This is a genomic window from Pseudomonas koreensis, from assembly GCF_024169245.1.
Taxonomy (GTDB): domain Bacteria; phylum Pseudomonadota; class Gammaproteobacteria; order Pseudomonadales; family Pseudomonadaceae; genus Aquipseudomonas; species Aquipseudomonas koreensis_F.
Genome location: NZ_JALJWP010000001.1, coordinates 1,886,372 through 1,944,042, shown reverse-complemented (window position 1 = coordinate 1,944,042; position 57,671 = coordinate 1,886,372). Strand labels below are relative to the sequence as shown.

The following is a 57,671-nucleotide window of genomic DNA, read 5'->3' as shown; positions in this document are numbered from 1 at the left end:
CTCCAGATGCCAGAAGCCGAACTGGAAACGCTGATTGCTTTGCTTGGCGATCAACCGGGCGGTGATCAGCATCAGGATTTTGATAAACGTTGCGATCAGCGAGAAAAAACCATCGAACAGGATGGATTGCGAACCTGAAACAAAACCGGTGACGATCCCGGCAATCGACACCGCCAGCATCAGCAGCGTCGATTGTTTGAGCAGTGCCTGCTCACCTCGGTTACTCACTTGAACTCCTCGAAACACCTTGAAAACCGCGGGGTGCGGTTGGGTTGTTGCGAGGGGAGTTTACCTTATCGGGATTCATTGCCTGTTATGGCCCCTTCGCGAGCAAGCTCGCTCCCACACTTGATCGCAGCCTTATGTGGGAGCGAGCTTGCTCGCGAAGGGTTCAGTGGCGTATCAAGCCTTGTCACGCTCGATGGCAAACCCGGCCCAGGTCTGGCTCACCGGCATCAGCTCCAGGCTGTTGATGTTGATGTGCGCCGGGGTGTTCATCACCCAGAAAATCGTTTCGGCGATGTCCTGCGGCTGGATCGGCTCGGCGCCTGCGTAAGTGGCGTTGTAGCGTTCCTGATCCCCGGCAAACCGCACCAGCGAGAACTCGCTTTCGCACAGGCCCGGCTCGATGTTGCTGACCCGCACACCAGTGCCCTGCAGGTCGCAACGCAGGTTCAGCGAGAACTGTTTGACGAAGGCTTTGGTTGCGCCGTACACGTGGCTGCCCGGGTACGGGTAGTTGCCGGCGATGGAACCAAGGTTGACGATACCGGCACCACGGCCATGGGCGATCAGCCGTGGCAGCAGCAGGCGGGTGGCGTACATCAGGCCTTTGACGTTGGTGTCGACCATGGTGTCCCAGTCATCCAGATCGCACTTGGGCGCCGGATCGACGCCGAGCGCCAGGCCGGCGTTGTTGATCAGGCCACGGAGTTTGGCGAAGGACGGCGGCAGGTTGGCGATCGCCTCTTCCATCGCTTTGCGATCACGCACATCGAGGACCAGACCGTGCACTTCGGTCTGCTTCGACAGCTCGCCGCAGAGGGCATTGAGGCGTTCTTCACGACGGCCGGTCAGCACCAGCTTCCAGCCAGCCTCGGCGAAACGACGGGCACAGGCTTCACCAAACCCGGACGTCGCGCCGGTGATAAACAGGGTGTTGGACATCGTGTTCTCCTTGCTTCGGCCGCCACGGCAGCCCTTGGAATAGAAAATCAGCAGGCAGCATGCCCGCCCTCGCTTTCACGGGCAACACCTACAAGCTGTACATAAAACAACCAACCGCACCGACACCATAGCCACCGTGGCTTGTAGCCATGTGCACGCACGTTATCCACAGTCTGCTCCACAGTTTCCGGGGGCAAGTGCAAACGGGCAAAGCCGCGCCACACAAGGCTTTGCGGGCGAAATGGAAAGTTTTTTGCTTGACCATGAAGTCATGAATGTGCGGGACAGGGCATTTTGCACGACGGACGGTTCACCGGCGTGATCGCGCGAGGCCAGCAATCACGCCGCTCAGCGGGGTCTTTCCAGAGTTTAGTCACAGACTTATCCACAGGATGTGACACACAAAATCATGCGTCGTGTTTACGTTATAAAAAGGTTGACAATGGCACCTCGCGCTTGCTTTAGATCGCCTGATCAAAAAACAACCACAAGCTTGAAAGCCACGTATTACAAGGGCTGCAACCATATACACCCACGTTATTCACAGCCAGCTCCACAGTAACCGGGGACAAGTCAAAACTGTGGAAAAACAGCCATTTGCAGCGTCTATATGTCGCGCTTTGGCAGCTTGGGGAATTTGTTTTCCACAATTCTCAATTCCGCTTGATGTCATGCCTTGATTCCATGTAGGAGCTGCCGAAGGCTGCGATCTTGTGATTTTGTTTTTCAAGATCAAAGGATCGCAGCCTTCGGCAGCTCCTACACAGGGAGGTGGTGAATTGGAGGGATAAAAAAACCCCGGGACTCTCGTCGCCGGGGCTGTGTATAACCGCGCGAAGATTCAGTGCCCGCCCAAATAAGCGTTACGCACCTCCTCATTCACCAACAACTCTTTACCTGTGCCAGTCAGACGGATCTCGCCGTTCACCATCACATACGCCCGGTCCGACAGCTTCAGCGCATGGTTGGCGTTTTGCTCGACGAGGAAAATGGTCATGCCGGTTTTCGCCAGTTCGCGCAGGGTGGCGAAAATCTGCTTCACCACGATCGGCGCCAGTCCCAGGCTCGGTTCATCGAGCAGCAACAGCTTCGGCCGGCTCATCAGCGCACGGGCGATGGCGAGCATCTGCTGTTCACCGCCAGACATGGTCATCGCCCGCTGATTGCGCCGCTCTTCCAGCCGTGGAAACAGCTCGAACATACGCTGCATGTCCTCTTTGGCGTACTTGTCGCCAATCGGGATGGTGCCCATCAGCAGGTTCTCCTCGACGGTCATGTCGGGGAACACTCGCCGCCCTTCCGGCGACTGCGCGATGCCATTAGAGGCGATGTAGTGCGATGACTTGTGGGTGATGTCGACGCCCTGATAAAGAATCTGCCCGCCTGCCGCTCTGGGCTGACCGAAGATCGACATCAGCAAGGTCGACTTGCCGGCGCCATTGGAGCCGATCAGGCTGACGGTCTCGCCTTCGTTGATCTGCAGCGAAACGCCTTTGAGCGCCTGGATCGGGCCGTAGAACACGTCCAGATTGCGCAATTCGAGGATCGGTTGGCTCATACCAGCTCCTCTTCGTCGGCGCCCAGGTAGGCTGCGATCACTTTCGGATCGTTGCGGATCGCTTCCGGTCCGCCTTCGGCGATGACGATGCCGTGGTCGAGAACCACGATGTGATCGGAAATGCTCATGACCATGCCCATGTCGTGTTCGATCAGCACCACGGTCAGATCGTGCTCGTCGCGCAGCAGCCGGATCATCGCGCTGAGCGCTTCGGTTTCCTGAGGATTGAGGCCGGCGGCCGGTTCGTCGAGGCAGATGATCTGCGGCCGGGTGCACATGGCGCGGGCAATTTCCAGACGCCGTTGCTGGCCGTAGGACAGTTCACCGGCGAGCCGGTTGGCGCAGTCGACCAGATCGACCACCTCGAGCCAGTAGAACGCGACATCCAGCGCTTCGCTCTCCGCCTTGCGATAACCCTTGGTGTTGAGAATACCGGCGAGCATGTTGCGGTTGACCCACATGTGCTGCGCGACCAGCAGGTTTTCCAGCACCGACATTTCCTTGAACAGGCGAATGTTCTGGAACGTACGGGCTAGACCTGCACGGTTCACCAGGTGAGTACCGCCGAACATTTTGTAGTACATGCGGCTGAGGAAGGATTTTGGCGAGACGAAATCGGTCGGTTTGAACGACTCGCCCAGCAACTGGATGACGTTGGTCTGCTGGCCACGCACATTGAGTTCGATCTTGCCGCCCGTGGCCTTGTAGAAACCGGTCAGGCAGTTGAACACGGTGGTCTTGCCAGCGCCGTTGGGGCCGATCAGGGCGAAGATCGAATTGCGTTTGACCTTCAGGCTGACATCGCTCAAAGCCTTGATGCCACCGAAATGCATCATCAGTTTTTCCACAGAGAGTACGACTTCACTCATGGCGCAGTCCTCTCGTAGTGAATGGCACCTTTGCGTGGTTTGACCCCGGTGCGGCTGATGCGGATCAGCCCGCGCGGTCGCCAGATCATCATCAACACCATCAGGATGCCGAACAGCAGCACTCGATACTCAGCGAAACCGCGCAGCAGTTCCGGGGCGACGGTGAGCACGAATGCGGCGATGACCACGCCGATGGTCGAGCCCATGCCGCCGAGCACGACGATGGCAAGGATCAGCGCCGATTCGAAGAAGGTGAACGAGGTCGGGTTGACGAAGCCTTGATAAGTGGCGAAGAACACCCCGGCCAGACCCGCCGTCGACGCACCGATGGTGAACGCCGAGAGCTTGACCAGCACGTGGTTGAGGCCCATCGAGCGGCAGGCGATTTCATCTTCACGCAGGGCTTCCCAGGCGCGACCGACCGGCATTTTCACCAGCCGATGCTTGACGTACAGCACCGCCAGCACCACCAGGAACAGCACCGCGTAGATGAAGTAATACTTCACGTCCGGGTTGTAGGTCAGGCCGAAGAACTCGTGAAACGGCACCCCGCCATCCTTCGCGCGCTTGCCGAACTCCAGACCGAAGAACGTCGGCAGCGGTGCCGGCATGCCGTTCGGCCCGCCAGTCAGCGACAGCCAGTTGTTCAGCACCAGACGAATGATTTCACCGAAACCCAGGGTCACGATCGCCAGATAGTCACCATGCAGACGCAGCACCGGGAAACCGAGAATGCAGCCAGCCAGGCCTGCGGTGATCGCCGCCAGTGGCAGCACGGTCCAGAAGCCCAGCCCCAGATACTGGTAGCCCAGCGCCAGACCGTAGGCACCGATGGCGTAAAACGCCACGTAACCCAGATCGAGCAGCCCCGCCAGACCGACCACAATGTTCAAGCCCAGCCCCAGCAGCACGTAGATCAAACCGAGGATGACCACGCCGAGCAGATAGGAGTTGGAAACAAACGGCACGATGATCGCCAGCACAATGATCAACGGAATGATCCAGCGCAGCCGTGATTTGTAGTCCGCCGGCAGCACGTGCACGCCGGAGCCGCTGCTCTCGAACCCGTCGAGAATCTTCAGGCCCTTGGGCGTCTGCAGGAACAGGCTGAGGGCAAAGCGACCGGCCATGACGATGGCAATGATCCACGCCACTCGGGTTGCTTCGAGGTTGAAGCTGTAGCCGTCGAGGACCACGCCGACAATCGGCCCGAACACGATCAGGGCAATCAGGCCGGCAAGAATTGCCTCGACTAGACTTTTTTTGATATCGATGGATTTTTCAGTGGTTGCAGACATCGCTTACACCTTCGACACAAGAGGACGGCCCAACAGGCCCTGCGGCCGGAAGACCAGTACGAGGACGAGCAGCGAGAAACTGAACACGTCTTTGTAGTCGGAGTTGACCAGACCGGAGAACAGCGACTCGGAGATGCCGAGGATGATCCCGCCGAGCATCGCGCCGGGCAGTGAGCCGATGCCGCCAAGTACCGCTGCGGTGAACGCCTTGATGCCGATGATGAAGCCGGCATAGAAGTCGAACGTGCCGTAATTCATGGTGATCAGCACGCCAGCGAGTGCCGCCATGGCTGCACCGATGATGAACACGTAGGAAATCACCCGGTCGGTGTTGATCCCCAGGATCGAGGCCATCTTGCGGTCTTGCTGGGTCGCGCGGCACATCCGGCCGAGCTTGGTGTATTTGATGACGTAGGTCAGCAGCCCCATGCCGACAAACGCGGCAATCAGAATAAAGACTTTGGTGTAGGTCAGTTGCACGAAGCCGCTGCCAACTTCAACGCGCCAGGCACCGCTCAGCAGGGTAGGCACGCCCTGTTGTTTGGCACCCTGAGCGATCTGTGCGTAGTTCTGCAGAATCAGCGAAATACCGATGGCGCTGATCAGCGGCGCCAGGCGGGTCGAGTTGCGCAGGGGTTTGTAGGCAACACGCTCGATGACCCAGCCATACACCGCCGTGACGACGATGGTGAAGATCAGCGTGCCGAGCATCAGCAGCGGGAAGGATTCGATACCGAAGTAAGCCAGCAGAGCCAGACTGATTGCCGCCAGGTAAGCGGAAATCATGTAAACCTCGCCGTGGGCGAAGTTGATCATGCCGATGATGCCGTAGACCATTGTGTAGCCGATGGCGATCAGGCCATAGACCGACCCGAGGGTCAGGCCATTGACCAGTTGCTGCAGGAAAATACCATCCATAACGCAATCTCACGCAGTGAGAACCTGCGCGCCAAGGGTGCGCGGTTCTTCTAGGAAAAATACAGATGTACGTCGGAGCAATGTCGGAGCGCGTCCAGAAAAACCAACCGGCCCTTGTGGGAGCGAGCTTGCTCGCGAAAGCGGTGCATCAGCTACCGTTTATGGCGACTGACACCCCGGATTCGCGAGCAAGCTCGCTCCCACAGGAAATCGTGGGTTAACTGATCGCTTCAGCCCTTACTTCTGCTTTTCCAGCTGGTGGTATTTGCCGTCCTTGTCCCACTGGTAAACCACGTAGTCGGAGACTTTCAGGTCGCCTTTGGCATCCCAGGTCTTCTCGCCCATCACGGTTTTCACCGGGTTGGCCTTCAGCCACTTGGCAGCGGCTTCGCCGTCGTTTTTCTTCGCGCCGTTGAACGCGGCAGCCAGGGTCTGAACCGAGGCGTAGGCGTACAGGGTGTAGCCCTCAGGCTCGGTACCGGCCTTGCGGAAGGCGTCCACTACGGTCTTGCTTTCCGGCAACAGGCGCGGGTCGGCGCCGAAGGTCATCAGCACGCCATCGGTGAATTGCGGGCCGCCAGCGGTGGTCACCAGTTCGTCGGTAACGATGCCATCGTCGGACATGAACTTGACGTCTTTCAGACCCTGTTCACGCAGCTGACGAACCAGCGGACCGGCTTCCGGGTGCAGGCCGCCGAAGTAGACGACATCGGCGCCGGCGCCACGGATCTTGGTGACGATGGTGCTGAAGTCTTTCTCGCCACGGGTCAGGCCTTCGTACAACACAGGCTTGACGCCGCGTTTTTCCAGCTGAGCCTTGGTCGCGTCCGCCAGGCCTTGGCCGTAGGTGTCCTTGTCGTGCAGGACCACGACTTTCTTGCCCTTGAGCATGTCGACGATGTAGTCGCCGGCGACGATGCCTTGCTGGTCGTCACGGCCGCACATACGGAACATCGCGCTGAGGCCACGCTCGGTCACCTGCGGGTTGGTCGAACCCGGGGTGATCGCGATGATCCCGGCTTCGTCGTAGATTTCCGACGCTGGAATGGTTGACGAAGAGCAGAAGTGCCCGACCACGCCGGCGACTTTCTGGTTGGTGAGGTCCTTGGCGACCGTCACGGCCTGCTTCGGTTCGCAGGCGTCATCGCCTTTGACCAGGACGATTTTTTCCCCATTGACGCCGCCCGCCGCGTTGACCGCATCGGCCGCCGCCTGTGCACCCTTCATGTACTGCTCGCCGAATGCCGCGTTGGCACCGGTCATCGGACCCGCTACACCGATCTTGATATCAGCTTGAGCAAACGCAGAAACACCCAGCGCAGTAGCCACTGCGAGGGCCAGAAAGCCTTTCTTGTAAAACGTCTGGGACATGAGGTGGTGCTCCAAGGTTTTTTTTAGTTGGCACTGCGACTTCACTTCACTCAAAGCGCAGAGCAAGGCCCGTGCCATCGGTTTTTTATTCTTCAAAAAGTCGCTGCATTGTTGTTATTTCGACTGTTTCGGTCCCATTTTCATTGGGCGTGCAACCGTCTAAACCGCGGAAGGTGAAACCATTTGTTTTTTCAGGCGCAACCCGCACGCGCCATCATTGCAACCGCAGCCACAAACGACGTGCAACCAGCCTGTAACAGCCCGCGTCACCGAACTGCACACTGCTGGTGCGGGACTGCTACAACCCGCACCATTACAGGCTAGTCGCTGGCTGCAAAAGCGCCGCTTCCGGCAACAAATTTCAACACTCAAATGACGATGCGCAGGCACTGGCCCGCGTGATACAGCGAAAACCCGGCCTCGTACAGGCAACTGCGCAAGCCCACTCCCGCCAGGGGCTGCATCGGTGCGAAGGGAATCGGCAGCGCCTGCGCATCGCCGTTGCACAGGTAATCGGCGAAGGCTTTGCCGACCACAGTGCCGGTGGTGACTCCGCGACCGTTATAACCGGTGACGGCCACCAGTCCCGGCGCCGGTTCGAACAGGCGCATCAGGTGATCGGGGGTAAACGCAATGCGCCCGGTCCAGGTGCATTCCCACTCGACCGGCTTCAGATTGGGGAAGTAATGCTGCTGCACTCGATCAGCCCAGGCCTTGAGAAACCAGGTCGGTTTCTGATTGCCATTACCGAGACTGCCAAGCAGCAGGCGGCCATCCTTGTCACGGCGAATACTGCTCAGCACCTGGCGGGTATCCCACGAGCCCTGCCCGCCCGGAAGAATTTCCTGCGCGGCATCCTCGCTGAGCGGCACCGAGGCGACCTGGTAGTAATAACCGGGAAAGAAATTGCGCTTGAGTTCGGTCCAGTCGCCTTCGGTGTAGGCATTGGAGGCGATCACCACTTGTTCGGCGAGTACCGAACCCTGCGCGGTCTGCACCGACCACTTCGGCCCGACGTGCTCGAGGCGAGTCACCGGCGAATGATCGAACATCTGCCCGCCGAGACCCAGCACGGCGTTGGCCAACCCGGTCACATAGGCCATCGGATTGAGCGTACCGGCACGACGATCAAGCAGCGCAGCGGCGATTTTCTGCGTACCGGTGGCTTGCTCGCAGGCTTTGCCGGTCAGCAGTTCGACCGGCGCGCCACGGCGCTTCCACTGCTGCTCGCGACTGCGCAGATCCGCCTCGCCCTTGGCGTTATGCGCCATGTGCAAAGTGCCTTCGCGGCGCAACTGGCAATCGATGTTGTATTTGTCCACAAGGCTGAACACCAGCGCCGGCGCCGCCCCGAGCATGCGGTTGAGCTGACTGCCGACCGCCTCGCCGAACCCGGCTTCGATTTCATCCGGGGGAATCCACATGCCGGCATTGACCAGCCCGACGTTGCGCCCGGAACCTCCGTGCCCTGCGCGATGAGCCTCCAGCACGCAGACGCTTTTGCCCTTTTCCAACAGATGCAGCGCCGCCGACAACCCGGTGAACCCGGCGCCGATCACGCAGACATCGACCTTGACCTCGCCCCTGAGCGCCGAATGATCCGGACGTTGTGGCGTGAGCTGTTCCCACAGACATTCTTCGCGTAACGGCATTGCCAGACTCCAACAGAAACCCAACAAACACACAAATCAATGTAGGAGTGAGCCTGCTCGCGATGACGTCGGCACATTCAACATCAATGCCGGCTGACAGATTGCTATCGCGAGCAGGCTCACTCCTACAGGGGATCTCCACCTGTCAGTCGAAAGTGATGCCCTGCGCCAACGGCAATTCCAGCGAGTAGTTGACGGTGTTGGTCTGCCGGCGCATGTACGCGCGCCAGGCATCGGAACCGGACTCACGGCCGCCGCCGGTCTCTTTCTCGCCACCGAAGGCGCCGCCGATTTCCGCACCACTCGGGCCGATGTTGACGTTGGCGATGCCGCAGTCGCTGCCGACCGCCGACATGAACCGCTCGGCCTCGCGCACGTCGGTGGTGAAGATGCACGACGACAGGCCTTGCGGCACGGCGTTGTTCAGGCGCAGCGCTTCCTCGAAATCGCTGTAGCCGACCACATACAGAATCGGCGCGAAGGTTTCGCTGCAGACCACATCGCTCTGCTCGGGCATTTCCACGATGGCCGGCGACACGTAGTAGGCGTTGGGAAATTGCTCTTCCAATTGGCGCTTGCCGCCGAACACCCGGCCGCCTTCGCTGAGTGCCTGCTCCAGCGCATCCTGCATGTTTTCAAAGCTGTGTTTGTCGATCAGCGGGCCGACCAGATTGCCTTGCAGCGGATGGCCGATGCGTACTTTCGAATAGGCAGCCTTCAGGCGAGTGACGATTTCTTCCTTGACCGACTCATGAGCGATCAGGCGACGCAGAGTCGTGCAGCGTTGCCCGGCGGTGCCCACGGCGCTGAACAGAATCGCACGGACCGCCATGTCCAGATCGGCGCTCGGGCCGAGGATCATCGCGTTGTTGCCGCCCAGCTCGAGAATGCTGCGGGCAAAACGCGCGGCGACTTTCGGCGCCACTTCGCGGCCCATGCGCGTGCTGCCGGTAGCGCTGATCAGCGCGACACGCGGATCATCGACCAGCGCTTCGCCGGCATCACGACCGCCAATCACGACTTGACACAGGCTCGCCGGAGCATCGCTGAAGTTCTTCACCACGCGGTCGAACAGCGCCTGACAGGCCAGCGCCGTCAGCGGGGTTTTTTCCGAGGGTTTCCACACCACAGGGTTGCCGCAAACCAGCGCCAGTGTGGTGTTCCACGCCCACACCGCGACCGGGAAGTTGAACGCGCTGATCACCCCGACGACGCCAAGCGGATGCCAGGTTTCGCGCATGTGGTGGCCCGGGCGTTCGGAAGCGATGGTCAAACCGTACAACTGGCGCGACAGGCCGACGGCGAAGTCGCAGATGTCGATCATCTCCTGCACTTCACCCAGACCTTCCTGCGTGATCTTGCCGGCCTCCCAAGACACCAGCTCGCCGAGGTCGGCCTTGTATTCGCGCAACACTTCGCCGAACTGACGCACCAGTTCGCCACGACGCGGCGCCGGGACCTTGCGCCAGTGCTCGAATGCATGATCTGCGCGACTGATGTGCTGCTCGACTTCGGCAGCGCCTTCCCAGTTCACCGAGGCAATCTGACTGCCATCGATGGGCGAATGCACCGGCACTTTGCCGTTCTGGTACAGGGCCGGGTTGACTCCCAGACGATCAAGCAATGCGGCAACCATCGGTCTCTCCTCAAGCAAAAACAGAATGTGTGCGGCCATTAATTCATGGCCGGGCAGGCCTTTAGTTGTAGCGTCACAAAGGCGAAGCAACAAACGACCTTTACGCCAGATATCATTCCGTTTATTCATGCTGCGTACAGAAAGACAAGAAAAAGGACTGCCCATGCTGAACAAACGCCACTTGCCCTCGATCACCGCCCTGCAGTGCTTCGAGGCGGTGACCCGGCACCTGAGTTTCACCCGCGCCGCCGAAGAGCTGAACCTGACCCAAAGTGCGGTAAGCAAGCAGGTCGCACAGCTCGAAGAACTGTTGCAGCACTTGCTGTTCCGCCGCGTGCGTCGGCGCTTGCAGATGACTCCGGCCGGAGATTTGTATCTGGTCGAGGTCAGAAAAATCCTCACTCAAGTGGAGATGTCGACGCATTACCTGCGTTCCTACGGCGGAGAGACCGAAGTCCTGCGCGTCTCCACCCCTTCAACCTTCGGTGCACGCTGGCTGGTGCCGCGCCTGAAAGGCTGGCGCCTGCGTCATCCGGCGATTCATCTGGATCTGTGCAACGAACAGGAAGCCGATGATCTGTTGCAAGGGCGCAGCGATCTGGCCTTCTATTTCGGCCAGGCGTCGCGACCGGGCACCGAGTGCCTGAAACTGTTCGGCGAAGAACTGGTACCGGTCTGCGCCCCGGGCAGCCTGCCCGACACGCCTTTCACCGACCCGACGCGACTCACCGATCTGGTACTGCTGCAAAATGCCTCGCGACCGCAGGCCTGGCACGACTGGTTCGACAGCCAGGGCTACCACACCGAACACAGCTACCACGGGCCGCGTTTCGAAACCTTCTATATGTGCATCCGCGCCGCCCAGGTCGGTTGTGGCGTGGCGCTGCTGCCACGGTTTCTGGTGGAAGAAGAATTGGCCGAGGGCAAACTGGTCATACCCTGGCAGCATGCGATGCCCAGCAGCGATGCCTATTACCTGGCCTACCCCGAACACGCGGCGGAAGTGCCGAAGGTACGGGATTTTGTGAAGTGGATGCTGGAGCAGATCGACAATCCGGCTTGAGTCAACCGGGGATCCCTGTGGGAGCGAGCCTGCTCGCGAAAGCGTCGGGTCAGCCACATCATCTTTAACTGACACACCGCATTCGCGAGCAGGCTCGCTCCCACATTCGATCTGCGGTGTGCTTAAAAAATGCTGGCAATCCCTACCGCCGATATGCGCCACTAGCGCCATCGATATAGACCGCGCCAGGCGCGGCGCAACTGGAGACCCGTTTATGAGCGAGAGTGTGTTTGCCGATCGCATCGTGCAGAACCTGCTCGACACCGACTTCTACAAGCTGACGATGATGCAGGCGGTGCTGCACAACTACCCCAACGTCGAAGTCGAATGGGAGTTCCGCTGCCGCAACGCTGAGGACCTGCGCCCGTATCTGGCCGAGATTCGCCATCAGATCGAGCGCCTGGCCGAGCTGAGTCTCAGTGCCGATCAGTTGAGTTTTCTTGAGCGCATCACTTTCCTGAAACCGGATTTTCTGCGTTTCCTCGGCCTGTTCCGCTTCAACCTGCGCTACCTGCATACCGGCATCGAGAACGGCGAGTTGTTCATCCGCCTGCGCGGGCCGTGGCTGCACGTCATCCTTTACGAAGTGCCGCTGCTGGCGATCGTCAGCGAGGTGCGTAACCGCTATCGCTATCGGGAAACCTCGCTGGAGCAGGCCCGCGAACAGCTGTATCGCAAGTTCGACTGGCTGACCGCCAACGCCTCGGCCGATGAACTGTCGCAACTGCAGGTCGCCGATTTCGGCACCCGCCGACGCTTTTCCTTTGGTGTGCAGGCCGAAGTGGTCAACGTCCTCAAGCACGATTTCCCGGGTCGTTTCGTCGGCACCAGCAACGTGCATCTGTCCCGCGAGCTGGACATGAAACCGCTGGGCACCATGGCTCACGAGTGGATCATGGCCCATCAGCAACTCGGCCCGCGGCTGATCGACAGCCAGATCGCTGCGCTCGATTGCTGGGTTCGCGAGTACCGGGGCCTGCTCGGCATCGCCCTCACCGACTGCATTACCACAGATGCGTTTCTTGGCGATTTCGATCTGTTCTTCGCCAAGCTTTTCGACGGTTTGCGCCACGATTCCGGGGACCCGGTGGCGTGGGGCGAGAAGTGCATCGCGCACTACCACAAGCTCGGCATCGACCCGATGAGCAAGACCCTGGTGTTTTCCGACAGTCTGACCCTGCCCAAATCGTTGGAGATTTTCCGCGCGCTGCACGGTCGCATCAATGTGAGCTTCGGCATCGGTACCAACCTCACCTGTGACATCCCGGGTGTCGAACCGATGAGCATCGTGCTTAAAATGACCGCCTGCAACGGCCAGCCGGTGGCGAAGATTTCCGACGAGCCTGGCAAGACCCACTGCAAAGATCCGAATTTCGTCGCCTATTTGCGACATGTGTTTCAGGTTCCTGCCGAATCCAGTCTATCTAGCAAGGAGTGAATTCATGCAAGCCGTACAGCGTGAGATTGCTGAGCAGCTCAAGGTGCAACCACCGTTCGCCGACGATCAGGCCCTGCAGGCCGAAGTCGCCCGACGCCTGACGTTCATTCAGGATTGCCTGGTCAATTCCGGGCTCAAGACCCTGGTGCTGGGCATCAGCGGCGGCGTCGACTCACTGACCGCAGGCCTCTTGGCCCAGCGCGCGGTGCGTGATCTACGCGAAAAAACCGGCGACGACCGCTACAAATTCATCGCCGTGCGCCTGCCCTACGAAACTCAGTTCGACGAGCACGACGCCAAGGCTTCGCTCGATTGCATCGCCCCTGACGAAATCCACACCGTGAACATCGGCCCGGCGGTCAAGGCGCTGGCTGCTCAGGTTTCGGCGTTCGAAGGCAAACCGGCGGCGTCGGTGGATTTCGTCCTGGGCAATACCAAGGCGCGGATGCGCATGGTCGCGCAGTACACGATTGCCGGGGTGGCGGGCGGTCTGGTGATCGGCACCGACCATGCGGCAGAAGCGGTGATGGGCTTCTTCACCAAATTCGGCGATGGCGCCTGCGACCTGGCACCGCTCAGCGGTCTGGTGAAAAATCAGGTTCGTGCGATTGCGCGCAGTTTCGGCGCGCCAGAGCCTTTGGTCGAGAAAGTACCGACGGCGGATCTGGAAGACCTGTCGCCGGGCAAACCGGACGAAGCGGCCCATGGCGTGACCTATGCCGAGATCGACGCCTTCCTGCATGGCGAGCCGGTGCGTGACGAGGCGTTCAGGATCATTGTCGACACGTACAACAAGACCCATCACAAACGAGTCATGCCGTTCGCACCTTGAACGGACGTACCGCAACGTTGCCACTGGCAGCGATGTCTGTGTTTGGAACATCAAAACCAGACGATCACTGCCAGCCGCTTCGGACCTGCAGCACAGTGGGTTTCAGCATCCTTCAATCGGCGAGCTTGGCATCCGTAACGGATTCGATTGTGATCGTGAAGTTATCGGACGGGTCGTCCGACGGCGGTTTGACGTTGAATATGTATGTTGCGGGAGGTAAATCTTTGAGCGTTTCTGTCCAGTCGTTCTTGTAATAGACGGAGGTGTTGGCCATACCCTTGTCGCCATCACGAATCGACAATTTGAAATGCCCAGCAGCAACGCCGTGAAACGTAAGCAGAGTAGACGTGGTGGTGTCACCATCTTCAAGATCTGGGCCACTCGCGGGCGAGACGCGAGTAATCTCAGGCTTTTTCGGCGTCCCGACATAGAAACTCCGCGGTTCGGTCGCTTGACCGCCCGGGGCCTTGGCCGTCAGCGAATATCGTTTGTCGACAGACAAATCCAGCTCGCCCCCCCAATTGCCTCCCACCACCGGAAAGTTTGTGATCGGTGTCGGGTCGTCATTATCGAATATCTCTACCGAGTTGGACGTCGCTGTCCCGGCAATTGATAGATTGGTGTCCGGCGTAGCGGTTTCGTCCCCTACCGGGCCGGAGGAGTCTGTCAGAGAGGTTATGTCCACCTCGCCTCCAGACGCTGGCTCCACGGTCACTGAGTAGAGATTGGATTCCTTGCCGTCATCCGCCCGGGCCTTCAGTGCGTAGGTTTTCCCTGCTTGCAGTTCAAGATCGCCGCCCCAGCTACGATCCCTCTCGACCGTGAAAGTGGCGATCACGTCAGGGGCTGAATCGTTCAGGATCTTTATCTGACCTTCTTTTGCCAGGCCGCTAATGACCAGTTTGGTGTCCTTGGTAGTGCCTTCGTGCTCGATATCATCCCCGCTGGAATCTTTCAGCGTTCTGATGAATGGCTTTGTTACAACTGAAATCAATACGAATGCATCAGTGGACTCGTCCTCGAAGGTCACTCGAAATTCGTGCCTTCCTTCTGGCATGTCATCTATGAGAAAGAATCCGATCCCGTCTGTGCTCGTATCACCGGTGTATTTCAGGGCATCGTCCACTAGAAAACTCAACGTTACAGACGAAGGCCCGGTAACGCTGAAACTGGCTCTTTGGGAAAAAATCACGCTGCCACTGGTAACCGCCTGTCCACCAGAAACCACCTGGGTGATTTCCAGCGGCAGGAGTGTAGATTTTCTGATTTTGCCAATCATGAAGGACTCCTTCTTCGCCTAGCCTGAGAAGGTTCTATCTAGCCCCCTGTTTTAAAGATCGGTCTACTGTCAGAAATAACAGGTATGAGCCCACTTCGGACGAACGGTAACGGCTTTCCACATAAATGACGGACGCTGATGCAAAAAACGCCGCTGCGATCATCCCGCAGCAGCGTTTTATTTTGATTCCCTATCCCCGATTTATTTCAGGGTTACAGTGCCTTTCATCATCGAAATGTGGCCAGGGAACGAGCAGAAGAAGCCGTATTTTTCAGCGGCATCCAGCTTCGACACATCGAAAGTCACCGAATCGGTTTCCTTGGCGCCGATGATTTTAGTGTGCGCGATGATGCGCGCATCGCCATCCTTCAGGTAACTCTTGTCGATCCCGGCTGCTAGGCCGTCGGTGGCGATTGGCTGCATGTCAGCTTCTTTGCTGATCACCAGATTGTGGCCCATTACGTTCTTCGGCAGGCTGCCGGAGTGGGTCAGTTCGACGGTGAAAGTCTTGCAGCTCTTGTCGATCACGATTTCCTTGGTGTTGAAGGACATCTGATCGGTGGAATCAACGGTGGTTTTGCACTCGGCAGCCATCAATTGGCCGCTGGCCAGCGCCAGCAGGGATACCGCAACAACTTTGGAAAACATGGTGAATCTCCAAGGCAGGGTTAACAAAAACACTAGTGGTGCAAAGACTGCCTGAAATCTTCGCAAGTTCCTATGACTTGAGTCAAAAATTGTATACAACTTTCAGGCTATGACACTCATCGACACAATCTAACGGCCTTTTTATTTGGCCAGCCCTATGATCGGCCCACCTACTGAAACGGAGTGCCTGTCATGTTCTTCAACGGCCTGTTGTGCAGCTTGCTCGCCGCCTACGCCTGTGGCGCCAGCGGTACTTTCGAATCGCCCGAACGCGAAGTCTAGCCCTTGGACCGTGACGCGCCAGCCGTTACCCTGTGCGACTGATCGACCCAGGAGTAACCCATGTCGCTGAAATCCGTTTGTGTGTTTTGCGGTGCCAACGCCGGCACTGTTCCAGCCTACACCGAAGCCGCCGTCTCCCTTGGCCGGGCACTGGCCGAACGCAAGTTGACGCTGGTCTACGGCGGCGGCGCCGTCGGTTTGATGGGCATTGTCGCTGATGCTGCCCTCGCTGCTGGCGGCGAAGTGATCGGCATCATCCCGCAAAGCCTGATGGACAAGGAGATTGGCCACAAGAGCCTGACGCGCCTGGAGGTGGTCGACGGCATGCATGCGCGCAAGGCGCGGATGGCCGAACTCAGCGATGCATTCATCGCCCTCCCCGGCGGCCTCGGCACGCTGGAAGAGCTGTTCGAAGTCTGGACCTGGGGCCAGCTCGGCTACCACGGCAAGCCTTTGGGGCTGCTGGAAGTGAACGGTTTCTACAGCAAACTCACGGCTTTTCTCGATCATATCGTCGGCGAAGGCTTCGTTCGCGCGCCACACCGTGACATGCTGCAAGTGAGCGAATCGCCAGATTCCCTGCTCGACGCCCTCGATCAGTGGCAGCCGACCGTCACGCCCAAGTGGGTCGACCAAAAACCCGGTTAACCCCCGGACACCGATACAGGGCAGAATACGCGCCGCTCAACCTCACCTTCGACCCCAGAGGATCGCCCATGGCCAAACCCAATTACTCCTTCGCCAAACGTCAACGAGACCTGGCAAAGGAACAGAAGAAAGAGGAAAAGCTTCAGCGCAAGAAGCAAACCGCTGAAGAAGCGGCACTGAACCCTGACGGTGAAGTGGCGACCGATGATGATGTTGATGCACCCGATGCACCGAAAGATCAGACGCCCGACGCCTGAGCCCCACCGGGTTTGATGATCGAATCAGGCCCTGCGGATTTGTGACGGGGCTGGCGGTTCTGCCGCCGGCCCTCACAGCCCTTCCCTCCCAAGCACACCCGAATCCCATTGTAGGAGTGAGCCTGCTCGCGATAGCGGTGTGTCAGTCACAATATTTATCGCCTGACACACCGCCATCGCGAGCAAGCTCACTCCTACAGTTTGATCTGCGTTACTCCAGTGGCATCACGGTAACCCGCACCTCAGGGTCGTGATTACCGCCACCGAGAATTACCCCGCGCAGCGGCGATACATCGGAAAAATCCCGGCCCCACGCCAATGTGATGTGCTCCAGCGCCGGCTGCACATTGTTGGTCGGATCGAAATCCACCCAACCCAGCACCGGGCAGAACACCGAAACCCAGGCATGCGAGGCGTCGGCGCCGATCAGGCGGGGCTGGCCCGGCGGCGGCTGAGTGAGCAAATAGCCGCTGACATAACGCGCCGCCAGACCGCGCGAGCGCACACAGGCCAGCATCAGATGAGCGAAGTCCTGACACACGCCGCGTCGACGCTCCAGCACTTCCACCAGCGGCGTCGCCACTTGGGTGGCTTCGGCATCGAAGGTGAATTCGCTGAATATCTTCTGCATCAGCGCCTGCACGCCGTGCAGCAACGGTCGCCCGGGCGGAAAACAGCTGTGCGAGAACTCGACGAAGCTGCGCTTCAAGTGCACATAAGGCGACTGGAACCGGTACCGACAGGCTTCGAGCAGGTCGGCGGTCAACGGCTGGCTGCTATACGTCAGCGCATCGCGGGTCTGCTCCCACGGTGGCGACTGATTGAAATCCAGCGCCGATCGCGCCAGCACCTCAACCGTCAGGCGGGCGTTGACCTGCAATTGGTCATGGGGCCGTTCAAATGCCAGCCGCGTCAGCGGATTACCGAATACATCCCGTTCATCCCGGCGCATGGTCGGCTCCGGGCTGATCAGCAACTGCTGTTCGGTGGTGCGCTGCCAGCTGCACTCGCGCGGCCACAGGTGCGCCAGTTGCTGCGCGAGGGAAACCGGGCTGTCGTAGTAATAACAGGTGTCGTGAAAGATCTGATATTGAGCGCTCATCAGACCGACACCGTGCGCTGGCTGACATCATCGACATGGGCGAAATGGCGCAGCGCCAGACGATCCGATACCTGACCGCTCGCTTCGGCGATTTCCTGCAACAGATCGGCCAGACCATCCAGCGCAGCCCGCACGCTGGATTTACCGAACAGCGGATTTTCCAGACAACCCAGATCGAATCGCGCCAAGCGTTCAATCAGTTGCGGCAATCCGGTCTCGCGAGGCGCAGCGAAATCGTCGTTCAAACGCTTCAGCGTGCGGGTGACCAGTTTCAGCTGAAACAGCACGGCGTGGGGGTTCTGCTCATCCAGCAAGAGCAGATCGAGCACCGGAATCAACTGCGCCACGGCCAGGTAGCGCGAGCGATAGGTGATGCTGCTGTTGCCCAGTTCCAGCAACCACTCCAGCCCCGCTTGATCGAACGCACCCGCACCGCCCAGAAACGCGGCCAGGCTGCTGCTGAGAAATTGCAGACGTTCGATGCGTCGGCCGATCATCAGAAAGCGCCAGCCCTCATCGCGGGTCATGTCATCCAGGGCAAACCCCGACAGCGCCGCCAGCGACATCACCAGACGATTGAGAAAATCCAGCAGTTCGCCGAAGTCCGGTTCATCGACTTCCAGCTCCAGCGCCTCGCGCTGCAATTCCACCAGCGCCTGCCAGTTCTCGCGGGACAGCTTGCCGCGCACTTGCGACGCAGCCCACTGCAAACGCTGCAAGTTGGAGCGCAGGCTGAACGACCAGTCCTCGCCCAGCAACGCAGCGAGCAGGCGCTCCGGCAGTTCGCCTTCCTCCGGCAACAGCGCCAGTCGCTCACCGAGATCGACCGCCGCCTGCAACGCATGCGGATCATCGCCATCGACATAGCGCGTGAGCATGATGCGCAGCAGCCGCGCGCTGTCATCACAGCGTTCGCAGTAGCGGCCGAACCAGAACAGATTTTCCACCACCCGCGACGGCAGGTACGGATCGCGGCGGACCAGATCATGCACGCCGACATTGCGCTGCGCCTTCCACTGCTCGCCACTCGGTGCACGATCGCTGAGCACCCAGGTGTCCTTGCTTGCCCCGCCGCGCTGCATCGACACCACTTCGGCGTCGGCATCGGCCGCCACTCGGGTCAGACCGCCCGGCAACACGCGGTAACCGTCGTGACTGGCCACTGCATACATGCGCATGCCGATCGCCCGGGGTTGCAGATGACCGTCTTCGGCTTGCCAGACCGGCGCCTGGGACAGTTGCGCGAGTTCTTGCGCGACGTAGGCATAAGGCCGTGCCTGCATGCGCTGCGCCAGCTCGAGGCGCTGGCTTTCATTCAAGTCACGGCCGAAAACAGGCGCGAAGCTCTGCGATGGGAAAGCGGGTTTGATCAACAGCTCAGGGAGCTTTTCCAGCGCTTGCGCCAACACTGGCGCTTCACCGCACCACCAGGTGGCGATCGACGGCAGGATCAGCTCTTCGCCGAACAGGAATTGGTTGATCTTCGGCAGAAACCCCAACAGACCCGGCGATTCCAGCACCCCGCTGCCCAGCGCATTGGCGACCAGCACCCGCCCTTGACGCACCGCTTCGAGCAGGCCGGGCACGCCCAGCGCCGAGTCGGTACGCAACTCCAGCGGGTCGCAGAAATCATCGTCCAGGCGGCGCATGATCGCGTGTACGCGGCGCAGGCCGCTGAGGGTTTTCAGGTACACCGTGGCATTGCGCACGGTCAGATCGCCGCCCTCGACCAACGGATAGCCGAGCTGGCGGGCCAGATAAAGATGCTCGAAATAACTTTCGTTGAAACGCCCCGGGGTCAGCAGCACCACCAACGGTGCGTCATCACCCTCCGGTGCCTGACGCACCAGGGTTTCCTGCAAGGTGCGGAAGAAGCCAGCGAGATGCTGAACCTTCAGATCACGGTACAAATCGGGAAACGCGCGGGAGACGATGGTGCGGTTTTCCAGCGCATAACCGGCACCGGACGGCGCCTGGGTGCGATCGGCGGTGACCCACCAGCGGCCGTCCGGCGTGCGCGCCAGATCCACCGCGTACAGGTGCAGAAAGGCTGATTCCGGCGGATTGATGCCCTGACAGGGCCAGAGAAAATTGTTGTGCCCGAAGACCAGCTCGGCCGGCAGCAGGCCTTCGCTGATCAGCCGTTGCGGGCCGTACAGATCCGCCAGCACCGCGTTGAGCAAGCGTGCCCGCTGAGCGATGCCGGCGGACAACTGCTGCCACTCATCCGCCGCGATCACATGGGGTAGCAGGTCCAGCTCCCATGGCCGATCAGCGCCTTTGGGGTCGGCATAGACGTTGTAGGTGACACCGTTTTCCTGAATCTGCCGCGCCAGCAAAGCCTGGCGCTGCACCAGTTGCGCGGGGCTGCTGCGCTGCAACTGATCGAACAGCCGCTGCCAATGCGCACGCACTGCGCCGCTGCCGTCGAGCAGTTCGTGGTAGGTGCCCGCGTTCAGCGGGTAGCGGTCTAGCAGGTCAGGCATGGAAAGCTCGGCAGACAGCAGGGAACGGTCAGACTAACGCAGGCACGTGACACGCGGATATACGAAAAATCCGCGTGTCACGTGAGACTTAGAAACGTCGCAAATCGAGGGTCATCGGCAGCTCGTCACTGATGTCGACTTTCGGTATCGCAAGTTTCCCCGGCGTATGTCCCTGGCGGAAAAACCGCGCCATGCGCCGGCTCTCCGCTTCGTTGGCATTGACCGGCAACGTTTCGTAATTGCGCCCGCCGGGATGGGCGACGTGGTACTGGCAACCACCCAGCGAACGCCCCATCCAGGTATCGAGCAGGTCGAACACCAACGGCGCGTGCACCGCGATGGTCGGGTGCAGACAGTTGGCCGGTTGCCAGGCCCGAAAGCGCACTCCGGCGACAAACTCGCCCACCCGTCCGGTCGGGTGCAACGGCACCGCGACGCCATTGCAGGTCAGCAGATAGCGCTGTGGCGGCAGGCCGTTGAGCTTGACCTGCAAGCGCTCCAGCGAAGAATCGACGTAGCGCACCGTGCCGCCCGCCGAGCCCTCCTCGCCCAGCACATGCCAGGGTTCGAGGGCCTGGCGCAGCTCCAGCTCGATGCCATTGACAGCGTAGTCGCCGACCTTGGGAAAGCGAAACTCCAGATGCGCAGCGAACCATTCCGCACGCAACGGATAGCCGGCATGGTTGAGCTCGACGATGACGTCGGCAAAATCCTGCTCGATAAAGTGCGGCAGCAGAAAGCGGTCATGCAGCTCCGTGCCCCAGCGCGCCAGTTTCGGCGGCGCGTAAGGCTCGCGCCAGAACCTTGCAACCAATGCCCGCAACAGCAACTGCTGGGCCAGACTCATCTGCGCGTGGGGCGGCATTTCAAAAGCGCGCAGTTCCAGCAGACCCAGGCGCCCGGTGGCGCCGTCCGGCGAATACAGTTTGTCGATGCAGAATTCGGCGCGATGGGTATTGCCGGTGACATCGATCAGCAAATTGCGCAACAGTCGGTCAACCAGCCACGGCGCACACTCCTCGCCCGGCTCGGGCATCTGCGCGAAGGCGATTTCCAGTTCGTACAAGGCATCGTTGCGCGCCTCGTCGACCCGTGGCGCCTGGGACGTCGGACCAATGAACAGGCCGGAAAACAGGTACGACAGCGAAGGATGATTGTGCCAATAACTGATCAGACTGCGCAGCAGATCCGGCCGCCGCAGAAACGGAGAGTCCGCCGGTGTCGCGCCGCCAAGGACAAAATGGTTGCCGCCGCCGGTGCCGGTATGGCGCCCGTCGATCATGAACTTTTCGGTGGTCAGGCGGGTTAGCCGCGCCTGCTTATAGAGAAACTCGGTACGCTCGACCAACTCGTCCCAGGTCGCCGACGGCTGCACGTTGACCTCGATCACGCCCGGGTCCGGGGTGATACGAAAATTGCTCAGGCGCGGATCGCTCGGCGGCTCATAACCTTCCAGCAGCACCGGGCAATGCAGTTCTTCGGCGGTGGCCTCAATGGCCGACACCAGTTCCAGATAATCCTCGACCCGCTCCAGCGGCGGCATGAACAGATACAGCCGCCCTTCGCGGGCCTCGGCGCAGAACGCAGTGCGGGTCAGCCAGTCGGCGGACTCATCGATTTTCGGCACGCGCTCATCCATCACAGCAGGTTCGCCGTGCACACCGAGCTGCGCGGGATCCGGCAGTTGAGCGAAGTCCTGATTCGGATCGTTGGGATGGATGAACGGATATTCCGCCGCCTTCACCCAAGGCTGCGACGCCAGCGGCAAGCGATAACCCAGCGGCGAATCCCCCGGCACCAGACGACAGTGCTCATCGCGCAGGTACCAACGCCCGCTCTGCCATTGATCGCCCTTGGCCGTGCGCGCCAGCGGCAGCACCTGACCGATCACCTTGTTCAGACCCTGACTGAAGACCTTGCGCAGCCGCGCGCGCTCCAGCGGTTCTTCCAGACGCGAATCTTCAGCGCTGACGTTGCCGGGCAACGCGCCCTCACGCCAGAGGTAGTAGAGGTGATCTTCGTAGGCCGGGAACACAAAGCGCGCAGGCAACTTCAGACGCTCGGCAACACTGGCGAGAAAGCGTCCGGCCAGGTCGCCATCGGCGCCGTAGTCCTGCTGCTCGTCGGCGATCAATGCGTCGTTGTGCCAGATCGGCTGACCGTCGCGGCGCCAGTAGCAATTGAGCGACCAGCGCGGCAATTGCTCGCCGGGATACCACTTGCCCTGGCCAAAATGCACCAGCCCCTGTGGTGCGTATTGCTTGCGCATGCGCTGGAACAGCTCGGCGGACAGCCGACGTTTGTCCGGCCCCAGCGCGGCGGTGTTCCATTCGGCGCCGTCCGGGTCGTCGATGGAGACGAAGGTCGGTTCGCCGCCCATGGTCAGGCGCACGTCGCCTTCGAGCAAGTCGGCATCGATCTGCCGGCCCAGCGCCTGGATCGCTCGCCATTGCTCATCGGTGTAGGGCTTGGTGACCCTCGGCGCTTCCCATATTCGCTCGACTGACATCTCGTGGCTGAACTGCGTTTCGCAAGGTTCGACCAGACCACTGATCGGCGCCGCCGAGGATGGATCGGGACTGCAGGCCAACGGGATATGCCCTTCACCGGCGAACAGCCCGGAGGTGGCATCGAGGCCGATCCAGCCGGCGCCGGGCAGATACACCTCGCACCATGCATGCAGGTCGGTGAAGTCGACGTCGGTGCCGGATGGGCCGTCGAGGCTTTTCATGTCGGCGGTCAGTTGAATCAGGTAACCGGAGACAAACCGCGCCGCCAGACCGAGATTGCGCAACAGCTGTACCAGCAGCCATGCCGAGTCGCGGCAGGAGCCGGAAGCGTGCTGGAGGGTGTGCTCCGGGGTTTGCACGCCCGGTTCCATGCGGATCAGGTAACCGATGTCTTCGCTGAGGCGCTGATTGAGCGCCACCAGAAAATCCACGGCAGGCAACGGTGTGCGGTCGATGCTGTCCAGGTAAGCCTTGAAGGTCGGGGTCAGCGGCAAGGTTTCGAGGTACGGCGCCAGCTCCTTGCGCTCGTCGGCGGCGTAGCTGAACGGGATTTTTTCGGCGTAGGGTTCAAGGAAGAAGTCGAACGGATTGAACACCGCCATCTCGGCGAGCAGATCGACTTCGATGCGCAGCTCTGCGGTTTTCTCGGGGAATACCAGACGTGCCAGGTAATTGCCCTGAGGGTCTTGTTGCCAGTTGATGAAATGCTGCTCGGGCGAGACTTTCAGCGCATAGGACAGAATCCGCGTGCGACTGTGGGGCGCCGGGCGCAGGCGTACGATCTGCGGGCCGAGTTCGACAGCGCGGTCGTAGCGATAATGCGTGACGTGATGCAATGCGACATGAATCGACACGGCGTGCCTCCTGCGAGCCTGGGCGTAGAGGAAAGCGCGCAAGACTTATGCCATGCACAGGCCTGCGCGCTTTCTCGAAATGCTCAAGGCAGTACAGCACCAAAACCGGGCGAAGCGAGGAAATGCTTTCGCTCAGTTGCACGCAAATGTTGCGGACGCTGATTCTTGCCGTGTTTGACCGGACGCTTTCGCGAGCAGGCTCGCTCCCACATTTGGAATGCGTTCCCCTGTGGGAGCGAGCCTGCTCGCGAAGAGGCCAGCGGCAACAACTAATTTGATCGTTCCCACGCTCTGCGTGGGAATGCAGCCCGTGACGCTCCGCGTCACAACCATGTTCGACAATACTGCGAGTAACGGCTGGAACGCGGAGCGTCCCGAGAGGCATTCCCACGCGGAGCGTGGGAACGATCAGCAAAACGCCAACCCGAAGGTTGGCGTTTTCTTTAGCGCGGCACGACCGGCTTGCGCGTCGGCTTCGGTCCTTTGCCCTTCGCCGCATCCTTGCGCTCCTTGGCCGCCTGCTGGTTGCGGGCGAATGCCGCGGCCTTGGCCTGTTCACGCTTGTCCCATGGATTACCACCATCACTGGCACGCGGCGGCAAGCCGGTGTGCTGGGTGAGGATCTTGGTGGTCTTCTCTTTGGCGACCTTGTGGCTGCCGGCCGGAGTCGAGTTTTTGCGACGGGCGCTCTGGTAGCTGTCGGTCGCCGGTTGATGCGCCGGGATCAGCTGATCCTTGCCCGGGCCGATCAGATCGGCGCGGCCCATGCGCACCAACGCTTCACGCAGCATCGGCCAACCTTTCGGGTCGTGATAACGCAAGAACGCCTTGTGCAGGCGACGCTGCTCTTCGCTCTTGACGATGGTCACGCCATCGCTTTTGTAGGTCACCTTGCGCAGCGGGTTCTTGCCCGAGTGGTACATCGCAGTGGCTGTGGCCATCGGCGACGGGTAGAACGCCTGCACCTGGTCGGCGCGGAAGCCATTGCCCTTGAGCCACAAAGCAAGGTTCATCATGTCTTCGTCGGTGGTGCCCGGGTGGGCGGCGATGAAGTACGGAATCAGGTACTGCTCCTTGCCCGCTTCCTTGGTGTACTTCTCGAACATGCGCTTGAACTTGTCATAGCTGCCGATGCCCGGTTTCATCATCTGGTTGAGCGGGCCTTCCTCGGTGTGTTCCGGGGCGATCTTCAGGTAACCGCCGACGTGGTGGGTCACCAGCTCCTTGACGTACTCCGGCGACTCGACTGCGAGGTCGTAACGCAGACCCGACGCGATCAGAATCTTCTTCACACCCGGCAGTGCGCGGGCGCTGCGGTACAGTTGGATCAGCGACGAGTGGTCGGTGTTCAGGTTCGGACAGATGCCCGGGAACACGCAGGACGGCTTGCGGCACGCGGATTCGATTTCCGGGCTCTTGCAGGCGATGCGGTACATGTTCGCGGTCGGGCCGCCGAGGTCGGAAATGACGCCGGTGAAACCCGGCACCTTGTCGCGGATCTCTTCGATTTCGCGAATGATCGACTCTTCGGAACGGTTCTGGATGATCCGCCCTTCGTGCTCGGTGATCGAGCAGAAGGTGCAACCACCAAAACAGCCACGCATGATGTTCACCGAGAAACGGATCATGTCGTAGGCCGGGATCTTCTCCTTGCCGTACGCCGGGTGCGGCACACGGGCGTAAGGCATGCCGAACACGTAGTCCATTTCTTCGGTGGTCATCGGAATCGGCGGCGGGTTGAACCAGACATCGAGCTCGCCATGCTTCTGCACCAGCGCACGGGCGTTGCCCGGGTTGGTTTCCAGGTGCAACACGCGGTTGGCGTGGGCGTACAGAACCGGGTCGTTGCGCACCTTTTCCATCGACGGCAGGCGGATCACGGTCTTGTCACGGGTCATGCGCGGGCTGGCGAGGATCTGCACGACCTTGGCTTCCTGCGGATCTTCGACCGGCCCCTTCTCCTGCTCGATGGCGCAGGCCTGGGTGTCTTGCGTGTTGACGTACGGGTTGATGATCTTGTCGACCTTGCCCGGACGGTCGATGCGCGTCGAGTCGACTTCGTACCAGCCCTGCGGCGTGTCACGACGGATGAACGCGGTGCCGCGCACGTCGGTGATGTCTTCGATCTTGTGGCCCCACGACAGACGCTGGGCAACCTCGACGATGGCACGTTCAGCGTTGCCGTACAGCAGAATGTCGGCGCTGGCGTCGATCAGGATCGAATTGCGCACGCGATCCTGCCAATAGTCGTAGTGGGCGATGCGGCGCAGCGAGGCTTCGATGCCGCCGAGCACGATCGGCACGTGCTTGTAGGCTTCCTTGCAGCGCTGGCTGTAAACCAGGCTGGCGCGATCCGGACGCTTGCCGGCCATGCCGCCGGGCGTGTACGCGTCATCGGAACGGATTTTCTTGTCCGCGGTGTAGCGGTTGATCATCGAGTCCATGTTGCCCGCCGCGACGCCGAAGAACAGGTTCGGCTCGCCGAGCTTCATGAAGTCGTCTTTGGACTGCCAGTTCGGCTGCGCAATGATCCCGACGCGAAAGCCCTGAGACTCCAGCAGCCGGCCGATGATCGCCATACCGAACGACGGGTGATCGACGTAAGCATCACCGGTAACAATGATGATGTCGCACGAATCCCAGCCAAGCTGATCCATCTCCTCCCTGCTCATCGGCAGGAATGGCGCTGGCCCGAAACATTCGGCCCAATATTTTGGATAGTCAAATAACGGCTTGGCTGCTTGCATGTCGACGACCGGTGTTGAAGTGAAAAATCGCGGGCGCGGAATATAGCACAAAATTTAACCAATTCCGACGGTAATGGTCGGTTTTCACGACAACGTGCCCTGCGCGCCTCCAGCAGAAAATCTCCGGTGAGTTTCACCCGCCAGACATCAGCAATGACGCTGAACGCCTTGCAGAACCCGATGACCGGAGTTCTGCAACCGCCACTTTTTCAAGGATGAAGAAACATGGCCGTAAAACCGCCTCGCAATGGCAACATCCATGTGGACGTGGACGTCCACATCCGCTCGAACCGACAGATGGACGGCAGGACCGAAACCAGTGGTACGCCGGGCCGCAAAAACCTCGATCCGTGGCTCCTTGGCGAAAAACCGAAACCGCGGGCACCGTCGCCCGGGGTGGCGGACCCCGATGCAATTCTGCCCGCCCCGCCTGTCATCCTCCACCGGACACTGGCCCCTGTTGAAACTCGTCTCTTCCACGATCAGTCGTTAAGGCGCTATTGGATCAAAACCGCGGCAAAACTGCCGCACGCCGACAGCGAAGGATTCAGGACCTACAACAAACGACAGTACGTCGACGTCTCCGATGGCGGCGTCGTTCTGGTCGCGGTGGAGCCAGCCACCGGACAGTACCGGGCCCGGCTATCAAGCGAACTGCATGCCTCTGGGCCGCTGCTGTTGCGCGATGTCGACAGCGGACTCTGGCATCCACTCAATGATGTCGACGCAACCCATGTACCGCTGACCGACGCAAGCCTTCAACCGTTTCGCACTGAGCTGGATTTCAGCACATCCGAACCCGGCAGCGATGGGCTGTTTCGCCACGACGGCAAGCTCTACGTGGTCATCCACAATCAAGCGTACCAGGCGATGCAGGATCTCGACGCGTCGAGTCCGGCGCACAAGGTGTGGCGCATCATTAACGCCAAGGATCCGGTCGCCACCGACAGCGCGAACATCTACCGGGCCAGTCGCAGCGGCGAAACCCGGGCCATCACTCGCAACGAGGCTGGCGTCTGGGTTTCTGTACTGACGGGGCTGAGGGGCGGAATGCCGCGCAATAACCCGAGGCAGGTCAATATGGCCCTGCTGATGCAACGTTATGAACCCTTCCAGAATGCCCACACCGCTCTGATCGAGTCATCCACGCAGTACGACGCCTTGTGGAGCGAGGCCCGACAACAGGCGGAAAGTCCCACAAGGACCGCGGCCCTGGTTGCCGTTGAGGTGCATTTGCTCAGGCACATCAGAAAACAGACGGCCTTCGTTCAGTCGCTCGTCGACAACAAGGACTGGATGACGATCGTCAAAGCAGGCGGGCTATTCAAGGAAGAACTGCACACCTTCCGGGTAGAACAGGTCGAGTCCCTCAACAGGCTCATGGCCGTCATGGACCTCAGGGTCAGGCCTGAGACGACAGACCTGAGTGCCGACAGCTGCAGGAAAATCCTCACTCACCTGAACAAGAAGCTGAAGATCCTCGACGAGCGTCAGGTGGTGATGGAGCAGATCAGAAAAGCCTCCCCCGGCGCGGCCGCACAACTGGCGGAGCTCAGCCAACAGGTACCGACGGCGGAGCGCATCAACTTCAACAAACTGACGCTTTATGTGCACCTGTTTGCAGGCACTCCCGACCAGCCGCCAGACACCACCATGCCTTCGCTGTCTGCCATAGACCTGATCACCGGGGATCTGAGCAGTGTTCCAGAACGAGAGCACACCATGGCACTCCTGCTGGCCCTTGACCAGATCAGAGGAGACAAGAGTCGCTTCGAAATGCTGCTGAGCTCGCAAAGCCCCAAGGACCAATACCTTGAGCAGATCATTGCCTTGATCGAACCGATCGAGAAGAAGATTGACAGCACTTTGAACGAAATCCTTGACGTTGCGATGCCCCATTCCGATCTGCCGAGCCTCGACCAGGACATCGATTTCGACTTCATTCCGGCGCAACCCGTCTACGCCGAGACAGGGCGTCCCGCCCCCGCCAGGAAAATGTTCCGAACGCGCCGGCACGGCACTTACAGGGTACTGGTCGGGGAGACCGAGACCGCCCCGGACGGGAGCGTCATCATCAAGGTTGCCGATCCGTTGCGACCCGATTCGCCCCCCCGGCGCTACGAAAAAAGACAGGAAGAGTGGCTGCCAGTGCTGCCGCCAATCGTCCGCGTACCGCGCGCGCAACTGATCCGCGAAGCAACCGCGTCACTGGACAGCCATGAGCACCACATGGCCGATGCGCGCCTCCAGGAAGCCCAAAAAGCCAACCCGACGAACATCATGGAAACTCTGGGCACCGAAAGCGACCGGCTCAATGAGCAGGCCAGACGGCTGGAGGACCACGCAAGCGAGGTCGAGGATAGCGTGATCGTCGATCTGGCCGCACGCCTGCGAACCGCAGCCGATGCCTTGACGGACCTGGGGCAGAAGATCCACGTGCGGATGTACAAGGACAAAGACGTGCTGGACATCATGCGCCTGAACTATCTGATGGATCGCGCCGAAGTCAATGTCCGCAGGACGGTTAATCGCAAGGCGCTGGGCAAAGGCAAGGAAAGGGAGTTCCTGGACGTTTATTCCATCAGCGATAGCACTGACGGTGCGCCGTTGTGGGAAGCGCATTTTCACTATGACAGGCAGGACAGCCACCCGCTGGGCTTCAAAACCAGAGGCGGTCATTTGAAAACCCTTGAACAGAGCAGACTCGGGGTCAAGTCGCAGCGCCGCGATGAACTGGCCGGTCGGCCGCATACCGAGATCTGGCGCAATCATTTCGATGGCAAGACAGCGCAAAAAATATTCACCATGGCGGACAACGCCGCTGCGCTCTCCAGCTAAATGGCCATGCCCGGGCAACGGGCTTGTGCCTCCTGTAACAACCAACAGGCAATGACGCCGAACGTTATCGGCGCCCGTTCGCGGGCGCCTGACAAGCAAACTTGCAAGGAAGTAAAAATGTCACCACGACTACCCTTCAAAGGAACCGTTGAACACTCTGCACGACCGCCCCGGCAAGGCTCGGAAACAGCAAGACCCGAGACGCCGCCGCGTGTCGATTTCGGCCCGTCGACTTCACGGGGAACACTAACCCCTGAAGGGCCCGGCAGACCTGCAAACGACGCTGATCCGGATACCGTCACGCCGATACCGGCGGTAACGATTCGTGAGTCAGCGCCCCCTAAGGCCGCACTCACGCGTGAGCAATGGCCCCTGGAACATTACTGGATCACCGTCCCCCCTGATTTACCAGGTCCGAACGCCGAGGGTTTCCGGATGCACAAGGGACGCCGGTACGTCGATGTTCCCAATGGCGGTACGGTGCTCCTTGGAGTCGACACGCTTACCCGTCAGTATCGAGCCCGGTTATCAACCGATCTGGAGGCCCTCGGCCCGGTACTGCTGCGTGACGCCGAAAGCGGGCTCTGGCATCCACAGGATGCCTCCAGACCAGCCCCGCCTGCATCGACCGAACCTGTTACAAGTGGATTGCCTCGGCCCGGCGCAGGACATGCGCGGCCGGTTCAGCGACGATTGGCAGACCGGGTTGCCGCCATCGTCAATCGACTGCGCAGTCCGCACGCTCGCGCAAAAAGGCTGTATCCCTCCATGAGCGAGGAACAGATTGACGCATACCTGCGCTCGCTGGGCAGCGACATCGAAGGCGGGCTGAGTCGACGCGAAACAGAATACAAAACGCTCAAGGACCAACTGACGCTCTGGCGCAAAGCGTCGTCCACGATGCCAGGCGCAGCAAAAGACCGGGCAGAACAGGTCGCCCTCGAAATCAAACGCTGCTTTCGCCGCGAGACCGGCACATCGTTGAGACTTGCACCTGGCAGCGGCACCCTGCCCGCGTTGAAGGCTGATTTCAGCCATGTCCGCGACCTGGCCCTGGACTCTGTGACATGGACGCCCGCAGCCGACACGTTTCTCACCGGCTTCTCGCGCCTGGAGCAATTGACGATCACCCGCGCCACGCTGGACAGACTGCCCGTAGCCCTGGCGCAGATGGGCGACCTGCGAACGCTGGATCTGAGCGCAAACCGGATTCGGCTGGACACACCAACCGCAGCGACACTTACTGCACTCGGCAATCTTGAAAGCATCAACCTGTCGCACAATCCGCTGAGTATCGCGCCCGACTTCAGCGCACTGACCGGTTTGAAAGCGTTGAACCTGAGTAATACGCAGCTGGATCAGTGGCCTGCAGGATTGCGCAACCTGACGGGTCTGCACATCGTCGACTTGCGCAATAACCGATTGCAGGAAGTACCGCAGACACTGCTCGATCCCCCCGCCGCGCAGCTCGAAGCCACCGTCAGACTCAACGGCGTCACCCTCATCGAGGGCAACGACTTTGCGCCCGGCTATTGGAAAACCCTGGAACTGTACTGGCGCCGCCTCGCCACGGATCATCCGGCACTGCCCGGCCCCGCTCACCCGCAGGGTCTGAGGCTGGCCGAAGACATTGCCGAACTGGCGATGGTGCAGAGGATGTACCCGGACAAGGATACCCAGGCCGCCAGGGATTATGTTCTGCATCTGAGTGATGAAGCACTGACCCGACGCCTGCAAGAGTTCGAGTTGCTTGAATCGCAACTTGAAAATCATGTGGCCGATAATCACAACCGCGTATCGATAGATGTGGAAGGTCGCACCGTTAACGTCTGGGCGCCGCGACGTCTGGCCAGAATCATCAAGGCCTGCTGGCTGCAAGAGTCGGGCGCAATCCTCAGGATACCGCCCGGCAGTGGACCATTGCCGGCACTGACGGCGGACTTCAGTCATGTCCGGACGCTGGACCTTCAGGCCGTCCACTGGTCGGATGCTGGCGAGACATTCCTCGCCAATTTCACCCAACTGGAAACGCTCTCCATCAATCACTCCAGTCTTCGCAAATTGCCGGCCTGCATAGGTGATATGGACAAACTGGTTTACCTGGATCTGAGTTCGAACAGCCTTGAGCTGGATGAATCCAGTGCTGCAAAACTGAGTGCGTTGAGCCGGTTGAAGATCGTCAATCTGTCCCAGAACCCACTGAAAAAATCCCCCGATTTCAGTGCGATGTCCGAGCTGACAGGCCTGGACCTGCATGACACGGGGATCGACCAGTGGCCCGCCGGCCTGCTGGGCAACACGGCGTTGACGGCCCTTGATTTGCGCAACAACCACTTGACTGAAATACCAGAGGCCCTCATCAACCCGGTACCTGAACAATTGGCCTCGACCGCGAAAATCAACAGTGCCACATTACTGGAGGGCAATGACTTTCCTTCCGGCTACTGGAAAACATTCGATCGTTACTGGCGACGCGTGCACGCAGCACACCCCGAACTGATGAACCCGGCACATCCCGCGGCATTTGACAGCGATAACTCCAGGGCACAGCGATACCGGCGTTTGTATCCGCTCAAAAGTATCAAGATGTGCAGGGAATATATCTGGAGCCTGGAGAAGGGTACCGTCGGCACAAGACTGGCGAGTCTCGAGCTGGAGTTCAGCACCCTGAAAACTCAATTGGACGCCTGGGTTTTTTCTGGAGGCGGCAACCGCCAACGGTATGTTCGCGCGAACCGGTTGTTGATCAACGCAGAAACCCGCCACGATCGAACGGCGGCAAGTCGACGGATCATCAGTTGCTGGCGACGTGAAACACCGCAAAAACTGGCCAATGACAGAACCCCCATCGGCCTTGAACTGGATCTCAGCGGCCTGAGGTTGCAAAGCCTGCCGGATATCGATGTGGACTTCAGTCACGTTGGCTCACTCAACCTGAGCAGTATGGGCCTGAGCACCTCGCCAGAAGGTTTTCTGACCCGATTCCGCCACGTCCGCTGGCTGGACCTCTCGCGCAATCAACTGCGCGAGTTGCCCCCGGCCGTGGGAGATATGAATGGTCTGACCCGACTGTTCCTGGAGAAAAACCAGATTGTCCTGACCGACGAGACTGCCCGCATTCTGTCAGCGCGCACCACACTGCGAGCATTGGGCCTGCATGACAATCCACAGTTGGCCGTCGTCCCTGACTTCAGCCGGATCATCGACATGCGCTCGATGAGCCTGGCCAACACGGGCATCACCACCTTTCCTGCGGGCATTGCCGATCAGCCGCTATTGGATACCGTTAATCTGAGCAACAACCGGATCGAGGAAATCCCCGATTCCGTCATCGCGCCGCCGGACGAGCGACTTGCCCACACGGCCCGCGTCAACAACGTAACCGATATCTCTCATAATCCGTTGTTGCCAGAGACGCGTGCCCGGTTGAACCGTTACAACGCTCGATTGATAGAAGCAGAGATGCCGCTGACCGGCCCGAACAACCTGATCGACACAGCAGACGGCCACGTGCCTGTGGTGCCACGAATGACCACAGATAATCCAATGGCTCGCTGGACTGTCGGAATGTCGATCGATCAACTGTCAGCCCGACGAGTGCAATGGCAAACACTGCGCGACCTGCCAGGGTCGGATGGCCTGTTCAATACCCTTGACCGCCTGCTGCATGTTCCCGCCGGCCATAACGACCTTCAGCAACGGGTCTGGAAGCTGATCGACAGCATTACCGAAAACAGTCCGGAATCCGAACGCCTGCGCAGCGAGCTGTTCGAACGTTCGGGCGAGGCGGCCTGCTGCGATCGGGCCGCTTTCACGTTCGCCAATCTGGAAACCCGGATGATGATGCATAACGCACGTAGCCTGGCTCGCGATCAAGCACAAGGCCCGCAACTGACAGCACTGTCCAAGGCGTTGTTTCGCTTGCATGAAGTGGACAAGATCGCATCGGCGGACATTGCACAGCGAGAGGCGAAAATCCTCGAATCCAGGCAGGGCCAGGGTGCGCCGTCGCTTGCGGCACCGCATGTGCCTGAGGAAGTCGAGATCAGGCTTTTCTATCGCCACGGTCTGAAAGACCGCTTGCAACTGCCGGGGCAGCCTGAGCGCATGGGTTTCGGGCATCTGGTCAATGTATCGAAAGCACAAATGGATGCGGCGTACGAAAAAGTCATCGCACTGGATAACTCGCCGGAAGAGTTTCAGGCTTTGTTATCGAGGGAGTTCTGGCAGGAATTTGTCATCCATAAATACCAGTCTCAATTCGAAAAGCAGCGGCAGCCGTTTCAGGAGCGACAGGCAATTCTCGACGAGTCGTATGCCGCCAACACCCTGTCGTTTGACGATTACGATGCGCAATCCAGAGCACTGCAGGCACCGCTCGCGATCGAGGAAGCCGCACTGATCGAAGCGCTGACCCGGCAAGAACTGGGCGAGCAAGCGAGCCTCGGCACTGTCGAGAAAGCCGCGCGCGAAGACGCATAAGGCAACTAAAGACGACGTGTTGGCCGAATGATTTCGGCCAACACTTATTCGTCGTCGTCGAAGTTGTAACTGCCCGGCGCCAGGTTTTCGAAGCGCGTGTATTTACCGATGAACGCCAGGCGAATAAAGCCGATCGGGCCGTTACGCTGCTTGCCGATGATGATTTCGGCGATGCCCTTGTGCTCTGTTTCCGGGTGATACACCTCGTCGCGATAAACGAACATGATCACGTCGGCGTCCTGCTCGATCGCACCGGATTCCCGCAAGTCGGAGTTAACCGGGCGCTTGTTGGGACGCTGTTCGAGGGAACGGTTGAGCTGCGACAGGGCGACCACCGGACAGTTGAATTCCTTGGCCAAGGCCTTCAAGGATCGGGAGATCTCGGAAATCTCGTTGGTACGGTTGTCACCACTGGAACCGGGGATCTGCATCAGTTGCAGGTAGTCGATCATGATCAGACCGACGTCGCCGTGCTCACGCACCAGACGCCGGGTCCGCGCGCGCATCTCGGACGGGCTGATACCGGCGGTGTCATCGATGAACAGTTTGCGATCGTTGAGCAGGTTGACCGCCGAAGTCAGGCGCGGCCAGTCATCGTCTTCGAGTTGGCCGGAACGCACCTTGGTCTGATCGATACGGCCGAGCGAGGACAGCATACGCATGATCAGCGATTCGCCTGGCATCTCGAGGGAGTACACCAGCACCGCCTTTTCGCTGCGAAGCACGGCGTTTTCCACCAGGTTCATCGCGAAGGTGGTCTTACCCATCGACGGACGACCGGCAACGATGATCAGGTCGGAGGGCTGCAAGCCGCTGGTTTTCTCGTCGAGGTCGGTGTAGCCGGTGGACAGGCCGGTGATCGCGTCGGCGGTGTTGAACAGGGTATCGATGCGGTCGATGGCCTTGGTCAGCAGCTCGTTGACGCCGACCGGGCCGCCGGTCTTCGGCCGCGCTTCGGCGATCTGGAAGATCTGCCGTTCGGCTTCGTCGAGGATTTCTTCGGCAGTGCGGCCTTCCGGGTTGAAGGCGCTGTCGGCGATCTCGGTGCTGATGCCGATCAGTTGGCGCAACGTCGCACGCTGGCGGACGATCTGCGCATAGGCCTTGATGTTGGCGACGGACGGCGTGTTTTTTGCCAGTTCGCCAAGATAGCCGAGGCCGCCGACCTGCGACGTCTGACCTTCCTTGTCCAGTTGTTCGGCAAGGGTCACGACGTCGATCGGCGAGTTCTGATCGGCCAGTTTGGCGATCGCGCGGAAGATCAGGCGGTGGTCATGTCGATAGAAATCGCCGTCGGAGACTTGATCGAGCACGCGTTCCCAGGCGTTGTTGTCCAGCATCAGACCACCGAGTACGGCCTGTTCGGCCTCGATGGAATGCGGCGGCACCTTCAGGGCAGCGGTTTGCAGATCGTATTGCTCGGGAGCGGAAATATCGTTCATGGCCACTTGAGTATTAGTGAAAAGCAGGGAATTCAGAAAGACAAAGGGCACGACCTGTAAACAGGATCGTGCCCGATGTTAACCGCCTGACGGACAAGCCGCCAGCCGATCGATATTGCTTAAGCTGCTACCACGACAACGCGTACGGTGGCTTCAACTTCGGCGTGCAGGTGCACGGCCACGTCGAATTCACCCACGTTGCGGATGGTGCCGTTCGGCAGACGAACTTCGCTCTTCTGCACTTCAACGCCGGAAGCGGTCAGTGCGTCAGCGATGTCGTGAGTACCGATCGAACCGAACAGCTTGCCTTCGTCGCCAGCGGTGGCAGTGATGGTCACTTCCAGCTCGGCCAGTTGGGCAGCACGGCTTTCAGCCGATGCTTTACGGTCTGCGGCAGCTTTTTCCAGCTCGGCGCGACGCTCTTCGAACGCAGCCAGGTTGGCAGCGGTCGCAGCGGTAGCCTTGCCGAAAGGCAGCAGGTAGTTACGGCCGTAACCGGCCTTAACGTTTACTTTGTCGCCCAGGTTGCCCAGGTTGGCGATTTTTTCCAGAAGGATCAGTTGCATGTGAAAATCCTCTAACTTTTAACCTTCACCGTTCGCGCTGTCGGTGTCTTTCGACACGTGACGACCGCGAAAATCAATCAGGCTGTCGACAATGGCCAGAACCACGAGCAACGGATAGATCAGCTGCATGAACAACAGCAGCGTGACGTACAACCCCACGAGCCAGAAACCGGCCAGTCGCTTCTGCCCGACCAGCCCGTGCATCAGGGCCAGCCCGGCGAACACCAGCGGTACACTGCACAACGGCGTCAACATGGCCATCTGTGCACCGAGATTCGGGCCCAGAAGCATCAACGCCAGCAGTAACATCGCCGGCCCCAACGGGATGCGGATGGCGCGAAACTCGCGACCGAAACCACCCGGGTTGTACAACAACGCCTGCCAATGCCGCCCGACAATCAGGCTCAGCACGCTGACGATCTGCAACAAGGCCGCAATCAGTCCGGTCAGGACCGGTGCAATCAGGGACGCGAAACGCGCTTGCTCATCGACCGACAATTGCTTGTAGGTCTCACCGAGGAGCGCTGGCATGACCTTTATGAGGGCCTGTGCAAGCATCTCGATCTGGGCCGCAAACGCGACCCCGAGCACCACTGAAAACACCACTCCGATCACTACGCTGACCAGCAGCGTGCGGACCCAGGATTCGCTTGCGCGCAAAACCAACGCAAGCCCCGAAGACCCCAGCAGCACCAGAAGTGCCCGTGGGTCATCGGCATACAGCCACCAGATCAAAGCTGGCAGCAGTCCCAGCGACAGAACGCCAAGGGCGTCCGTCAATCCGCGCCGCAGCAGCACAAGGCTCCCGGCGGCAGCACCCAACCAATACAACAACGGCAATGTTGCACATCCGGCCACCACGAGAGTGGCCTGCATTCGGCCTCGCATGATGAACTCAGCTAAGGCGCGCATGCATTCAATCCTTTGCTACTTGTCGACTGCCCGGTCTCAGCGGCCGTGGCTGTCGGTGTAGGCCAGCAGGGCCAGGAAGCGGGCGCGCTTGATAGCGGTGGCCAGCTGACGCTGATAACGAGCTTTGGTACCGGTGATGCGGCTTGGAACGATTTTGCCGGTCTCGGATACGTAAGCTTTCAGAGTGTTGAGATCTTTGTAATCGATCTCTTTCACGTCTTCAGCGGTGAAGCGGCAGAATTTACGACGACGGAAGAAACGTGCCATTTGATAGGCTCCTTAATAAGGTCCGTGGATTACTCGTCAGCGTTATCGCTGTTGTCGCTGTCATCACTATCAGCGCTATCAGCGCCTTCGTGCTCAGGACGGTCGCGACGCTCACGGCGCTCACTGCGGTTTTCTTCAGCCTTGAGCATCTCGGACTGGCCGGTAACGGCTTCGTCGCGACGGATGACCAGGTTACGGATCACTGCATCGTTGTAGCGGAAGTTGTCTTCCAGCTCGGCCAGGGCCTTGCCAGTGCACTCAACGTTCAGCATCACGTAGTGAGCCTTGTGAACATTGTTGATTGCGTAGGCCAGTTGACGACGGCCCCAGTCTTCCAGACGGTGGATTTTGCCGCCGTCTTCTTCGATCAGCTTGGTGTAACGCTCAACCATGCCGCCGACTTGCTCGCTCTGATCCGGGTGGACCAGAAAGATGATTTCGTAATGACGCATGAATGCTCCTTACGGGTTGTAGCCTGCCGCTCAAAAACGGTCAGACAAGGAGTGAATGACACTTATGGACTTGCTGGCGCGGGGCACATGCGTGCCTGCCGTCACAGCAAGGGGCGCAATTGTAGAGAAGGGACAGAAGAGGTGCAAGGCAATTGGTGAATATTTGAACAACCACCGATCTTCCAGACACCTTGAACAAATGTGGGAGCGAGCTTGCTCGCGAATGCGGTCTGTCATCCAACAAATACGTCGACTGACACTCCGCTTTCGCGAGCAAGCTCGCTCCCACATTTGAATCGTGTACGACTCAGGACTTCTTCGCGGCAGCCTTGGCTTTTGCACCGCGTTGACGCTGTGCTTCAAACAGGCAAACACCGGTGGCGACCGAGACGTTGAGGCTGCTGACGCTGCCGGCCATCGGCAGGTTTACCAGGTAGTCGCAATGCTCGCGGGTCAGGCGACGCATGCCTTTGCCTTCGGCGCCCATGATCAGGATGGTCGGCCCGGTCAGGTCCTGGTCATAAATGCTGACCTCGGCCTCACCGGCCGTGCCGACAACCCACAGACCGCGCTGCTGAAGCTTCTCCAGAGTACGCGCCAGGTTGGTCACGGCCACCAGCGGGATCACTTCCGCCGCGCCGCAAGCCACTTTACGCACGACCGGGGTCAGCGTGGCCGACTTGTCTTTCGGCACGATCACCGCCAGCGCACCGGCCGCATCGGCCGAACGCAGGCAGGCGCCGAGGTTGTGCGGATCGGTCACGCCGTCGAGCACCAGCAACAACGGCGCGCCTTCGGTGCGGTCGAGCAACTCGTCGAGCATCGCCTCGCCCCAGACCTGGCTCGGACTGACTTCCGCGACCACGCCCTGATGTACGCCTTCAACCCAGGCGTCCATTTCGCGACGTTCGGCCTGGCCGACCTGAACACGGTTTTCATTGGCCAGTTCGACCAGCGTCTGCACACGCGGATCGTTGCGGCTTTCCGCCAGCCAGATCTGCTTGACGCGTTTGGGATGGTGACGCAGCAACGCTTCTACCGCGTGAACGCCGTAGATTTTTTCCAACTGACTCATGACTTCGCCTTCGGTTTACGCGCCCCGCCGCTTTTGGCTGGAGCGGAGCCCGCTTTTGGCGGGCCCTTACGGTGTTTGCTCGGTTTGGCTGGCTTGCCGTCGGTCGCCCTGTCAGGCGCCGACCGCCCGGTCTTTCCCCCGGACGCCGCTTTACCACCGTTTTTCGCATCGGCCAGCAAGGCCTTCTTCAATTCACGGCTTTTGCGCAGCTCGGCGTTTTTCGCCACGGCATCGCTCGGGCGATAGGCTTCGGCAACCTTTTCCTTGGCCGGACGACGGCTGGCGGTTTTTGCTGGAGCCTTTTCTTCCGAAGCCTTGGCAGCAGGCGCAGCGGTTTCGGCGCCACGTTTCTTGCGACCGATCGGCGCGCTGATGGTTTTTTCCGCCATCTCGAAGTCGATCTTGCGCTCGTCGAGGTCGACACGCATGACCCGCACTTCAACGGTGTCGCCAAGACGGAAACTGCGGCCGGTGCGCTCGCCCGCAAGACGGTGATGCACAGGATCGAAGTGATAGTAATCGCCCGGCAGCGCGGTGACGTGCACCAGGCCTTCGACGTAGATATCGGTCAGCTCGACGAACAGACCGAACCCGGTCACTGCGGTGATCACGCCCGGGAACGACTCGCCGACGCGATCCTTCATGAACTCGCACTTGAGCCAGTTCACCACGTCGCGGGTCGCTTCGTCGGCGCGGCGCTCGCTCATCGAGCACTGCTCGCCGAGCTGCTCCAGCGCGGCTTCGTCGTACGGATAGATGCGCGCCTTCGGAATGGTCATCGCACCGGCACGACGAACGTGCGGGGTGTCCTGTTTGGAATGGATCACGCTGCGGATCGCGCGGTGAGTGAGCAGGTCCGGGTAACGACGGATCGGCGAGGTGAAGTGGGTATAGGCTTCGTAATTCAGGCCGAAGTGACCGTCATTTTCGGCGCTGTACACCGCCTGGCTCAACGAACGCAGCATCACGGTCTGGATCAAATGGAAATCCGGACGATCCTTGATGCTGGCCAGCAGGGCCTGGTAATCCTTCGGCGACGGACCGTCCTTGCCCTTGTGCAGGGACAGGCCGAGCTCACCCAGAAAGGCGCGCAGCTTTTCCAGACGCTCTGGCGGCGGACCGGCGTGAACGCGATAAAGCGCAGGAATTTCGTGCTTCTTGAGGAACTCGGCAGTGGCGACGTTGGCCGCCAGCATGCATTCCTCGATCAGCTTGTGCGCATCGTTGCGCACGGTCGGCCGGATTTCGGCGATCTTGCGCTCGGAGCCGAAGATGATCCGGGTTTCCTGGGTTTCGAAATCAATCGCGCCACGCACATGACGGGCGGCCAGCAATACTTTGTACAACGCGTAGAGCTGCTTGAGGTGCGGCACGACGTCGGTGTACTCGCCGCGCAATTTGCGCGCCTCGGTAGCTTTCGGCGTTTCCAGCATCGCGCTGACCTTGTTGTAGGTCAGACGGGCGTGGGAATGGATCACCGCTTCGTAGAAGCAGTAGTCGGTCATTTCGCCGGACTTGGAGATGGTCATCTCGCAGACCATGGCCAGACGATCGACCTGCGGGTTCAGCGAACACAAGCCGTTGGACAGTTGCTCCGGCAGCATCGGAATCACGCGCTCGGGGAAGTACACCGAGTTGCCGCGAACCTGAGCTTCGTTGTCCAGCGCCGAGCCGATTTTCACGTAGCTGGAAACGTCGGCAATCGCCACATACAACTTCCAGCCGCCGGAGAACAGACGCAGCTTGCCCGGCTTGGCTTCGCAGTAGACCGCATCATCGAAGTCGCGGGCATCTTCGCCGTCGATGGTGACGAACGGCAGATGACGCAGGTCGATGCGCTTTTCTTTGTCCTTCTCTTCGACTTCCGGCTTCAGTTTGGCCGCTTCTTTCAGCACGGCTTCAGGCCAGACGTGCGGAATGTCGTAAGTGCGCAGGGCAACATCGATTTCCATGCCCGGCGCCATGTAGTTGCCGACCACTTCGACCACATCGCCTTGCGGCTGGAAGCGCGGCGTTGGCCAGTGGGTGATTTTCACCTCGACGAACTGACCGATCTGCGCGTTGGCGTTGCGGCCCGGCGTCACCAACACTTCCTGCTGGATCTTCGGATTGTCGGCAACGACGAAACCGATACCGCCTTCTTCGAAATAGCGGCCGACGATGGTTTCGTGAGCGCGGGACACCACTTCGACGATCACGCCTTCGCGGCGACCACGACGGTCGAGCCCGGACACCCGCGCCAGTGCGCGGTCACCATCGAACACCAGGCGCATTTGCGCCGGGCTCATGAACAGGTCGTCGCTGCCGTCGTCCGGCACCAGAAAGCCGAAGCCGTCACGGTGACCGCTGATGCGGCCGAGGATCAGGTCGAGCTTGTCCACCGGCGCGTAAGTGCCACGGCGGGTGTAGATCAATTGAGCGTCGCGCTCCATGGCGCGCAAGCGGCGGCGCAGGGCCTCGATCTGGTCTTCTGTGGTCAGACCAAACTCTTCTACCAGTTGCTCGCGGGCAGCAGGCGAACCCCGATCGGCGAGGTGCCCCAGGATCAGTTCGCGGCTGGGAATAGGGTTTTCGTATTTTTCCGCTTCACGAGCGGCCTCGGGATCGAGGGACTGCCAATCGGCCATTAGAGAGTTTTCACCTTGTCTATATGCGGGTTAGTTTGGCATAGGCGCCGGGAAACGGGAAATTTCCGACTCTATAAGGCTTTACAAGGCCCTGTGTCGACGCTCTGATACGGTTTTGAACACCGCTGGTAAAAAAATTCAGTTTTTTCTGCAGCAGGGGTTTACAGTTAAAAAGGCGCTCCGTATAGTGCGCGCCATCGACGACGCACAAGCGCTTTCGATGATGCCCAGGTGGTGAAATTGGTAGACACGCCAGCTTCAGGTGCTGGTGACCTTACGGTCGTGGAAGTTCGAGTCTTCTCCTGGGCACCAATTTCGAGTTTGAGACTAGATCAGTTTCAAGACTCACACAAAACCCGCGAAAGCGGGTTTTTTGCATTTGCGGGAAAGCTTTTGTTCGTACTGATTTATTAAAACCAAATCAGGGGTTTACAGATCAAAAAGGCCTCCGTATAGTGCGCCACATCAACAGCGGCAACGCTTGCGATGATTGCCCAGATGGTGAAATTGGTAGACACGCCAGCTTCAGGTGCTGGTGACCTTACGGTCGTGGAAGTTCGAGTCTTCTTCTGGGCACCAATTCAAATTCAAGGTTCAGGCCTTGGATTTCACAAAAACCCGCGAAAGCGGGTTTTTGCGTTTCTGGCCTCCTGAATTTCCCGTAGGTCTGGTAGGAGCTCGTAGGAGCTGACGAGTGCAACGAGGCTGCGATCTTTTGATCCTGCTTTCAACAGCAAGATCACAAAATCGCAGCCTTCGGCAGCGCCTACAAGATCACCTCGCCCCGCACAAGGCGCACTTGAGAAACAATATCGTTTATCATTGTTGCAAGTTTTTGCAATGCGACAGTGAGGAACCCTGCGAATGACGTTTCGAATTACCCTGCGCCGAGGCCTGACCTTCACCCTCCTCGGCCTGGCGCTCGCCACTCCCCTCACCCAGGCTGCCGATGCGGTTTCCCTGACTCTCTACAACGGCCAGCACAAGGAAGTCGGCGATGCGATTGCCAAGGCTTTCGAAGCCAAGACCGGCATCCACGTCAACGTGCGCAAAGGCAGCAGCAATCAGCTCGCCAGCCAGATCATCGAAGAAGGCGACCGCTCTCCTGCCGACGTGATCTACACCGAAGAATCGCCACCACTGAACAACCTCGGCGAACAGGGCCTGTTGGCCAAGGCCGATGACGCCACCCTGGCGGTTCTGCCGGAAAAATATGTAGCGGCCAACGGCACCTGGATCGGCGTTACCGCCCGCGTCCGCGTGGTGGCATTCAACCCGAAACTGATCGATGAAAAAGATCTGCCGAAATCGGTAATGGAATTTTCCGAGCCGCAGTGGCAAGGCAAGGTCGGTTTCGTGCCGACCAGCGGCGCCTTCCAGGAGCAGGCCGTAGCGATCATCAAACTGCACGGTCGCGACGCTGCCGAAGAATGGCTGACCGGCCTGCGCGCGTTCGGCAAGACCTACAGCAACAACATGGTCGCCCTCAAAGCCGTAGAGAACGGCGAAGTCGCCACGGTGCTGGTGAACAATTATTACTGGTTCGCCTTGCAACGCGAGAAAGGCAAGCTCGACTCCAAGCTGCATTATTTCAACGGCGGCGACGCTGGCGGCTTGATCACCGTGTCCAGTGCTGCCGTGCTGAAATACAGCAAACATCCAAAAGAAGCCCAGCAATTCCTCGCCTTCATGGCCAGCGAAGAAGGTCAGCGCGTGATCACCCAGACCACCGCCGAATACCCGCTGCACAAAGGCATGGAGTCGGACCGCGGTCTCAAGCCGTTCAGCGAACTGGAAGCGCCGAACGTCACTCCGGCGGATCTGGGCAATGCTGAAGAAGCGCTGGAGCTGGAACGCGAAGTTGGCCTGAACTGATGGCAGCATCGTTATCGGCCCCCGCCGCGCGCGGGGGTTACGTACCAAGACGCAAACGGCCGTCGATCTGGCTGGTGCTGCCGGTATTGCTACTGGTGGTACTAAGCCTGTTGCCACTGGCCTATGTCGGAGTGAAAGCCTGGCAGGCCGGCTGGGCCGAGGCTTTGCATTTGTTGTGGCGTCCGTATGTGTTTGGCTTGCTGCGCAACACGTTGGCGTTAATGGTCGGCGTAACGATTACCTGCGGCGTTATCGGCCTGTCGCTGGCATGGCTGCTGGAGCGTAGCAACCTGCCGGGGCGACGCCTGTGGGGCGTGATCCTGTGCCTGCCGTTTGCGGTGCCGGCGTTTGTCAGCAGCTTCACCTGGGTGTCGCTGAGTGCACAGTTCGAAGGCCTCGGCGGAGCGATTCTGGTGATGAGCCTGTCGAAGTATCCGCTGATCTTCCTGCCAGTCGCGGCGACCCTGCGCAATCTCGATCCCTCTCTCGAAGAATCCGCCCGCACGCTGGGACAGAATCGCTGGGGCGTGTTTTTCCGCGTCACCCTGCCGCTGTTGTGGCCATCGCTGTTGGCCGGCTCGCTGCTGATTGCCCTGCACATGCTGGTGGAATTCGGCGCGCTATCCATCATCGGCCTGCAGACCTTTACCACCGCGATCTACCAGCAATTCGAACTGGAATTCAGTAACGCCAACGCAGCGATGCTTTCGGCGGTGTTGCTGGCGTTGTGTCTGCTGTTGCTGTGGCTGGAGTTGCGTGTGCGCGGCAAGGGCCGGCATGTGCGCACCGGCCAGGGCGCTGCACGACAGGCTGAACAGGTAAAGCTTGGACCGTGGGCGGCACTCGGTCAGTTGTATTGCCTGTTGCTGGCGATTATCGGCAGCGGCATCCCGCTGGGAATGTTGACCTACTGGCTGGCGGTCGGTTCGTCGGCGGCGTTCCCGGTAGCAGCGATCACTGAGGCGCTGTTGTCGTCGTTGGCATTGTCGTTGGGCGGCGCGGCGCTGTGTCTGGTGCTGGCAGTGCCGGTCGGGCTGCTGGTGGTGCGCTATAAAGGCCAATTGGCAATCTGGGCCGAACGCCTGCCTTATCTGCTGCACGCGCTGCCGGGCCTGGTGATTGCGTTGACGCTGGTGTATTTCGCTCTGCATTACGTGCCGGTTCTATACCAGACCTCGGGCCTGTTGTTGATCGCCTATGCGCTGCTGTTTCTGCCACTGGCGCAGGCGCCGATACGTACGGCACTGAACAAGGCCGCGCCACAGTTGGAAGAAGCGGCGCGGACCTTGGGCGCATCGTCGTTTACGGCGTTTTGCCGGGTGACCTTGCCGATCATTTTCCCGGCATTGGGCGCGGCGTTTGCGCTGGTGTTTCTCGATGCGATGAAGGAATTGACGGCGACGTTGCTGCTGAGTCCGACCGGGCTTAATACGCTGGCGACCGAGGTCTGGGCGCACACGGCGAATGTCGAGTTTGCGGCAGCGGCGCCGTATGCGGCGTTGTTGATTCTGGTTTCCGGACTGCCGGTTTATCTGCTGACGACGCGGATGTATCTGAGCCGCTAAAAGATCGCAGCCTTCGGCAGCTCCTACATCGGAATTTGCGTTTCCCTGTAGGAGCTGCCGCAGGCTGCGATCTTTTGATCTTAAGCCCTGAATTGCCCCAGGCTGGCTTTCAATTGCGCCGCCAGACCATCCAGCACCTTGCCACTGGCCGTGGTTTCCACCACTGCCTGCGCCGCTTTCTCGGCCTGCGCATGAATCGTCTCGACCCGCCCTCGCACTGCCTGCGCTCCCTGCGCCTGATGCGCAGCTGCCTGCGTCGCCAGACCGATCGCCGCGTGCACCTGCTCGACCGAAGCCTGCACCGACTGTTGCAGCCGCGCACTGTCGCGCAATACCAGCAAACCTTCGCTGGCCTGCCGTCCGGCCTGACCAATCGCTTCGACCGCCTCACGCGCGCCCTGCTGCAGCGCGACGATGTGCGCCTGGATATCGCCGGTGGAGCTTTGCGTTTTGCTCGCCAGCGCGCGCACTTCATCCGCGACCACGGCGAATCCACGACCGGTCTCGCCCGCCCGCGCCGCCTCGATCGCCGCGTTCAACGCCAGCAGATTGGTCTGTTCGGCGATGCCGTGAATCACCGTCAATACCACTTCGATCTGTTCGCTCTGCTGCGCCAGTCGCTCGATGACTTTCGCCCCGGTATCGACCTGCCCGGCCAGTGCTTCGATCAGGCCGCCGACCTTCGCCGAGGTTCGGGTGTTTTCATCGGTGGCCTGACGAATTTCAACGACCTGTTTCAATGCCGCCTGCATTGCCTGGCTTTCCGACTGCGCTTCATCGGCCATTTGCGAAAGAGCACGCAGGCTTTCCGCGACCTCATCACGCTGCATTCCGGCAGCCGCATCGGCGCCAGCATTGCGCAGGGTCATTGCGCCAATTTCCACACCAGTACGTTGAGCGACGTCGCCCGCCTCACGCACGATCGGCTGCAACTTGTCGACGAAGCGATTGACCGCCGAGGCCATGTCGCCGATCTCATCCTTGCTGTTGATCTGCACACGCTTGGTCAGATCGCCCTCGCCTGCCGCCAGATCGTCCATCGCCGCGTTGAGCATTTTCAGACGATTGACCACTCGATGACCAAGCACCACCGCCAGCAACAGCAGCACGCCACAGCCGACCAGCGCCAGACCGAGACCGATGCGCCAGCGCAATGTCGCGGCCGCCTCTTGAACGGTTTGCGCGGTGTTGGCTTTCATTTCGCCAGCGGTGGCCTGCGCCGATTGCAGGCGTGCCTGCATGGCCTTGGCGCTGTCCGCTGCTGCGCCTTTGAGGCTGTCGCCGACCAGTTGATCGCTGCTGGCAATCAGCGCCAGAAAGCGTTTGTCGAGCTCGGCCAGATCGGTTTCCACCGAGGCCGTGGACACGCCCATCAGCACCTTGCCGATTTCCACGCCATTGGGATTGATCGAGGCTTCAAGGTAGTAGACCGAAGGATCGTTTTTCGCCGCATCCAGGACTTTATCCAGCGCACGCTCGCCCTGACCTTTTTCCAGCAAGGCCTTGTTGATCGGGTTTTCACGATTGAGATAACGGGTCAGATGCTGGCCAGTCGCGTCGTCATACACCACGAACAGCACGTTGGGATTGCGCTGGGCGCGACGAGCGAACTCCGAGAGCGTCGGCACGTCGCTGTCCCACATGGCACGCGGCGCTACGGATGCAAGCAACTGCGCCATGTCGTTGGCCGAATCCTTCAGATCCTTTTCCAAAGTTGCGCGCAGTTGCGCCTGCTCTTCTTTGAGGCGCGCGGACAAACCGGCGGTCAGGCGCTGACGAGTACTGGCTGAGAGCGCATCAAGACTTGAAGTGACTTCACGCCCGGCCTGCTCCAGCTCACCGGAGAGCTTCTGGCTGTCGGCACCCAGGCGCACGGCCAGATCCGCTTCCAGCGCCGTGACCGTGCTCCGCGTCAGGGCAACCGCCACCAACACCTGCACCAAAAGGGCGATACCAAGGGTAACGAACACCGGCCGCAACAAACGGCTTTGTAACAGTGAGAGAACGGCTGACACTTTAAATCCCTCTACTTCTGACGCCATTAATTTGATGGCACTCTTGTAGACAGATTCACAGCAAAGGTCATGCCGTCCAACAGGCATAAACGACAAAGGCCCCGATTAAGGGGCCTTTGTTTTTTACATCAACGACTTATCAGGCAAACGGATGACGCAGAACGATGGTTTCGTTGCGATCCGGGCCCGTCGAAATAATGTCGATCGGCGCGCCGATCAACTCTTCAACGCGTTTGATGTAGGCACGAGCATTGGCCGGCAGCTCTTCCAGGGTCTTGGCACCCACGGTCGATTCGCTCCAGCCCGGTACTTCTTCGTACACAGGCTGCAGGCCTACGTAGCTGTCCGCATCGGTCGGCGCAACGGCATTGCCTTGCGCGTCTTTGTAGCCGACGCAGATGTTGATGGTTTCCAGACCGTCGAGCACGTCCAGCTTGGTCAGGCAGATACCCGAGATGCTGTTCACATCGATAGCACGACGCAGGATGACGGCGTCAAACCAGCCGCAACGACGGGCGCGGCCAGTGGTGGCGCCGAACTCGTGACCTTGCTTGGCCAGATGCGCGCCGACGTCGTCGAACAGCTCGGTCGGGAACGGGCCGGAACCAACGCGAGTGGTGTAGGCCTTGGTGATGCCCAGGATGTAGTCGAGGAACATCGGACCAACGCCTGAACCGGTCGCCACGCCACCCGCGGTGGTGTTGGAGCTGGTCACGTACGGGTAGGTGCCGTGGTCGATGTCGAGCAACGAACCTTGCGCGCCTTCGAACATGATGTCCTTGCCGGCACGACGCAGGTCGTGCAGCTCGGCGGTCACGTCGAGCATCAGCGGCTTGAGCAGCTCAGCGTATTCCTTGCACTCGGCCAGGGTCTTTTCGAACTCGATGGCCGGTTCCTTGTAGTAACCGACCAGCATGAAGTTGTGGTAGTCCACCAGTTCACGCAGTTTGTCTTCGAAGCGCGGCATGTTCAGCAGGTCGCCGACACGCAGACCACGACGGGCAACTTTATCTTCGTAAGCCGGGCCGATGCCGCGACCGGTGGTACCGATCTTCAGCTCGCCACGGGCCTTTTCACGGGCCTGGTCCAGCGCGACGTGGAAGGACAGGATCAGCGGGCAGGACGGGCTGATACGCAGGCGCTCGCGCACCGGCACGCCTTTCTCTTCCAGCTTGGTGATCTCGCGCAGCAGGGCGTCAGGTGCAACCACCACGCCGTTGCCGATCAGGCATTGCACGCCTTCGCGCAGCACGCCCGACGGAATCAGGTGCAAGACGGTTTTCTCGCCGTCGATCACCAGCGTGTGACCCGCGTTGTGGCCACCCTGGTAGCGCACTACGGCGGCAGCATGTTCGGTCAGCAGATCAACGATCTTGCCTTTGCCCTCATCACCCCACTGGGTGCCCAGGACTACGACATTCTTACCCATAACACTTGTCCTCATTCGCGCAAACTTGGTGCCGGCGATGGCCGGCAGGAAAACTCAAGAAGCCAGTGGCGATACTTGCCAAAGCCCGTTCTGCTGAATCAATTGCCGGTCGCAGTCCGCATCACGGGCGGCGGCCAAAGGTTGTCCAGGCAACGCCTGAACGACACGCTGACCCTCACTGCGCAACTGGCAAACCTGCTGCCAGAGTGCCGCATCCGTACTGTCAGGCATCCAGATACCGCCAGACGGTAGCTCGATCTCAGCACGCCCCAGGGTCACCAGGGTTTTCAAATCGGTAGAGAAGCCGGTCGCCGGACGCGCGCGACCGAAGTCGGCGCCGATGTCGTCGTAACGACCACCCTGAGCAATGGACTGACCAACGCCCGGCACGAACACCGCGAACACCACACCGGTGTGGTAGTGATAGCCGCGCAATTCGCCGAGGTCGAAATACAACGGCAACTGCGGGAAGCGCACGGAAAGCCGCTCGGCAATCGCCAGCAGATCTTCCAGCGCCGCCAGAACCGGCGCCGGCGCATTGGCCAGACGCTCGCGGGCAGCGCTCAACACTTCACGGCCGCCGCACAGATCAACCAGTGCGCGCAGCATGCCCGACAGATCCGCAGGCAGACCTTCGGTCAGGGTAATCACTTCATCGATGGCCTTGCGCTGCAACGCGTCGAACAACTGCTGCTCGACCTCACCGGACAAACCGGCGGCGCGCGCCAGACCACGGTAGATGCCGACATGCCCGAGGTCCATGTGCACATCCGGCACGTCGGCCAGTTGCAGCATGGCCAGCATGAGGCTGATGACTTCGACGTCGCTGCTCGGGCTGGCGTCGCCGTACAACTCGGCGCCCAACTGGATCGGGCTGCGCGAGGACGACAGTGCACGCGGCTGGGCGTGCAGCACGCTACCGGCATAGCACAAACGGCTCGGGCCTTCGCGACGCAGGGTGTGCGCATCGATCCGCGCCACTTGCGGCGTGATGTCGGCACGGAACCCCATCTGCCGGCCCGACTGCGGGTCGATGACCTTGAAAGTACGCAGATCCAGGTCCTGGCCCGCGCCGGTCAGCAGGGATTCCAGGTACTCGATATGGGGAGTCACGACAAACTCGTAACCCCAGCTCTGGAACAGATCCAACACCTGACGACGCGCGACTTCAATGCGCGCCGCTTCCGGTGGCAGTACTTCTTCGATGCCATCTGGCAGCAGCCAGCGGTCTACCGTTGCCATTACGCCATTCCCCTTTGATCCGGGCGGCCAGCACGAGGGCGAGCCTTGAGTGAAGCAGAAAATGACCGGAGCGTTCAAAACGCACGCGCATGAACGACGCAGCGAAAGGCCTGTTACCGGCTTCGCCCATCACTTTCCTCGAAAAACGCTCGGGCCGTACAAACCCGAAGCCTGCAACAAAAACAGCAATCAAACGTGCAGACGCAAAAAAGCCGGGAATTTCCCGGCTGCCGCATCATACACACGTTTTCCGAAAGGATCACCCCGCCCGAGGTTTTAGCCGCCGGGCGGAATGATTCAGGTCAACGGCGTGTCAAGGCTTGGCTTTTTCCAGGTAACGGAAGAAGTCGCTGCTTGGGTCGAGGACCAGGACGTCGGATTTGTTCGCGAAGCTTTCACGGTAGGCACGCAGGCTACGGTAGAAACCGTAGAACTCCTGATCCTGACCGTAGGCCTTGGAGTAGATCGCAGCAGCCTGGGCGTCACCGTCACCGCGAACCTCTTCGGATTCACGATAGGCTTCAGCCAGCAGTACGCGGCGTTGACGATCGGCGTCGGCACGGATGCCTTCGGCCAGCTCGTTACCCTTGGCGCGGTGCTCGCGAGCTTCACGCTCACGCTCGGTACTCATACGCTCGAACACGCTGCGGTTCACTTCTTTCGGCAGATCGATGGCCTTGACCCGGACATCGACCACTTCAATGCCCAGCTCTTTTTCCGCCATCTTGTTCAGCGACGCGGTGATGTCGGCCATCAGCGCATCACGCTCACCCGACACCACTTCGTGCAGGGTGCGCTTGCCGAACTGGTCACGCAGGCCGGATTCCAGACGACGGGACAGACGCTCGTCGGCAATCTGCTTGAGACCCGAGGTCGCGGTGTAGAAGCGCTCGGCATCCTTCACCCGCCACTTGGCATAGGCATCGACCATCACGGCTTTCTTTTCCAGAGTCAGGAAGCGTTGCGTCGGTGCATCCAGCGTCAACAGACGCGCGTCGAATTTGCGCACCTGGTTAACGTAAGGCACTTTCACATGCAGACCCGGCTGGACGTCGGCCTGAACCACACGACCGAATTGCAGCAGCACCGCGCGCTCGGTCTGAGCGACGATGTAGAAGCAATTCCAGCCCACCAGTACCACGACGACGCCGACGATCAGGGCGATCAGCGATTTATTGCTCATCAGCGGGTCTCCCTTGTACGCGTCTGCGGCACGTCAGTGACATGCGGCGTGACGTCCGTGTTGTTACTGGCGGCCGAACCGGTCACCGGTGCGCTGCCCGAACTGTTCTGGATCATTTTGTCCAACGGCAGGTAGAGCAGATTGCTCTGGCCGTTCTTGTTGCCGGTCACGAGCACCTTGCTGGTGTTGCTGAAGACTTCCTGCATGGTGTCCAGGTACAGACGCTCGCGGGTGACTTCAGGTGCCTTGCGATACTCGGCGACCAGCTTGGTGAAACGATCGGCCTCACCCTTGGCGCGCGAGATGGTCTCGTCGCGGTAACCGTTGGCATCTTCGATGATGCGCTGGGCCTGACCACGGGCTTCCGGCACCACGCCATTGGCGTAGGTTTCGGCCTGGTTGCGCGAACGCTGCTCGTCTTCACGGGCGCGGATCACGTCATCGAAGGCTTCCTGTACTTCACGCGGTGCCGCTGCGCTCTGTACGTTGACCTGGGTGACGGTGATACCGGTGCGATAGGTATCGAGGAAACGTTGCAGACGCTCCTTGATTTCGCTCGCCATCAATTCACGGCCTTCGGTCAGCACCTGGTCCATGGCGGTGGAACCGACCACGTGACGCAGTGCACTTTCGGTCGCGTGCTGCAGGCTGATTTCCGGCTGATCGACGTTCAGCACGAAGTCCTGCAGGTTGCTGATCTTGTACTGCACGGTCAGCGGCACTTCGACGATGTTCTCGTCTTCGGTCAGCATCTGGCCCTGCTTGGTGTACGCACGCTCACGCGTCACGTTCTCCATGTACTTCTTGTCGATCGGCGGGAAGTAGATGTTCAGGCCGGGGCCGACAGTCTCGTAGTATTTGCCGAAGCGCAGCACCACGGCCTGCTCCTGCTCGTCCACCACGTAAACCGCGCTGTACAGCCAGACGGCCGCCAGCACGACCAGGCCGATGCCGAGCAGACCGCCGAAGCCGCCACTGCTCCTGCCCGAACCGCCGCCGTCATCACCGCGTTTCTTACCACCACCGAACAACCCGTTCAGGCTTTCCTGCAGCTTTCGGAAGGCCTCGTCGAGATCCGGTGGCCCCTTGCGGTCGCCGTTATTGCGGCGCTTGCCACCCCAGGGATCCTGATTATTCGAGTTGCCACCCGGCTCATTCCAAGCCATAGCGCTCTCCATCTGATAAAGCAAAGACGCACCCACGGCGCGCCGACCAATGCTACAGAATGCCTGCCGTTGCGGCACAACCGCTTTGTCAGGCTTTTATTGCAAAGTGTGTTGCTCGATGAATTCCATCGGCTGCAATCCTTCGCGGCTTACCAATCGATTCAGCTCGATCCGGGGCAAACGAACGGCCAGCAGGCTGACACCTTCTTCATCGTATTCTTCTTTCTGCACCGCCCCGAGTTCGAAGAACTGCGCACGCAGTCGAGCGAATCGTTGCGGCAAGCGCAAGGTACCGACGAACAGATCACTGCCGAGCAACTCGGCGATGGCCTGTTCAAGCAACTCCAGACCGCTGCCATCACGCGCCGACAGCCAGACCCGTTGCGGCTTGCCATCGGCATCGCGCTGGATCTGCGGCTCGACGCCTTCGAGCAAATCGAGTTTGTTATAGACCTCGAGGATCGGCAAGTCCTGGGCACCAATCTCGCCCAGCACCACCATCACCTGCTCGATCTGCAACATGCGATCCGGTTCGGCCGCATCGATCACGTGCAACAACAGGTCGGAATTGCTCGACTCTTCGAGCGTAGACCGAAATGCCTCGACCAGCTTGTGCGGCAGGTGACGAATGAAACCCACGGTGTCGGCCAGGACAATCGGACCGAGGTCGTCAAGCTCAAGGCGGCGCAGGGTCGGGTCGAGTGTGGCAAACAGTTGATCGGCCGCGTACACGTCGGATTTCGTCACGTTGTTGAAGAGTGTCGATTTGCCGGCGTTGGTGTAGCCCACCAGCGAAACGGTGGGAATGTCCGCACGGGATCGACCACGGCGCGACTGCTCGCGCTGACTGCGCACCTTCTCCAGCCGCCCCTTGATCTGGCGCAGGCGGACCCGCAACAGACGGCGGTCGGTCTCCAGTTGGGTTTCACCCGGGCCGCGCATACCGATGCCGCCACCCTGACGTTCAAGGTGAGTCCAGCCGCGAACCAGCCGCGTGCTCATGTGGTCAAGCTGGGCCAGTTCGACCTGCAGCTTGCCCTCATGGGTACGTGCGCGTTGAGCGAAAATATCGAGAATCAGCCCGGTGCGGTCGATCACGCGACACTCGAAAACACGTTCGAGGTTGCGTTCCTGACTGGGCGTGAGGATGTGATTGAAAATCACCAGATCGGCTTCTTCAGCCTTGACCAGGTCGCGCAGTTCCTCGACCTTGCCGCTGCCGATCAGATATTTGGCGGTTGGCCGATGACGCGGCACGTTAAAAAACGCAACGGTCTCGGCGCCAGCCGAATTTGCCAACTCCTGAAACTCCTGCGGATCTTCGCGCGCCTCAGGGTCCTGTCCATCCAAGTGAACGAGGATGACTCGCTCACCACCACCGTGGCGCTCAAAGAACAAAGGAGACTCCTATCAGGCGTTACCCGGCGCTGCATCGGCATCGCCCTGTTCGTTTTCGGTTGCGCTAGGCAGACGAATTGGACGAACCGGCACGACGGTCGAGATAGCGTGTTTGTAGACCATCTGGCTGACGGTGTTTTTCAGCAGGATCACGAACTGGTCGAACGACTCGATCGTTCCTTGCAGCTTGATACCGTTGACCAGGTAGATGGAAACCCCGACTTTCTCTTTACGTAAAGTGTTCAGGTAAGGGTCTTGTAGCGAATGCCCTTTTGACATGTGCCGCACTCCTTTAAGGATTCAATAATAAAAACAGGTAAATTCAGATGGCTTCGGCCGTCACACCCCCAAGGATAGACGGCAATTGCAAGGACTCAGCTCAATATGGAGATGGTCCCGAGGTATTTCAAGGCGCGTGGCAGATTGTCGCAATCAAGACTGTCCAGCCAGTGTAAATCGTCCCAGCTGCGCAGCCAGGTAAACTGGCGCTTGGCCAATTGGCGCGTGGCGATGATGCCCCGCTCCTGCATCTGGGCCAAGGTCAGCTTGCCGTCCAGGTAATCCCAGACTTGGCGGTAGCCTACCGCACGTATAGACGGCAACCCGGCATGCAGGTCACTTCTTTTACGCAGGGCTACGACCTCGTCGATGAATCCCTGTTCCAACATATTTGTGAATCTTTGTTCAATTCGCTGGTGCAGAACCTGACGATTCGCCGGAGCAATGGCCAGGTTCGCGACAGTATAGGGCAATTGTTGGCGTCCCGAAGCGGCTGCTTCAGTACTTTGCGCAGATTGTTGCTCACGCAGGGCGGTCATGCTCTGCCCGCTGACTCGATACACTTCCAGTGCGCGACTCAAGCGTTGCGGATCATTTGGATGAATGCGCGCCGCCGACACCGGATCGATTTGCGCCAACTGATCGTGCAGCGCTTGCCAGCCCAGACGTGCAGCGTCTTCCTCGATCTGCGCGCGCACCTCGGCATCGGCCGCCGGCATGTCGGCCAGACCTTCGACCAGTGCCTTGTAATAGAGCATGGTGCCGCCGACCAGCAGCGGGATTTTTCCCCGCGCGGTGATCTCGGCCATGGCTTGCAGGGCGTCGCGGCGGAAATCGGCAGCGGAGTACGCCTCAGCGGGGTCGAGGATATCGATCAGCCGGTGCGGGTACTCGGCCAGCAGGTCTTTCGACGGTTTGGCCGTGCCGATGTCCATGCCGCGGTAGACCAGCGCCGAATCGACGCTGATCAATTCGCACGGCAGCACCTTCGTCAGCTCGATGGCCAGATCGGTCTTGCCCGCAGCGGTCGGGCCCATCAGAAAAATCGCTGGAGGCAGCTGGCTCATCAACGACCGCGCAGGAACAGTTTGTCCAGATCGTCCAAACCCAGTTGGGTCCAGGTCGGTCGGCCATGGTTGCATTGACCGCTGCGCTCGGTGTTTTCCATATCGCGCAGCAGGCCGTTCATTTCCGGCAGGGCCAAGCGCCGGTTGGCGCGGATCGCGCCGTGGCACGCCATGGTGCCGAGCAGTTCGTTGAGATGCGCCTGGATACGGTCGCTGGTGCCGTATTCCATCAGATCCGAAAGCACGTCGCCGACCAGTCGATTGGCTTCGGCCTGCTTGAGCAATGCCGGAATCTGCCGGATCGCCAGGGTTTCCGGCCCCAGTCGCTGCAATTCAAAACCAAGTCGTTGAAACCACGCCGCATGTTCTTCGGCGCAATCGGCCTCGCGCTGACTGACCGCCAGCGACTCCGGCACCAGCAACGGCTGGCCACTGAGACCTTCGCTGGCCATGGCGATTTTCAGGCGCTCGTACATGATCCGCTCGTGGGCGGCATGCATGTCCACCAGTACCAGGCCATGGGCGTTCTCGGACAAGATATAGATGCCTTTTAGCTGCGCCAGTGCATAGCCGAGCGGCGGGATATCTTCCTGACCGGTCGGCAGTGCGCTGGCATTGGCTTCAGGCAGCGGCGCGAAAAACTCCTTGTAAGCAGCTTGCGCCTCGGCAGCAGGCACTGTCGACTGCGGGCGCGGCGTGTATTGATACTGATAAGCGCCGCCAGCGCTGGCCCCGGATGACGTGTTGAACGCAGGTTGCGCCTGCGGCTGCTCGAGCAGCGCATTGGCGGCCAGACGCATCTCACCCTGCGGGCCGAATTCGCCCGCCTCGATTCCGCTCGGCCGAACGATCGCCGTGGTGACCGAGCCGGCCAGTTGATCTTCTGGACGCACATCGCCCAACGCGCGGTGCAGCGTGCCATACAGGAAGTCGTGAACCATGCGCCCGTCACGGAAGCGTACTTCGTGCTTGGTCGGGTGGACGTTGACGTCTACTGCTGCCGGATCGACCTCGAAAAACAACGCGAAGGTCGGATGCCGGCCGTTGAACAACACGTCGCGATAAGCCTGGCGCACCGCATGGGCCACCAGTTTGTCGCGCACCGCCCGGCCGTTTACGAAGAAATATTGCAAATCCGCCTGACTGCGGTTGAAGGTTGGCAAACCGACCCAGCCCCACAGGTGCAAGCCATTGCGTTCGATCTCGATCGGCAGCGCCTGCTCAAGGAAACCCGAACCGCAGATCGCCGCCACACGCCTTGCGCGGGCAGCATCATCGTGGGCCTCGTGCAGGCTGAGGATGGTCTTGCCGTTGTGACGCAGATGAAAGGCCACGTCGAAGCGCGCCAGCGCCAGACGCTTGATCACTTCTTGCAGGTGATCGAACTCGGTTTTTTCGGTCTTGAGGAATTTACGCCGGGCCGGGGTGTTGAAGAACAGGTCGCGAACTTCCACCGAAGTGCCGACCGGATGCGCCGCCGGCTGCACGCGCGGCGCCATGTCGCGGCCTTCGGTCTCGACCTGCCAGGCCTGATCGGCATCGCGGGTGCGCGAGGTCAGGGTCAGACGCGCCACAGAGCTGATCGACGCCAGCGCCTCGCCACGAAACCCGAGGCTCATCACCTGTTCAAGGTCTTCGAGGTTGCGGATCTTGCTGGTGGCGTGACGGGCCAGGGCCAGCGGCAGGTCATCGGCGGAAATACCGCTGCCGTCATCGCGCACGCGCAGCAACTTGACGCCGCCCTGCTCGACATCGACGTCAATACGCTTGGCGCCAGAGTCGAGGCTGTTTTCCAGCAGCTCCTTGATCACCGAAGCCGGGCGCTCGACCACCTCACCAGCGGCGATCTGGTTCGCCAGTCGTGGGCTGAGCAGCTCGATGCGCGCAGTGTTCAATACCTGGTTCATTCTTTCGACGCCAATTCGGTGCCTGGAATCGTCAGGTGCTGACCGACTTTCAGCTCATCGCTTTTCAGGTTGTTGGCGGCACGCAAGGTGGCCGGCGAAACCTGATAGCGCACGCCGATCATCGCCAGGGTTTCCCCGGGGCCGACCCGGTGGTCGCGCGGGCCCTGGGCAATCTTGCCGGAATCACGCAGCCAGGCGATATAAGTGCCGGGCGGTGGATTCTGCTGGAAGAACTGGCGCACGCCGCTGCTGATCGAACGGGCCAGCGCCTGCTGATGGCTCGACGCGGACAGTTTGTTCGCTTCGTTGGCGTTGGAGATAAACCCGGTTTCGACCAGGATCGACGGAATGTCCGGCGACTTCAGCACCATGAAGCCGGCCTGTTCCACCCGCTGTTTGTGCAGCGGCGTGACCCGGCCAATGTTGGTCAGGACCTTCTGGCCGACGTTCAGGCTGGAAGTCAACGACGCGGTCATCGACAGGTCGAGCAACACACCGGCGAGCATGCGGTCCTTGTCGTCGAGGCTGACGTTGCCGGCCCCGCCGATCAGGTCGGAACGGTTTTCACTGTCGGCCAGCCAACGCGCAGTCTCGGACGTAGCCCCACGATCGGACAGGGCGAACACCGACGCACCGAAAGCAGCGGCGGACGGCGCGGCGTCGGCGTGGATCGAGACGAACAGGTCGGCGCCCTTCTTGCGGGCGATCTCGGTACGTCCGCGCAATGGAATGAAGTAGTCACCGGTACGGGTCAGTTCGGCGCGGAAGCCTTTCATGCCGTTGACCTGACGCTGCAGTTCGCGGGCGATCTGCAGCACCACGTCTTTCTCACGTTGGCCGCGCGAGCCGGACGCGCCCGGGTCTTCGCCACCGTGGCCGGCGTCGATCACGACAATGATGTCGCGCTTGCCGGCCGGGGCTGGCGGCAGCTTGATTGCAGGTTCAGTCGGGGTCACTGGCACAGCCGGCACGGTCGCCACCGATGGCGTAGGGGCCGGCGGCGGCGCGGCATCAGCCGGATTGTCGAACAGATCGACCACCAGACGGTTGCCGTACTGCGCGTTCGGCGCCAGCGAGAAGCTTTTCGGAGTGACGGCTTTTTTCAGGTCGATGACCACCCGCAGGTCGGTCGGCGTACGCTGGGCCGAACGCATTGCAGTGATCGGCGTGTTCGCAGTCTGCACATTCAACGGCGCGCCGAGGGTGGCGCCGTTGATGTCGATCACCAGCCGGTCCGGGGCAGTCAGGGTGAAAACGCTGTGCTGCACC

General features: G+C 60.2%; 41 protein-coding genes and 2 tRNA genes (2 of these 43 running past the window's edge). 11 read left to right on the top strand and 32 right to left on the bottom strand.

The window, feature by feature from the left end; translation table 11 throughout:
* From J2Y90_RS08785 to amaB, 9 genes are all read right to left on the bottom strand, one after another.
* A protein-coding gene (locus J2Y90_RS08785; protein ID WP_253498579.1) for a cation diffusion facilitator family transporter crosses the window boundary here: on the bottom strand, positions 1 to 228 show its beginning. The gene continues 678 nt to the left of window position 1, outside the view; only the first 228 of its 906 coding nucleotides appear in the window; the start codon lies at positions 226 to 228; the stop codon falls past the left edge of the window.
* A 174-nt stretch (positions 229 to 402) separates the two neighbouring features.
* Positions 403 to 1,167: an SDR family oxidoreductase gene (locus J2Y90_RS08780; protein WP_253498576.1), complete on the bottom strand. Its 765-nt coding sequence runs from the start codon at positions 1,165 to 1,167 to the stop codon at positions 403 to 405.
* An 841-nt stretch (positions 1,168 to 2,008) separates the two neighbouring features.
* On the bottom strand, positions 2,009 to 2,725 hold the full coding sequence (locus J2Y90_RS08775; RefSeq protein WP_076565449.1) for an ABC transporter ATP-binding protein: 717 nt from the start codon (positions 2,723 to 2,725) through the stop codon (positions 2,009 to 2,011).
* Positions 2,722 to 3,594 (bottom strand): ABC transporter ATP-binding protein, encoded by an 873-nt coding sequence (locus tag J2Y90_RS08770; protein ID WP_253498573.1) that lies wholly within the window; start codon positions 3,592 to 3,594, stop codon positions 2,722 to 2,724. The genes J2Y90_RS08775 and J2Y90_RS08770 overlap by 4 nt, the downstream gene beginning before the upstream one ends.
* The gene (livM, locus tag J2Y90_RS08765; RefSeq protein ID WP_016771917.1) at positions 3,591 to 4,892 is read right to left on the bottom strand and encodes a high-affinity branched-chain amino acid ABC transporter permease LivM; all 1,302 of its coding nucleotides are present in this window, start codon (positions 4,890 to 4,892) and stop codon (positions 3,591 to 3,593) included. Before livM ends, J2Y90_RS08770 begins: the two co-directional genes overlap by 4 nt.
* Before the next feature lie 3 nt (positions 4,893 to 4,895).
* The gene (locus J2Y90_RS08760) at positions 4,896 to 5,810 is read right to left on the bottom strand and encodes an ABC transporter permease subunit (protein ID WP_253498570.1); all 915 of its coding nucleotides are present in this window, start codon (positions 5,808 to 5,810) and stop codon (positions 4,896 to 4,898) included.
* 237 nt (positions 5,811 to 6,047) lie between these two features.
* On the bottom strand, positions 6,048 to 7,181 hold the full coding sequence (locus J2Y90_RS08755) for an ABC transporter substrate-binding protein (protein ID WP_041480713.1): 1,134 nt from the start codon (positions 7,179 to 7,181) through the stop codon (positions 6,048 to 6,050).
* Between the two features lie 368 nt (positions 7,182 to 7,549).
* A complete protein-coding gene (amaA, locus tag J2Y90_RS08750; protein ID WP_253498567.1) occupies positions 7,550 to 8,833 on the bottom strand; it encodes an L-pipecolate oxidase in 1,284 nt (427 codons plus the stop codon).
* A gap of 145 nt (positions 8,834 to 8,978) precedes the next feature.
* Positions 8,979 to 10,469, bottom strand: a complete 1,491-nt coding sequence (gene amaB / locus J2Y90_RS08745; RefSeq protein ID WP_301291629.1) for an L-piperidine-6-carboxylate dehydrogenase — start codon at positions 10,467 to 10,469, stop codon at positions 8,979 to 8,981.
* A gap of 163 nt (positions 10,470 to 10,632) precedes the next feature.
* Here amaB and J2Y90_RS08740 point away from each other — a divergent pair, with 163 nt between their 5' ends.
* The 3 genes from J2Y90_RS08740 to nadE all read left to right on the top strand — a co-directional run bounded on the left by J2Y90_RS08740 (position 10,633) and on the right by nadE (position 13,802).
* The gene (locus tag J2Y90_RS08740) at positions 10,633 to 11,532 is read left to right on the top strand and encodes a LysR family transcriptional regulator (protein ID WP_253498561.1); all 900 of its coding nucleotides are present in this window, start codon (positions 10,633 to 10,635) and stop codon (positions 11,530 to 11,532) included.
* 214 nt (positions 11,533 to 11,746) lie between these two features.
* Positions 11,747 to 12,970 (top strand): nicotinate phosphoribosyltransferase, encoded by a 1,224-nt coding sequence (gene pncB, locus J2Y90_RS08735; protein ID WP_042608959.1) that lies wholly within the window; start codon positions 11,747 to 11,749, stop codon positions 12,968 to 12,970.
* Positions 12,971 to 12,974: 4 nt separating this feature from the next.
* Entirely contained in the window at positions 12,975 to 13,802 is an 828-nt protein-coding gene (nadE, locus tag J2Y90_RS08730; protein ID WP_253498559.1) for an ammonia-dependent NAD(+) synthetase, read from the top strand.
* A 112-nt stretch (positions 13,803 to 13,914) separates the two neighbouring features.
* On the opposite strand, the gene J2Y90_RS08725 is transcribed toward nadE, so the two are convergent.
* A complete protein-coding gene (locus J2Y90_RS08725) occupies positions 13,915 to 15,081 on the bottom strand; it encodes a hypothetical protein (RefSeq protein ID WP_253498556.1) in 1,167 nt (388 codons plus the stop codon).
* A gap of 201 nt (positions 15,082 to 15,282) precedes the next feature.
* Complete coding sequence (gene azu, locus J2Y90_RS08720) at positions 15,283 to 15,729, bottom strand: azurin (protein WP_253498553.1); 447 nt, start codon at positions 15,727 to 15,729, stop codon at positions 15,283 to 15,285.
* A 342-nt stretch (positions 15,730 to 16,071) separates the two neighbouring features.
* Here azu and J2Y90_RS08715 point away from each other — a divergent pair, with 342 nt between their 5' ends.
* On the top strand, positions 16,072 to 16,659 hold the full coding sequence (locus J2Y90_RS08715; protein ID WP_253498550.1) for a TIGR00730 family Rossman fold protein: 588 nt from the start codon (positions 16,072 to 16,074) through the stop codon (positions 16,657 to 16,659).
* A gap of 68 nt (positions 16,660 to 16,727) precedes the next feature.
* Complete coding sequence (locus J2Y90_RS08710) at positions 16,728 to 16,916, top strand: hypothetical protein (RefSeq protein ID WP_160769183.1); 189 nt, start codon at positions 16,728 to 16,730, stop codon at positions 16,914 to 16,916.
* Between the two features lie 211 nt (positions 16,917 to 17,127).
* Here the strand turns inward: J2Y90_RS08710 and J2Y90_RS08705 are convergent, their stop codons facing one another.
* From J2Y90_RS08705 to J2Y90_RS08690, 4 genes are all read right to left on the bottom strand, one after another.
* Positions 17,128 to 18,018 carry a transglutaminase family protein gene (locus tag J2Y90_RS08705; protein WP_253498547.1) on the bottom strand — a complete coding sequence of 297 codons (891 nt, stop codon included), beginning with the start codon at positions 18,016 to 18,018 and terminating at the stop codon, positions 17,128 to 17,130.
* Positions 18,018 to 20,504, bottom strand: coding sequence for a circularly permuted type 2 ATP-grasp protein (locus J2Y90_RS08700; protein ID WP_253498544.1), 2,487 nt, complete (start codon positions 20,502 to 20,504; stop codon positions 18,018 to 18,020). Before J2Y90_RS08700 ends, J2Y90_RS08705 begins: the two co-directional genes overlap by 1 nt.
* A gap of 88 nt (positions 20,505 to 20,592) precedes the next feature.
* Positions 20,593 to 23,868 (bottom strand): DUF2126 domain-containing protein, encoded by a 3,276-nt coding sequence (locus tag J2Y90_RS08695; protein WP_253498541.1) that lies wholly within the window; start codon positions 23,866 to 23,868, stop codon positions 20,593 to 20,595.
* A 443-nt stretch (positions 23,869 to 24,311) separates the two neighbouring features.
* On the bottom strand, positions 24,312 to 26,615 hold the full coding sequence (locus J2Y90_RS08690; protein WP_253498538.1) for a YgiQ family radical SAM protein: 2,304 nt from the start codon (positions 26,613 to 26,615) through the stop codon (positions 24,312 to 24,314).
* A gap of 225 nt (positions 26,616 to 26,840) precedes the next feature.
* On the opposite strand from J2Y90_RS08690, the gene J2Y90_RS08685 reads away from it, so the two are divergent.
* Together J2Y90_RS08685 and J2Y90_RS08680 are read left to right on the top strand one after the other, a co-directional pair.
* Positions 26,841 to 29,453 carry a hypothetical protein gene (locus J2Y90_RS08685; protein WP_253498536.1) on the top strand — a complete coding sequence of 871 codons (2,613 nt, stop codon included), beginning with the start codon at positions 26,841 to 26,843 and terminating at the stop codon, positions 29,451 to 29,453.
* Positions 29,454 to 30,221: 768 nt separating this feature from the next.
* Complete coding sequence (locus J2Y90_RS08680; protein ID WP_253498533.1) at positions 30,222 to 33,935, top strand: NEL-type E3 ubiquitin ligase domain-containing protein; 3,714 nt, start codon at positions 30,222 to 30,224, stop codon at positions 33,933 to 33,935.
* Positions 33,936 to 33,979: 44 nt separating this feature from the next.
* Here J2Y90_RS08680 and dnaB read toward each other — a convergent pair whose 3' ends face one another.
* The 7 genes from dnaB to rnr form a co-directional block, all read right to left on the bottom strand.
* Positions 33,980 to 35,377: a replicative DNA helicase gene (gene dnaB, locus J2Y90_RS08675; RefSeq protein ID WP_016771936.1), complete on the bottom strand. Its 1,398-nt coding sequence runs from the start codon at positions 35,375 to 35,377 to the stop codon at positions 33,980 to 33,982.
* Between the two features lie 119 nt (positions 35,378 to 35,496).
* Entirely contained in the window at positions 35,497 to 35,943 is a 447-nt protein-coding gene (gene rplI / locus J2Y90_RS08670; RefSeq protein WP_003221136.1) for a 50S ribosomal protein L9, read from the bottom strand.
* 18 nt (positions 35,944 to 35,961) lie between these two features.
* A complete protein-coding gene (locus J2Y90_RS08665; RefSeq protein ID WP_253498531.1) occupies positions 35,962 to 36,855 on the bottom strand; it encodes a hypothetical protein in 894 nt (297 codons plus the stop codon).
* A 36-nt stretch (positions 36,856 to 36,891) separates the two neighbouring features.
* The gene (gene rpsR, locus J2Y90_RS08660) at positions 36,892 to 37,122 is read right to left on the bottom strand and encodes a 30S ribosomal protein S18 (RefSeq protein WP_002551829.1); all 231 of its coding nucleotides are present in this window, start codon (positions 37,120 to 37,122) and stop codon (positions 36,892 to 36,894) included.
* Between the two features lie 29 nt (positions 37,123 to 37,151).
* Positions 37,152 to 37,574, bottom strand: a complete 423-nt coding sequence (rpsF, locus tag J2Y90_RS08655; RefSeq protein ID WP_038360383.1) for a 30S ribosomal protein S6 — start codon at positions 37,572 to 37,574, stop codon at positions 37,152 to 37,154.
* A 307-nt stretch (positions 37,575 to 37,881) separates the two neighbouring features.
* Entirely contained in the window at positions 37,882 to 38,649 is a 768-nt protein-coding gene (gene rlmB / locus J2Y90_RS08650; RefSeq protein ID WP_252877333.1) for a 23S rRNA (guanosine(2251)-2'-O)-methyltransferase RlmB, read from the bottom strand.
* Positions 38,646 to 41,276: a ribonuclease R gene (gene rnr / locus J2Y90_RS08645; protein ID WP_253498528.1), complete on the bottom strand. Its 2,631-nt coding sequence runs from the start codon at positions 41,274 to 41,276 to the stop codon at positions 38,646 to 38,648. The genes rlmB and rnr overlap by 4 nt, the downstream gene beginning before the upstream one ends.
* A gap of 225 nt (positions 41,277 to 41,501) precedes the next feature.
* Here rnr and J2Y90_RS08640 point away from each other — a divergent pair.
* From J2Y90_RS08640 to J2Y90_RS08625, 4 genes are all read left to right on the top strand, one after another.
* Positions 41,502 to 41,588 (top strand) — tRNA-Leu (locus J2Y90_RS08640).
* A 180-nt stretch (positions 41,589 to 41,768) separates the two neighbouring features.
* Positions 41,769 to 41,855, top strand: a tRNA-Leu gene (locus J2Y90_RS08635).
* Between the two features lie 285 nt (positions 41,856 to 42,140).
* The gene (locus J2Y90_RS08630; RefSeq protein ID WP_253498526.1) at positions 42,141 to 43,151 is read left to right on the top strand and encodes an extracellular solute-binding protein; all 1,011 of its coding nucleotides are present in this window, start codon (positions 42,141 to 42,143) and stop codon (positions 43,149 to 43,151) included.
* On the top strand, positions 43,151 to 44,716 hold the full coding sequence (locus tag J2Y90_RS08625) for an ABC transporter permease (RefSeq protein ID WP_253498523.1): 1,566 nt from the start codon (positions 43,151 to 43,153) through the stop codon (positions 44,714 to 44,716). Before J2Y90_RS08630 ends, J2Y90_RS08625 begins: the two co-directional genes overlap by 1 nt.
* An 80-nt stretch (positions 44,717 to 44,796) precedes the next feature.
* On the opposite strand, the gene J2Y90_RS08620 is transcribed toward J2Y90_RS08625, so the two are convergent.
* From J2Y90_RS08620 to J2Y90_RS08575, 10 genes are all read right to left on the bottom strand, one after another.
* Entirely contained in the window at positions 44,797 to 46,731 is a 1,935-nt protein-coding gene (locus J2Y90_RS08620) for a methyl-accepting chemotaxis protein (RefSeq protein ID WP_253498520.1), read from the bottom strand.
* Between the two features lie 139 nt (positions 46,732 to 46,870).
* On the bottom strand, positions 46,871 to 48,160 hold the full coding sequence (locus tag J2Y90_RS08615) for an adenylosuccinate synthase (protein ID WP_039756860.1): 1,290 nt from the start codon (positions 48,158 to 48,160) through the stop codon (positions 46,871 to 46,873).
* A gap of 54 nt (positions 48,161 to 48,214) precedes the next feature.
* Entirely contained in the window at positions 48,215 to 49,402 is a 1,188-nt protein-coding gene (locus J2Y90_RS08610; RefSeq protein ID WP_016771944.1) for an ATP phosphoribosyltransferase regulatory subunit, read from the bottom strand.
* A 313-nt stretch (positions 49,403 to 49,715) separates the two neighbouring features.
* Positions 49,716 to 50,585 (bottom strand): protease modulator HflC, encoded by an 870-nt coding sequence (hflC, locus tag J2Y90_RS08605; RefSeq protein WP_016771945.1) that lies wholly within the window; start codon positions 50,583 to 50,585, stop codon positions 49,716 to 49,718.
* Positions 50,585 to 51,751, bottom strand: a complete 1,167-nt coding sequence (gene hflK, locus J2Y90_RS08600) for an FtsH protease activity modulator HflK (protein WP_253498517.1) — start codon at positions 51,749 to 51,751, stop codon at positions 50,585 to 50,587. The genes hflC and hflK overlap by 1 nt, the downstream gene beginning before the upstream one ends.
* Positions 51,752 to 51,847: 96 nt before the next feature.
* Complete coding sequence (gene hflX, locus J2Y90_RS08595; protein ID WP_042607805.1) at positions 51,848 to 53,149, bottom strand: ribosome rescue GTPase HflX; 1,302 nt, start codon at positions 53,147 to 53,149, stop codon at positions 51,848 to 51,850.
* 12 nt (positions 53,150 to 53,161) lie between these two features.
* A complete protein-coding gene (hfq, locus tag J2Y90_RS08590) occupies positions 53,162 to 53,428 on the bottom strand; it encodes an RNA chaperone Hfq (protein WP_016771947.1) in 267 nt (88 codons plus the stop codon).
* Positions 53,429 to 53,523: 95 nt separating this feature from the next.
* Positions 53,524 to 54,495 carry a tRNA (adenosine(37)-N6)-dimethylallyltransferase MiaA gene (gene miaA, locus J2Y90_RS08585; RefSeq protein ID WP_253498514.1) on the bottom strand — a complete coding sequence of 324 codons (972 nt, stop codon included), beginning with the start codon at positions 54,493 to 54,495 and terminating at the stop codon, positions 53,524 to 53,526.
* Positions 54,495 to 56,402, bottom strand: coding sequence for a DNA mismatch repair endonuclease MutL (mutL, locus tag J2Y90_RS08580; protein ID WP_253498511.1), 1,908 nt, complete (start codon positions 56,400 to 56,402; stop codon positions 54,495 to 54,497). The genes miaA and mutL overlap by 1 nt, the downstream gene beginning before the upstream one ends.
* Positions 56,399 to 57,671, bottom strand: partial view of an N-acetylmuramoyl-L-alanine amidase gene (locus tag J2Y90_RS08575; protein WP_370593506.1) — the 3' portion only. It continues 107 nt past the right edge of the window; only the last 1,273 of its 1,380 coding nucleotides appear in the window; its start codon lies beyond the right edge, outside the window; its stop codon occupies positions 56,399 to 56,401. Before J2Y90_RS08575 ends, mutL begins: the two co-directional genes overlap by 4 nt.

What these genes read in the sequence shown, in the direction of transcription:
- J2Y90_RS08630 (WP_253498526.1), top strand. Translation starts at nt 42,141, where the DNA reads ATGACGTTTCGAATTACCCTGCGCCGAGGCCTGACCTTCACCCTCCTC.
- J2Y90_RS08615 (WP_039756860.1), bottom strand. Translation starts at nt 48,160, where the DNA reads ATGGGTAAGAATGTCGTAGTCCTGGGCACCCAGTGGGGTGATGAGGGC.
- J2Y90_RS08625 (WP_253498523.1), top strand. Translation starts at nt 43,151, where the DNA reads ATGGCAGCATCGTTATCGGCCCCCGCCGCGCGCGGGGGTTACGTACCA.
- rpsR (WP_002551829.1), bottom strand. Translation starts at nt 37,122, where the DNA reads ATGGCACGTTTCTTCCGTCGTCGTAAATTCTGCCGCTTCACCGCTGAA.
- J2Y90_RS08685 (WP_253498536.1), top strand. Translation starts at nt 26,841, where the DNA reads ATGGCCGTAAAACCGCCTCGCAATGGCAACATCCATGTGGACGTGGAC.
- J2Y90_RS08715 (WP_253498550.1), top strand. Translation starts at nt 16,072, where the DNA reads ATGTCGCTGAAATCCGTTTGTGTGTTTTGCGGTGCCAACGCCGGCACT.
- J2Y90_RS08760 (WP_253498570.1), bottom strand. Translation starts at nt 5,810, where the DNA reads ATGGATGGTATTTTCCTGCAGCAACTGGTCAATGGCCTGACCCTCGGG.
- J2Y90_RS08770 (WP_253498573.1), bottom strand. Translation starts at nt 3,594, where the DNA reads ATGAGTGAAGTCGTACTCTCTGTGGAAAAACTGATGATGCATTTCGGT.
- dnaB (WP_016771936.1), bottom strand. Translation starts at nt 35,377, where the DNA reads ATGAACGATATTTCCGCTCCCGAGCAATACGATCTGCAAACCGCTGCC.
- J2Y90_RS08740 (WP_253498561.1), top strand. Translation starts at nt 10,633, where the DNA reads ATGCTGAACAAACGCCACTTGCCCTCGATCACCGCCCTGCAGTGCTTC.
- J2Y90_RS08725 (WP_253498556.1), bottom strand. Translation starts at nt 15,081, where the DNA reads ATGATTGGCAAAATCAGAAAATCTACACTCCTGCCGCTGGAAATCACC.
- hfq (WP_016771947.1), bottom strand. Translation starts at nt 53,428, where the DNA reads ATGTCAAAAGGGCATTCGCTACAAGACCCTTACCTGAACACTTTACGT.
- J2Y90_RS08610 (WP_016771944.1), bottom strand. Translation starts at nt 49,402, where the DNA reads ATGGCAACGGTAGACCGCTGGCTGCTGCCAGATGGCATCGAAGAAGTA.
- J2Y90_RS08665 (WP_253498531.1), bottom strand. Translation starts at nt 36,855, where the DNA reads ATGCGCGCCTTAGCTGAGTTCATCATGCGAGGCCGAATGCAGGCCACT.
- J2Y90_RS08710 (WP_160769183.1), top strand. Translation starts at nt 16,728, where the DNA reads ATGGCCAAACCCAATTACTCCTTCGCCAAACGTCAACGAGACCTGGCA.
- J2Y90_RS08705 (WP_253498547.1), bottom strand. Translation starts at nt 18,018, where the DNA reads ATGAGCGCTCAATATCAGATCTTTCACGACACCTGTTATTACTACGAC.
- amaA (WP_253498567.1), bottom strand. Translation starts at nt 8,833, where the DNA reads ATGCCGTTACGCGAAGAATGTCTGTGGGAACAGCTCACGCCACAACGT.
- rlmB (WP_252877333.1), bottom strand. Translation starts at nt 38,649, where the DNA reads ATGAGTCAGTTGGAAAAAATCTACGGCGTTCACGCGGTAGAAGCGTTG.
- hflC (WP_016771945.1), bottom strand. Translation starts at nt 50,585, where the DNA reads ATGAGCAATAAATCGCTGATCGCCCTGATCGTCGGCGTCGTCGTGGTA.
- nadE (WP_253498559.1), top strand. Translation starts at nt 12,975, where the DNA reads ATGCAAGCCGTACAGCGTGAGATTGCTGAGCAGCTCAAGGTGCAACCA.
- livM (WP_016771917.1), bottom strand. Translation starts at nt 4,892, where the DNA reads ATGTCTGCAACCACTGAAAAATCCATCGATATCAAAAAAAGTCTAGTC.
- J2Y90_RS08700 (WP_253498544.1), bottom strand. Translation starts at nt 20,504, where the DNA reads ATGCCTGACCTGCTAGACCGCTACCCGCTGAACGCGGGCACCTACCAC.
- amaB (WP_301291629.1), bottom strand. Translation starts at nt 10,469, where the DNA reads ATGGTTGCCGCATTGCTTGATCGTCTGGGAGTCAACCCGGCCCTGTAC.
- J2Y90_RS08755 (WP_041480713.1), bottom strand. Translation starts at nt 7,181, where the DNA reads ATGTCCCAGACGTTTTACAAGAAAGGCTTTCTGGCCCTCGCAGTGGCT.
- J2Y90_RS08780 (WP_253498576.1), bottom strand. Translation starts at nt 1,167, where the DNA reads ATGTCCAACACCCTGTTTATCACCGGCGCGACGTCCGGGTTTGGTGAA.
- rnr (WP_253498528.1), bottom strand. Translation starts at nt 41,276, where the DNA reads ATGGCCGATTGGCAGTCCCTCGATCCCGAGGCCGCTCGTGAAGCGGAA.
- pncB (WP_042608959.1), top strand. Translation starts at nt 11,747, where the DNA reads ATGAGCGAGAGTGTGTTTGCCGATCGCATCGTGCAGAACCTGCTCGAC.
- rplI (WP_003221136.1), bottom strand. Translation starts at nt 35,943, where the DNA reads ATGCAACTGATCCTTCTGGAAAAAATCGCCAACCTGGGCAACCTGGGC.
- azu (WP_253498553.1), bottom strand. Translation starts at nt 15,729, where the DNA reads ATGTTTTCCAAAGTTGTTGCGGTATCCCTGCTGGCGCTGGCCAGCGGC.
- mutL (WP_253498511.1), bottom strand. Translation starts at nt 56,402, where the DNA reads ATGAACCAGGTATTGAACACTGCGCGCATCGAGCTGCTCAGCCCACGA.
- J2Y90_RS08690 (WP_253498538.1), bottom strand. Translation starts at nt 26,615, where the DNA reads ATGCAAGCAGCCAAGCCGTTATTTGACTATCCAAAATATTGGGCCGAA.
- miaA (WP_253498514.1), bottom strand. Translation starts at nt 54,495, where the DNA reads ATGAGCCAGCTGCCTCCAGCGATTTTTCTGATGGGCCCGACCGCTGCG.
- J2Y90_RS08775 (WP_076565449.1), bottom strand. Translation starts at nt 2,725, where the DNA reads ATGAGCCAACCGATCCTCGAATTGCGCAATCTGGACGTGTTCTACGGC.
- hflK (WP_253498517.1), bottom strand. Translation starts at nt 51,751, where the DNA reads ATGGCTTGGAATGAGCCGGGTGGCAACTCGAATAATCAGGATCCCTGG.
- rpsF (WP_038360383.1), bottom strand. Translation starts at nt 37,574, where the DNA reads ATGCGTCATTACGAAATCATCTTTCTGGTCCACCCGGATCAGAGCGAG.
- J2Y90_RS08680 (WP_253498533.1), top strand. Translation starts at nt 30,222, where the DNA reads ATGAGCGAGGAACAGATTGACGCATACCTGCGCTCGCTGGGCAGCGAC.